This window comes from Micromonospora sp. NPDC048947, from assembly GCF_040649495.1.
GTDB lineage: Bacteria > Actinomycetota > Actinomycetes > Mycobacteriales > Micromonosporaceae > Micromonospora > Micromonospora alfalfae.
Map to the genome: position 1 here is coordinate 1 of NZ_JBEZFO010000007.1, position 56,145 is coordinate 56,145.

Sequence of the window (56,145 nt, forward strand, 5' to 3'; positions counted from 1 at the left end):
GGGGGGGGGGGGGGGGGGGGGGGGGGGGGGGGGGGGGGGGGGGGGGGGGGGGGGGGGGGGGGGGGGGGGGGGCGGGGGGGGGGGGGGCTGGGGGGGGGGCGCCCCCCCCCCCCCGCGGGCCCCCCCCCGCCTCGTGTTACCTGCGGTCAGTTCTGTGCGGCTGCGTCGCTGGGGGTGAGGCGATCCGGGGTGGCGTCCAGGCCGGAGATCCAACCGGTGACGTTGCGGGCCACGTCCTGAGCGGTCAGACCCAGGTCGGCGAGGATCTGCGCGCGGGTGCCGTGCGGGTGCCACTCGGCCGGCACACCCAGGTCCTTGAGCGGCACCCGGACGTCGGCGTCGCGCATCGCCTGGGCGAGCGCGTCACCCACACCGCCGACCCGGACGCCGTCCTCGACGCTGACCACGAGCCGGTGGCGGGCGGCCAGGTCGACAAGCTCCGCCGGGACCGGACGCACCCAGCGGGGGTCGACGACGGTGACCCCGTAGCCCTGCTCGGCGACCCGGGCGGCCACCTCCATGCCCAGTTGGCCGAAGGAACCGATGGCGACGAGCAGCACGTCGGTACGGGCGGACTCGGCCAGCACGTCGACAGGGCCGACCCGGCGCAGCGCCGGCAGGTCCGCGGCGACGGTGCCGGTCGGGAACCGCACCACTGTCGGGCCGTCGTCGACGGCCAGCGCCTCGCGCAGCTCTTCGCGCAGGGTGGCGGCGTCGCGGGGTGCGGCGATCCGCAGCCCCGGCACCACGCCGAAGACCGACATATCCCAGATGCCGTAGTGGCTGGGGCCGTCCGGGCCGGTGATGCCCGCCCGGTCCAGCACGAAGGTCACCGGCAGCTTGTGCATCGCCACGTCCAGCAGGACCTGGTCGAAGGCGCGGTTGAGGAAGGTCGCGTAGACCGCGACCACCGGGTGCAGCCCGCCGAGCGCCAACCCGGCCGCCGAGGTTGCGGCGTGCTGCTCGGCGATGCCCACGTCGTACACCCGCTCGGGGTACTTGCGGGCCAGCTTGGCGATGCCGGTCGGCTCGGCCATCGCGGCGGTGATGCCCACCACGTCCGGACGTTCGTCGGCGACGGCGAGCAGCTCGTCGGCGAAGACGTGCGTCCACTTCACCGCCGGGGCGGCCAGCAGCGCGCCGGTCTCCACGTCGAAGGCGCCGCCGGGGCCGTGCAGGCAGTCCGCCTCATCCTCCTCGGCCGGGCGGTAGCCGTACCCCTTGCGGGTGACGGCGTGGACGATCACCGGGCCGCCGAAGTTCTTGGCCGCGCGCAGCGCCGCCTCGACCGCCGCCACGTCGTGCCCGTCCACCGGGCCCACGTACTTGATGCCGAGGTCCTCGAACATGGCCTGCGGGGCGACCGCGTCCTTGATGCCCTTCTTGACGGCGTGCAGCACCTCGTACATCGGCTTGCCGACGAGCGGGGTGGAGCCGAGGGCGTCCTTGACGGTGTCGAGGACCTTCTCGTAGCCGGGGTTGAGCCGCAGCGAGGAGAGGTGGTCGGCCAGCCCGCCGATGGTCGGCGAGTAGGACCGGCCGTTGTCGTTGACCACGATCACGAGGGAGTTGCCGGCGGTGGCGATGTTGTTCAGCGCCTCCCAGCACATGCCGCCGGTCAGCGCGCCGTCGCCGACGACTGCCACGACGCTGCGTGCCTCGCCCCGCAGGGCGTACGCCTTGGCGAGGCCATCGGCGTAGGACAGCGCTGTGGAGGCGTGCGAGTTTTCGATGAGGTCGTGCTCGCTCTCCGCCTGGCTGGGGTAGCCGGAGAGGCCACCGCGCTGGCGGAGCTTGTCGAAGCCGGCCTGACGCCCGGTGAGGATCTTGTGTACGTACGCCTGGTGGCCGGTGTCGAACAGGAGCCGGTCCCGGGGGGAGTCGAAGACGCGATGCATGGCGAGCGTCAGCTCGACCACACCGAGGTTGGGCCCGACGTGCCCGCCGGTACGGGAGACCTTGGTGATCAGGAAGTCCCGGATCTCGGCGGCGAGGACGTCCAGTTCCTCGCCGGACATCCGCTTGACGTCCTGCGGACCGCGAACCGTCCCCAGCAGCCGGCCGTGGTTGGCCGTGTCCTCTTCAACACTCATGACCGGAGAGTCTATCGGCCCTGCGGTACTCCGCAGCCTGGCCCGAGCCCCACGCACCCGCACCGGGCGAGGAGTGGGCAGCTGAGCACCCGGTCAGGCTCCGCCGGGGGTGTTCTCCAGCGCTTCCGGGGGAAGGAGCAGCCCGACCTGCTCGACGTGCTGCGTCATCGGGAAGAGGTCGAAGCCCCGTAGCGCCGCCAGCCGCCAACCGAGGTCGGCGAAGGTGCGCACGTCCCGGGCGAAGGCGGCCGGGTCACAGGCCACGTACGCGACCGCCCGCGGACCGGCGGCGGCCAGCGCGCGGACCACCTGGGCTCCGGCCCCGGAGCGCGGCGGGTCGAGCACCACCACGTCGACCGGGCCGGTGATTCGTCGGCGGGCCAGCGCGGTCTCCACCCGGGCCGACACCACCTCGACGCTGGGCAGGTCGGCGAGGTTCTCCCGGGCGGCGGCGACACCCTGCGCGGCTGCTTCGACGAGTGTCACCCGGCCGGTCGCGCCGACCCGTGCGGCCAGCCCGGCGGCGAACAGCCCAGCGCCGCCGTAGAGGTCCCAGGCGACCTCGCCCGGCTGTGGGTCCAGCAACTCCAGCACTGCGGTGGAGAGGGCGTCTGCGGCGGCCGGGTGCACCTGCCAGAACGCGGACACGGGCAGCGTCCAGTTCCGTCCGGCGGCGACCTCGCGGACCTCGGTCGGGCCACTGACCGGGGTGGGCACCCCGTCGCGGATCTCCGTGACGGTCACGTCCCCGCCGGTGCTGGCGACGGTCTCCACCGCCTCGGCGGCCGGCCAGCGGGCGCCGGTGGGGGTGAGCACCGGCAGTTGCTGGATGGCCGGGTGGGCGATCCGGCAGCGGTCGATCGGCACCACCTCGTGCGAGCGGTGCTTGAGCAGGCCGGCCCGGTCGGCGGCGTCGACCGCGTAGCGGACCCGGGAGCGCCAGCCGAGCAGCCCACCGGGCAGCGCCTCGACCCGGACGCCGAGCCGGTCCAGTTCGACGTCGGTCAGCCCTCCGAGGCGGACCAGTTGCTCGCGGACCACAGCGGTCTTCCAGGCCAGTTGCGCGGCCGGTGCGACGTGCTGGAGGTCGCAGCCCCCGCAGGCACCCGGCTTCGCGTACGGGCAGGGCGGCTCCACCCGGTCCGGTGAGGGCTCCAGCACTGTCACCGCGTCGGCCCGGACGAACCCCCGGTGCACCTCGGTGACCTCGGCGATGACCCGCTCACCCGGCAGCGCGTGCCGGACGAAGACCACCTGCCCGTCCACCCGGGCGACACAGTGCCCGCCGGGGGCGACCGCGTCGACGGTCAGCTCGACCCGGTCCGTCTCGGCCAGGCCCCGCTCGAACGTCGTCGAGGCCGACGCCGTCGGTGTCCTGGGTGTCGCGGTCCGCGGACCGCCCGGCTCAGTCACGAGTGTTCCCCATCGTTTCGCTGTTCTCGGGCCCGCCCTCGCCGGGCGGCGCGCTGGCCACCGGCGGCGCGGCGACCAGCGGTGGCACGGCGCTGCGCGGCCCACGCGCCGGTGTCCGGGACAGCGTGGCGTCCAGCCGGTCCAGGTTCTTGCTCGCTGTCGACGCGAGCTGCCACGGCACGCTGACCACCATCACCCCAGGTTCGAAGAGCAGCCGGCCCTTGAGGCGCAGGGCGCTCTGGTTGTGCAGCAGGTTCTCCCACCAACGGCCGACCACGTACTCCGGGATGAACACAGTGACCACGTCCCGGGGCGACTTGCGGCGGGTGGAGGCGACGAAGTCCAGGATCGGACGGGTGATCTCCCGGTACGGCGAGTCGATCACGGTGAGCGGGATCGCCATCTCCCGTCGCTCCCAGTCGGCCTGCAGGTCCCGGGTGTCCTTCTCGTCCACGTTGACGGTCACCGCTGTGAGCGTGTCCGGCCGGGTGGCGCGGGCGTAGGCGATGGCCCGCAGCGTCGGCTGGTGCAGCTTGCTGACCAGCACGATCGCGTGGTTGCGGGCGGGCAGCACGGCCCGGCCCTCGTCCGGCGGGGTCAGCTCGACGGCGATCCGGTCGTAGTGCCGGCGGATCGCCAGCATCAGTACGTAGATCACCGCCATCGCGGCGATCGCGATCCAGGCGCCGAGCAGGAACTTGGTGATCAGGACGATCACCAGCACCGCGCCGGTCAGGCCCGCGCCGAACGTGTTGATGGCACGGGAGCGGTGCATCCGGCGGCGCGCCTCCGGGTCCCGCTCGGTGCGCAGGTGCCGGTTCCAGTGCCGGATCATGCCGGCCTGGGAGACGGTGAACGAGACGAAGACCCCGACGATGTAGAGCTGGATGAGTCGGGTCACCTCGGCCTGGAAGCCGACGATCAGCACGATCGCGAAGAGGGCCAGGAAGACGATGCCGTTGGAGAAGGCCAGCCGATCGCCCCGGGTGTGGAACTGGCGGGGCAGGTAACGGTCCTGGGCGAGGATCGAGCCGAGCACCGGGAAGCCGTTGAACGCGGTGTTCGCGGCCAGGAAGAGGATCAGGGCGGTCATCCCGGCCACCACGTAGAGCAGGATCGACCCGGAACCGAAGACCGTCTCGCCGAGCTGGGTGGTGACCGTCTTCTGCACGTACCCCTCGGGGCCGGAGACGATCTGCAGGCCCGGGTCCTCGACGAACTGGAGGTGGGTCAGCCGGGACAGCCAGATGATCCCGACCAGCATGCTCACCGAGATGCTGCCGAGCAGCAGCAGGGTGGTGGCCGCGTTGCGGCTCTTCGGCGCCTTGAACGCCGGCACCCCGTTGGAGATCGCCTCGACACCGGTGAGCGCGGCGGCGCCCGAGCTGAACGTCCGCAGCAGCAGGAAGATGAGCGCGAAGCCGGTGACGCTGTGCTCGGCCTGGATCACCAGGTCGGCGCTCGGCGCGCGCAGCTCGTCACCCAGCACGAAGACCCGGAACAGCCCGGTGAGCAGCATCCCGCCCATCACGATCACGAAGCCGTAGGTGGGGATGGCGAACGCCGTGCCCGACTCGCGCAGCCCACGCAGGTTGACAGCGCTCAGCAGGACAACCGCGCTCACCGCGATCAGGACCTTGTGGGTGGCCACGAACGGCACCACCGAGCCCAGGTTGGCCACCCCGGAGGAGACCGACACCGCCACGGTGAGCACGTAGTCGACAAGCAACGCGCTGGCCACCCCGACGCCGAACTTCGGCCCCAGGTTGACGGTGGCCACCTCGTAGTCGCCGCCACCGGACGGGTAGGCGTGCACGTTCTGCCGGTAGCTCGCCACCACGGTGAGCATGACCACGACCACGGCCAGCGCGATCCACGGCGAGAAGACGTACGCGGAGGCGCCGGCGATGGAGAGGGTCAGCAAGATCTCGTCGGGCGCGTACGCGACGCTGGACAGCGCGTCGGAGGCGAACACGGGCAGCGCGATGCGCTTCGGCAACAGGGTGTGCTGGAGCCGGTCGGACCGGAACGGTCGACCGAGAAGAAGCCGCTTCAGCAGCGAGGTGGGACTGGCCACGAACGCCAAGAGTACGACCACCACGGCGGGGGCGCGGGGGTGGGCGATCATCGCTGTTCGCGACGGCGGGGTACGGTCGGTCCCCGCTCGTGACCGGGACGTGGCAGGCTCGCACTCGAAGGCCGCCGGCAGCGGGAGTGGTACGCACCTTGGGAGGGACAGCGTGCACGTCGTGATCATGGGATGTGGTCGGGTCGGGTCGACCCTCGCCCACAGCCTGGAGTCCCGAGGGCACTCGGTGGCGGTGATCGACCAGGACGCCGACGCCTTCCGCCGGCTCGGCCCCGACTTCGCCGGGATCACGGTGACCGGGGCCGGCTTCGACGGTGAGGTGCTCCGGCAGGCCGGCATCGAGCGCGCGGACGCCTTCGCGGCGGTGTCCAGCGGCGACAACTCCAACATCATCTCGGCCCGGCTGGCCCGCGAGACGTTCGGCGTGTCCCGGGTCGCCGCCCGCATCTACGACCAGCGCCGCGCGCAGGTCTACGAGCGGCTGGGCATCCCCACAGTGGCGACAGTGCGGTGGACGGCGGACCGGATGCTGCGACACCTGGTGCCGGAGGGCAACGTGGAGATCTTCCGCGACCCCACGAGCACCGTGTCGATCGTCGAGGTTCCCGTACACAAGGACTGGATCGGCCGACCGGTGCGGACGCTGGAGGACGCGACCGGGGCTCGGGTGGCCTACCTGATCCGCTTCGGCATCGGCACGCTGCCCACCGGCTCCACCGTCATGCAGGAGGGCGACCAGGTGTTCATGCTGGTCAGCGATGACATCGTGGCGACTGTCACGTCGGTGGCGGCGACGCCGCCGGAAGGAGGGCACTGAGCCATGCGGGTCGCCATCGCGGGCGCGGGCAACGTGGGCCGCTCGATCGCCCAGGAGTTGATCGACAACGGCCACCAGGTGATGCTGATCGAGCGCCAACCCAAGATGCTGCGCCCGGACCGGGTGCCGGCCGCCGAGTGGGTGCTGGCCGACGCGTGCGAGCTGAGCAGCCTGGAGGAGGCCGACGTCGCCGGCTGCGACGTGGTGGTCGCGGCGACCGGCGACGACAAGACCAACCTGGTGCTGTCGCTGCTGGCCAAGACCGAGTTCGCGGTGCCCAGGGTGGTCGCCCGGGTCAACCGGGCCGAGAACGAGTGGTTGTTCACCGAGCAGTGGGGCGTGGACGTCGCGGTGAGCAAGCCGCGGGTGATGGCCGCGCTCGTCGAGGAGGCGGTCACCGTCGGCGACCTGGTCCGGCTGATGACCTTCCGACAGGGCGAGGCGAACCTCGTCGAGATCACCCTGCCGCCGACCGCCCCCTACGTCGGTCAACCGATCCACGCCGTGCCGCTGCCCCGCGACTCCGCCCTGGTGGCGATCCTGCGCGGCAAGCGGGTCCTGGTGCCCAGCCCGGACGACCCGATCGAGGCCGGCGACGAGCTGATCTTCGTCTGCACCGCGGAGGTGGAGGACGCGGTCCGCGCGGTGATCCTCGGACCGGACAGCGTCGAGCGGACCCGCAGCTCACGCTGACCTCGACGGGCGCGCTGAGCGGTCCGGTCGCCCGGCCGTCGCTCAGGCGCTGGGCAGCGGGGCCGGCGGCGACTCCCGGGTGACCCGGCGCACCGTCCAGACCGTGATCAGCAACAGCAGCGCGTACGGCGGGTAGCCCAACGCCAGCCGGGCCACGCCCAGGGCGGTGTCCTGGTGGGCCAGGTAGAGCCCGGCCTGCACGCCCACCTTGGCCAGCCAGACCACGCCCCAGAGCACTGTCAGCTGGGTGAAGGTGCGCACCAGCTTCGGGTCGGACCGCCACTCCGAACGACCCTTGGCCACCAACACCGACCAGATCCAGCCCACCAGCGGCTGCCGGATCGCGGCCGAGATCAGCAGGGCGACGCCGTAGCCGATGCCGTAGAGGATGCCGGGGAGGTAGAAGTCACGCTCGTCGCCTGTGCGCCACGCGATGGCCGCGCCGACGCCGACGCCGAAGAGCCCGTTGACGGCGTGCCGAACCGGCCGACGCTGGGCCAGCCGCAGCCCCGCGATCAGCACGGCGACCGCGATCGACGCGATCACCGCCGGCCGCAGGTCGCCGATCACGTTGGCGACGACGAACACCACTACCGGGATGCTGGACTCGACCAGCCCGCGCCAGCCGCCGAGCTGGTCGGCCATCTGCTCGGCGATCGTCGGCAGCGGCTCCTCGTCCTGAGGGTCGGTCTCCGGCTGTGCCGCCCGGTCCTGTCCCGTCGTCATCGCCGGCCTTCCGTCCGCAGTGCCGTCACTTGGGCGAGTCCAGCTCGTAGTAGGGGTTGTAGATGACCTTGCGGTCGTCACGCACGGCCACCCGGCCACGGGCGGTCAGATGCCGGCCCGGCTCGATCCCGGCGATGTGCCGTCGACCCAGCCAGACCAGGGTGACCACGTCACTGCCGTCGTACAGGTCGGCCTCAAGGGTGGGCAGGTTGGTGCGCGGCGTGTAGACCACGGTGCGCAGCCGACCGGCGACCGAGACCAGCTGACCCCGGGAGCACTGCTGGGCGGGGATTCCGCCGCACTGGGCGCTCTCCCGACGCAGCTCCTGCGCGTCGATCTCGGCCTCGCTGGCGGTGAACCTCTGCAGGATGCGCCGCAGCGACACCCGGCCCTCGTCGGTCGTCATGACCTCCGCGTCACCCTCTCCACGCTCGCCGTCCCCGGCCGGCCCCGGCGGCGCCGGAACCGTGCCGCCAGCGTACGCCGACGGGGCTGGTTCCGGCGGGCCGGTGCGCGCCGGTCAGACCTGACGCGGCGCGGCGGCAGCGTCGCCCGCCTCGGCCTCGGCCTGGTCGGCGATCTCCCGAGGCAACCGCAGCGGCAGGGGCTCGCGGACCGGCTTCGCCTCCTGCCCACGGTCGACCACCAGGCCGTCCAGGCACTCGACGAGCGGGCCGGCCATGGCCGGGTCGGTGGCCACCGGGCCCTGGAAGACGCCCCGGACCATCCAACGCGGCCCGTCGATTCCGACGAACCGCAGGTTCGTCGCGCCGTCCGGCGTATTCACCTGTGCGTGCAGCTCCGGGCCGTACTCGCCGGCGACCTCCTGCGCGCTCGCGCCGTCGCGGAGCAGCGACTGGCGGATCTCCTCGCGCACCTCGTCCCAGATGCCCTCGGACCGGGGGGCGGCGAAGACGCCCAACTGGAGCGCGTTGTCACCGTGCACCAGCACCACCTGCTGGACCACACCCTGCGGGTCCGCCTGCACCCGCACCTCGACGTCGGCGATCGCCGGGATGTGCAGGCTGCCCAGGTCGAGTCGCTGCACGTCGTCGTAGCTCTCGGAGATGTCGTAGGGGCCGCGTTCCAACGTCGGCGTCGCATCGCCCTGGTCCGGGACCTGGGTAGCCCGCTCGCCACGGGTCTGCCGCTCCGCATCGGCCCGCTTTCGGGAGAAGATCACTGCGCCTGCCCTCCGCTGTTCACACTCACCCTGCCACCTCTTCCGTCTGCCCGCGGCCCGGCTCGCTCGGCCGCCGCTCGACCCGGTCCTGGCCCGTCGACGACGGCACCAACCCGGCGTGCCCACCGGTGGACCCGTGCCCACCGGCCCCGCGTCGGGACGCGGGCAGCTCGACCACCGGCTCGAACCGCGCCCGCGCGACCTGCTGGACCACGAGCTGCGCGATCCGATCGCCGCGGGAGATCTTCGCCGGCACCTCCCGATCATGATTGATCAGGTTGACCAGGATCTCACCCCGGTAGCCGGCGTCGACCGTACCGGGCGCGTTGAGCACCGTCACGCCGAGCCTGGCCGCCAGACCGGAGCGGGGATGGACCAGGGCCACGTACCCCTCCGGCAGCGCGATGGCCACGCCGGTGGGCACCAGGGCGCGGCCGCCGGGTGGCAGCTCCACGTCCGCGGCCGCCACCAGGTCGGCCCCGGCATCGCCGGGATGGGCGTACGTGGGCAACGGCAGCTCCGGGTCGAGCAGTTGCACAGGCACGGGTACGACGTCGGTCACGGGTCCCCTCTTCCGTCCGGTTCGCGGGGTGACCCTGCCATCCTGCCGGTTCGTCGAGCCGTCGTGCGCCGTACCCTCGCAGGAGTGAGCATGTCGCCCTCCCCGTCCGCCGATCAGCCGCCGGTCGCCGCCCGCGCCGCGTACACCGAGCGGCTGGATCTGCCCTGGTGGCTGTGGCTGGCCGGGCTGGTCGCCGCCGCGTTGCTGGCCGTCGAGATCTGGATGGGCGCCTCCGGCGTCCGTAGATGGCTGCCGTTCGCCGTGCTGGTGCCGCTCACCGCTGTCGGGCTGTGGTGGCTGGGCCGGATCCGGGTCGGGGTGGCCGACGACGAGCTGCGGGTGGACGACGCCCGCCTACCGGTCCGTTTCGTGGCCGACGTGGTGCCGCTGGACGTGGCCGGCCGACGTGAGGTGCTCGGCGTCGGCGCGGACCCGCTCGCCTTCGTGGTGCAGCGACCGTGGATCGGCGGCGCCGTGCAGGTGATCCTCGACGATCCCGCGGATCCGACCCCGTTCTGGGTGGTGAGCACCCGCCACCCGGTCGAGCTGGCCGAGGCGGTGCTGACCGCCCGGAACGCCCTGGCGGCTACCCACCCGACCGCGGGCGAGCCGGGCTGACCCGACGCCGCAGGCCTCGCTCAGGAGCCGGCCCGACGGCATGGGCCCGCTCAAGAGCCGATCCGAACGGCGGGGAACCGCTCAGATGCCGGCCCGAACGGCGCAGGCCCGCTAGATGTCGGCCCGAACGGCGAGGGCCGCTCAGGTGCCGGTGGGCGGGCCCGGGAGGGCCGCCGGTGGCGCGGGGCGGGCGATGCCCCGCCGACGCAGGTCGACCTGGAGTTGCTCGGCCATCTGCTGGGTGGCCCGGCGGTTGAGGAAGCTGGCCACCGCCGCGCCGGTCAGGAACGGCCCGAGCGTGGTGAGGTTTCGCCCGAAACGCCGCAGCAGCATGTCCCGCAACTCCTTGCGGGCGGCGGTGCCGAGCACCGCCCCCACTCCCACGCCGGGCACCATCGGGTTGACGCCGCGTTGAGTGGCCCAGGAGTGCACCAACGCGACCGCCCGTTGGCTGCCGGCGGCCGGGAGTGCCACGCCGTGGATCTCGTGCAGCTCGCCGACGAGTTTCAGCTCCACCGCCACCACGGCCACGGTCTCGGCGGCGAGCAGCACCGGCGCGGAGAGCAGGGTCGGGGCAACCGCCCACTCGACGGCGGCGACGCCCCCACCGGCCGCGCCGATCGCGGCAGTGGTCCTCGACGCGTTGCGGATGAGCCGGTCGGCCAGGGCGGCGTCGTCCAGGCCGGGGAAGTGCCGCCGCAGCGTGTCCAGGTCTCGTACCGGGACGTGCGGGGCTACCTCGGCGACGGCGTCGACCATCCACCGCACGGCGGCGCGGGGCTTGAACAGGTCGGAGATGCCCCGCGCACGGGCCTGCCCGACCATCCGGGTCAGCAGTTGACGGCGTCGGGCCGGCGCGATGTCGTCGGCGGTCAACGCCGCGACGGTGGTACCGAGGTCATCAGTGTCACCGTTGGCACCAAGGTCGTCAGTGCCACGGGTGACGCCGAGGCCGTCAGCGCCGCCATCGGTGGTGCCGCCTCGATCGCTCATCGGACCTCCCGGTGCTGTGGCTACCCGCTACGAGTCAAGCAGGTACCCACAGCTGCCGCATGCCTACACCGGCAGCGGCGACCCCGTTCAGGAGGCCGCCGCCGGTGTTGTCGTGCTTGTCAGACGCACTCGCGGCAGATCAGCTCGCCGTTACGCTCGACCGCCAGCTGGCTACGGTGGTGGACCAGGAAGCAGCGGGCGCACCGGAACTCGTCCTGCTGCATCGGAAGCACCTTGACCGTGAGCTCCTCGTCGGCCAGATCGGCACCGGGCAGCTCAAAGCTCTCGGCCACCTCGGCCTCGTCGACGTCCACCGCGCCCGACTGTGAGTCGACGCGCCGTGCCTTGAGCTCTTCCAGGCTGTCCTCGCCGAGGTCGACCTCGTCGCGACGCGGGGCGTCGTAGTCGGTGGCCATCGGTTTCACTCTCCCATATCGATGTTGTCGCTTCCGGTTGTAACGCCGGACGACGCTGTTTCGGTTCCGCTGGCCGGCCACCACTTGTGTCGGGCACCCGACCCGAGGACCGAACGGGTCGAGCTCGCCGGGGCGACTCCCCTGCGAGCGCGGAACCTTACCCCCCCTTGGGCGAGGCATGTATACCGCCCTTGCGGCTGAGATGTACGCCCCCGCACGCGAAGTTGTTCCCAATGTGATTCAGGCGACACGAAGATAGGGGTAGTAGTACCCGGTTCGCGGTCGGCGCGCCGGCATGTCGGGCTGTTTCCACGCGACGGCCGGACAACCGTTAACCTCAGCGGCGTATTCGACGGCCGGCGGCCTGAGCGATCGTTCCCGGCCGCCACCACCCACTGAGGTCCGGGGAGTGCCCTGATGAGTTTTGCGCGCGTGCGAGCACTCGTCGTCGTCGGCCTGCTGGCGGTCATCGCCCTGGTCTTCGTCGTCGTGGCCGTGGTCCGCGACAGCCAGGGCAACGTGGGCACCGCAGCGGGTTGCCCCGAGGGCTGGCCTCTGGCGGATCTGACCCTGCGCGAGCGCAAGGACGTCAAGATCAACGTGTTCAACGCCACGGATCAGCCCGGTCTCGCCCACACCGTCGCCGACGAGTTCAGCAATCGACAGTTCCAGGTCAAGAAGACCGGGAACGAGAAGAAGGTCAACAGCGTCGCGGTGCTGCGGTACGGCCCGAAGGGTGTCGGTTCCGCGCACCTGCTCCAGGCGTACTTCCTCAACAACGCCGTGCCGGGCTACGACCCGAAGCGCGCCGACGACACCGTGGACGTGGTGCTGGGCAACGGCTTCCAGCAGCTCGCCACCACCACCGAGGTCAACCAGTCGCTCGGCGACTCGGGTCCCCCGGAGGCTCCCAAGGGCTCGTGCCCGTCCCCACCCGCCAAGTGACGGCGTAACCGGCCCACCGCAGCGCCAGGTCGGCGCCCAGCACCGACCTGGCCCGCTACTGGCTCACCGGCTCTGACCCGCCGACCTGACCCGCCAGCCCAGACCCGTCGACCTGACCCGCCGGACCTAGCCCGCCAGGTCTGGCCCGCCGGCCAGAGCTGACCGCCGGGAGGCCGGAGCCAGCCGCCGGAAGCCGGAGCCGGCCACTCACAGCCCGGCCGACCTGGTCCGCCGGTCAGGGACCGCCGGAGGCGTCCAGCGCGGCCAACCGGTCGTGCAGCGGCGCGAAGAGCGCGGGCGGGGCCGCGACCACCAGGTCCGGCCCTGGCGGCCGTCCGGCCAGGCCGGCGACCCGAGCCCCCGCCTCGGCGGCCACCAGCCCGCCGGCCGCCAGGTCCCAGGCCGCAAGACCCTTCTCGAAGTACGCGTCGAGCCGCCCCTCGGCGACCAGGCAGAGATCCAGCGCCGCGGCCCCGAGCCGGCGGATGTCGCGTACGTGTGCGATCAGACCGGCCACCACCTGCGCCTGGTGCGCCCGACGGCCGGCGTCGTAGCCGAAGCCGGTGCCGACCAGCGCCTGCCCCAGATCGACCTCGCCGGAGCAACCCAGCCGGACACCGTCGCGCCAGGCGCCACCGCCGGCTGTGGCGGTCCATTCCTCGCCGGTGCTCACGTTGCGCACCACTCCGGCGACCACCACCCCGTCCACCTCGGCGGCCAGCGAGACCGCGGAGTACGGCAGTCCGTACAGGTAGTTCACAGTGCCGTCGATCGGGTCGACGATCCAGCGCACACCGCTGCGAGTCGCCCCGGAGGCTCCCTCGCCGTACTCCTCGCCCAGCACCGAGTCGTGCGGGCGCAGCGCGGCCAACGCGTCGAGGATCTGCCGTTCGACCGCCCGGTCGGCGGCGGTGACCACGTCGGTGACGGTGCTCTTGGTGGCGGCGACGACGACCCCCTCGGCGCGCATCCGGTACGCGGTGTCCGCCGCGTCCCGAGCCACCTTCACCGCGATGGTCAGCAGCTCCGACGGTGTCGTGGCCGAGTTGGTCATGATTCGCCTCTTTCCGCACTCCGGGTGCATGTGGGTGGGTGAAACTACCGACCCGGCTTCCGAAGATCATCGTTCCCGACGCCGTACGACGGCACCAGACCAGGATCTTTGGCACCTGGGATCCGCCGCGAGGTGGGCGCACCCGCACCGCCCTCGCAGCTTGAGCGGCCGACCTCCGGCAATATGCCCCTTTAGGTTGGTAATGTCGCTTAAATGCTTACCGCCCCGTCCATGCTCGGCTCACAACCGTCGCCCAACCGCGACCTGGTGGGGACGCCACCAGCCGGACCGACAGCGACCTCGGTGATCCACACGCGCACTCTCCCAACCGCCATGTTGACCTCGTACCGCCTGCTCAAACGGCAGTTCGGACACGATCTGCGCGCCACCGGCCTCGATGACGGAAGCCCTTCGCCGGCAGCGCGGCTATCATTACCGCGAAGCACCCATATCTCCGCCCCACCGACGGTCCCCACCGGCGGTACGCGGTGCGGAGCAGGATGATCGCCGCAGACGGCGTTACAATTCACCCCTGCCCACGCGGCACGGACCGCCGACCACCGGCCGGACCGTGACACGAGGGTCCCTCAACCACATCGCCCGGCACGGTAACCCTCGCTGCGCTGGACGAACCCGCCGTGCCCGCTCTTCGCCTCCGGAAGGTCATTCGTGACAGAACCCCGCCAGCCCGGCGCCGACGTTCGCTCGCTCACCGACACCCTGATCGCCCACGCCCAGAGCGCCGGTGGTCAGCTCACGTCGGCTCAGCTCGCGCGCACCGTCGAGTCCGCCGAGGTGACTCCGGCCCAGGCCAAGAAGATCCTGCGGGCGCTCTCCGAGGCGGGAGTGACCGTCGTGGTGGACGGCTCGGCGAGCACCCGCCGCCGCGTCGCCGCGGCCCGCTCGACCACGCCAGCGTCCCGGGCCACCACCGCCAAGACCACCAAGAAGGCCGCCGCGCCGGCCCCGAAGCAGGCGCCCGCCGGCGACGACGCCCCGGCGACGTCGGCCCCGCGCAAGGTGGCCGCTCGCAAGGCGACCGGCGCGGAGGCTGCGACGCCGACGAAGGCGACCAAGTCGACCCGAGCCACCAAGGCGACGGTGGCAGCGGCTGCCGGAGCCAAGCCGACCAAGGCTGGCGGCAAGGCCAAGCGCGAGGGCGCCGAGGGTGAGATCGACCCGGAGGAGCTGGCCGCCGCGATCGAGGACGTGGTGGTCGAGGAGCCGGCCGAGCTGGCCCAGGCCGCCGAGACCGACGCCGCCGCCTCGGCGACCGACAACGACTTCGAGTGGGACGACGAGGAGTCCGAGGCCCTCAAGCAGGCGCGACGCGACGCCGAGCTGACCGCCTCCGCCGACTCCGTCCGCGCGTACCTGAAGCAGATCGGCAAGGTTCCGCTGCTCAACGCCGAGCAGGAGGTGGAGCTGGCCAAGCGGATCGAGGCCGGGCTCTACGCCGCCGAGCGACTGCGGGCTGCCGACGAGGGCGAGGAGAAGCTCGTCCGGGAGATGGTCCGGGACCTGGGCTGGATCTCCCGCGACGGCGAGCGGGCCAAGAACCACCTCCTGGAGGCGAACCTCCGACTGGTGGTGTCGCTGGCCAAGCGCTACACCGGCCGTGGCATGGCCTTCCTCGACCTGATCCAGGAGGGCAACCTCGGTCTGATCCGGGCCGTGGAGAAGTTCGACTACACCAAGGGCTACAAGTTCTCCACCTACGCCACCTGGTGGATCCGACAGGCCATCACCCGCGCCATGGCCGACCAGGCCCGCACCATCCGCATCCCGGTGCACATGGTCGAGGTCATCAACAAGCTTGGCCGCATACAGCGTGAGCTGCTCCAGGACCTGGGCCGCGAACCCACTCCCGAGGAGCTGGCCAAGGAGATGGACATCACACCCGAGAAGGTGCTGGAGATCCAGCAGTACGCTCGGGAGCCCATCTCACTGGACCAGACCATCGGCGACGAGGGCGACAGCCAGCTCGGCGACTTCATCGAGGATTCCGAGGCCGTGGTCGCGGTCGACGCGGTCTCGTTCTCGCTCCTGCAGGACCAGCTCCAGCAGGTGCTGCAGACGCTTTCCGAGCGTGAGGCGGGTGTGGTACGGCTGCGTTTCGGCCTGACCGACGGCCAGCCGCGGACGCTCGACGAGATCGGCCAGGTCTACGGGGTGACCCGGGAGCGGATCCGACAGATCGAGTCCAAGACGATGTCGAAGCTGCGTCACCCGTCCCGGTCGCAGGTCCTCCGGGATTACCTGGACTGAGCGGGTTTCGTCAACCGAACGTGTCGTTTTGACCACCTGGTGTGCAACACCAGATGGTGATCGTCCGGATGCACGAATGTGATCGTTGACGTGGCACCCTGGGTGCACGGCACACTGTCCCTTCCAGGTGTGACCTCGGTCCCCCGCGGGCACACAGGGAAGGCAGTGCCTAGTAAGGGTGTTGCACGATAGGTGAGCAACGACCGAAGAGATTGTTCATCGGTGACGACCAGAGGAGGAAGGCGATGACCCCGACCCTCACGCCGCCGCCCGTGACGGCGGCTCCCCCAGCCGCCGATGAACGGTGCGACCGCTGCAATGCTGCCGGGAAGCTCCGGATCACTCTGGCGGGTGGGAGCGAGTTGGTGTTCTGCGGGCACCACGCGAACAAGTACGCGGAGGATCTCGTGAAGATCACCGAGCGGTTCGCGACGGAGCCCGATTTCAGCTGGCGTGGCGCCGACCTGATGGCGAACTAGATCCGCAAACCGACATAGCTGACCGGAGGCACCCCCAGGGTGCCTCCCGGTCAGCTTTTTCGGTCCGAGCACCCCGCCGCGCTCCGCCGCACCCCGCACCCCGCACCCCGCACCCCGCACCCCGCACCCCGCACCCCGCACCCCGCACCCCGCACCCCGCACCCCGCACCAAGATCCGAGCAACTTCCCTGATGGTGCTGCCTCCGCCACGCCGGAGACAGCACCATCCCTGTTCCTGCGCGGTCTTGACGACCACACCGCCCTCCGACAGGCCGGGAGCGAGGTCTGGGTGCCACCGACCGTCAAGGTCACGCTCGAAGCAGGATGTAGTGACCTCCCCGACTCACCGACACCACTAGAACCAGGATGGTGCGCGATCTTGGGATCGGGACGCCCCGCACAGGGGCATCCATCGCCGTTCCGGGCAGGCAAGCCGCAGCACCGCCCAGGCCCCCGTTGATCCACTCGGGTTCATGGAAGTCGCGCTGTCCACCTCGCTCGAACACCGCGTCGTCAAGGAAGCCGAGTGGATCACGGCGCAAGCACTGACACCGACCACACGCACGCGCTGACACCGAGCACCACGGGAGCACGCCACGCCGCAGGTACCACGCGGCCCCGCTCACGGCCCAAAGGCGACACGGGCGACACGGCGCAGTCCGCCACGGCCCCGGACCGGTCTAGAGGGTCTGCACGGTGGCGATGCGTTCCTCAAGCTGCTCGATGGTGGCCTGGGCGCTCGGCGGTCCGCCGCAGAGCCGACGCAGCTCGGCATGGATCTTGCCGTGCGGCTGGCCTGTGCGATGGTGTCGGGCGGCCACCAGAGCGTTCAGTTGGCGTCGGAGGGCCACGCGACGCTGAGCGGCGCTCATGGGTGCGGGTGGCGCTGCTGTGGCCGCAGCGGCCGGCTGAGCGGCCCCGTCGGCCGTACGGCGGCGTTGGGCGGCGAGCTGTGCGGCCTGCCGCTTGGTCAGCAGCAGCGAAACCTGGTCGGCGGTGAGCAGACCGGGCAGGCCGAGATATTCCTCTTCTTCGGGGGTGCCGGCCTGGGCCGCGGTGCCGAACGACGCGCCGTCGAAGATCACCTGGTCCAGCTCGGCGGTGGCGGAGAGCGCCGCGAACCGCTTCTCCAACTCCCCGCTGGCCTGGTCGTCGCGCTGCGCGCGTTCCAGCAGGTCGTCGTCGAAACCGTCGGCTTCCTTGGGTTTACCGAGTACGTGATCGCGCTCGGTCTCCATCTCGCTGGCCAACCCGAGCAGGTGCGGCACGCTGGGCAGGAACACCGAGGCGGTCTCCCCGGGCCGGCGGGCCCGCACGAACCGGCCGATCGCCTGGGCGAAGTAGAGCGGTGTGCTGGCGCTGGTGGCGTAGACCCCGACTGCCAGTCGGGGGATGTCGACCCCTTCGGACACCATCCGCACCGCCACCAACCACCGCTGGTCGGACGCCGCGAACGTCGCGATCCGGGCGGACGCGCCCTGGTCGTCGGAGAGCACCACGGCGGCCTTCTCGCCGGTCACCTGCTCGATCAGCTTGGCGTACGAGCGGGCGGTCTGCTGGTCGGTGGCGATGATCAGACCACCGGCGTCGGCCATGCCCGCGTTGCGCAGCACTGTGAGTCGGGCGTCGGCCGCGCGCAGCACCTGCGGCATCCAGTCGCCGGCCGGGTCCAGGGCGGTACGCCACGCCTGGGCGACCAGGTCCTGGGTCATCGGCTCACCCAGCCGGGCCGCCAGTTCCTCCCCCGCGTTGGTACGCCAGCGGGTCTCCCCGGAGTACGCCAGGAAGAGCACCGGCCGGACCACGCCGTCGCGCAGCGCGTCGGAGTAGCCGTACACGGAGTCGGCGCGGGAGCGCAGCAGCCCGTCCCCGCCCCGCTCGTAGCTGACGAACGGGATCGGGTTGTCGTCGGAGCGGAACGGCGTCCCGGTGAGCATCAGTCGGCGTACGGCGGGTTCGAAGGCGTTCTTCACCCCGTCGCCCCAGGACCGGGAGTCGCCGGCGTGGTGGATCTCGTCGAGGATGACCAGGGTGCGTCGGGTCATGGTGCGCCGCCGGTGCACCTGCGGGGCCATCCCCACCTGCGCGTAGGTGACCACCGCGCCGTGGAAGTCGGCCGCGGAGTGCAGGTCGGCGTTGCGGAAGGCGGCGTCGAGTTGGATGCCCACCCGGGCCGCGGCGTCTGCCCACTGGTTCTTGAGGTGCTCGGTCGGGGCGACCACGGTGACCGCCTCCACGGTGCCGTCACCGAGCAGCTCGGCCGCGATCCGCAGGGCGAAGGTGGTCTTGCCGGCGCCGGGCGTGGCGACCGCTGTGAAGTCGTCGCTGCGGCGACGCAGGTATTCCACCAGCGCCTTGCGCTGCCAGGCGCGCAGCGCCGGGAACGTCTCGAGCACCGGCGTCCGGGCTGCCACGCGAAGCTCCTCTCCGACCGCACGATGGCGGACCCCGGGCGAGGGCCACGAGGATCCGCCGCCCATGAAAACGCCTCCGCGCAGAAGCTGCCGCGAAGGCCGACTCAGCATAACCAGCACGGGCCGTCGGGCCCAGGCGACGCCACGCTGGTCACAATCCCGTACCCGATCGAACAGCGGACCGACCGTCTCACCACTCCCGGTCGGTGCGTGGATCCGCCCCGTCGGCACGCGGCGGGCGCAGCGTGGCCACCGGCGCGGACCAGCGTCGACGCAGCGCGATCAGGCGTAGTCCGAAGACCAGGACGGCGGCGGCGGTGAGCGGCGCGGGCCCGGTCTGCCCGGTGACGTACAGCAGCACCACCAGGACCGAACCGGCCAGTGCGGCCAGCGCGTAGATCTCCCGGCGCAGCACGACGGGGATCTCGGCGGTGAGCAGGTCGCGGCCGAGCCCGCCGCCGATCGCGGTGAGCATGCCGATCAGGCAGGCCCCTACCGCCGGTACCCGGGCGTCGAGCGCCTTGAGCGTGCCGGTGACGGTGAACAGTGCCAGACCGGCCGCGTCCAGCACCAGCACCGTGGTGCGCAGTCGGGCCAGTTGCGGGTGCAGCCAGAAGACGGCGAGCGCGGTGATCGCGGCGGTGGCCGCGTACCGCCAGTCGGCGAAGGCCAGCGGCGGCACCTCGTCGATGACCAGGTCCCGGAAGATCCCACCGCCGAGGGCGGCCACGAAGCCGACGAACGCGACACCGAACAGGTCCAGTCGCTTGGCCACCGCCGCCGAGGCCCCGGAGGCGGCGAACACCGCCACCCCGGTCAGGTCGGCGAGGAGCAGGGCGGTGGAGGTGGTCACCGCCGCAGGCTACGTCGCCGGCCGGAGCACCGGCCGAGGTTCACTCACGGTACGAGTCGTAGATCTCCTTGCACTTGGGGCAGACCGGTGAACCCGGCTTGGCCGCCTTGGTGACCGGGAAGGTCTCGCCGCAGAGAGCGACGACGAAGGTGCCCATGACGGCACTCTCGGCGATCTTCTCCTTGCGGACGTAGTGGAACATCTCGGGACCGGTATCGGCGTCCTTCAGCTCCGGACGCTCGAGAACCTCTGTGCTCACGTCTGCACCTCCAACCGACAAGTTTGGCAGGTCATCATGGCCGGGTCCACTTGAGGCCGGCCGAGGCCCCACCCCGTACGGTGCCCGTGTGACTGACTTTCGCATCAGCTACGGCACCGAGGTGGCCGAAGCCCAGCGCGACGGCCGGCCCGTCGTCGCCCTGGAGAGCACCATCGTCTCGCACGGTCTGCCCCGACCGGAGAACCTGCGCGTGGCCAGGGAGATCGAACGGACGGTTCGGGACGCCGGGGCCGTTCCGGCGACGATCGGCATGATCGCCGGTGAGCTGGTGGTCGGCCTGGACGACGCGCAGCTGACCCGGCTGGCCACTGTCGACGGCGTGACAAAGCTCTCCGTCCGCGACCTCGCGGTCGCCGCCGCGACCGGCGCGGACGGCGCCACCACCGTGGCCGCGACAAGCGCGGTGGCCGCCGCGGCCGGCATCGGCGTGTTCGCCACCGGCGGGCTGGGCGGGGTGCACCGGGAGGCCGAGCACACCTTCGACGAGTCGGCGGACCTGGTCACCCTGGCGCAGACCCCGATCGCTGTGGTCTGCGCCGGGGTCAAGTCGATCCTCGACGTGGGCGCGACGTTGGAGCGTCTGGAGACCCTCGGGGTCGCCGTGGTCGGTTACCGCACCCGCAGGTTCCCCGGCTTCTACCTGACCGACGCCGGCTTCGACCTGGACTGGTCGGTGGACTCACCGGAGCAGGTCGCCGCCGTGCTCGCCGCCCGGGACGAGCACGCCGTGCACACCGGCGGGCTGCTGATCGCCAACCCGCTGCCGGTCGACGAGCAGCTCGACCCGGAGCTGCACGACCGGACTCTCACCGAGGGCCTGGCCCTGCTGGAGCGGGACGGGATCACCGGAAAGGCCGTCACGCCTTACCTGCTCGCGCACTTCCACTCCGCCACCGAGGGCGCGAGCCTGGCGGTGAACGTGCGGATCATCCTGCGCAACGCCGACCTGGCCGCGCGGATCGCGGTCGCCTCGGCGGCCCGCGGCACCGCCGTCCCGGCATGACCCGACCGGCCCGCGTGGTCGTCGTCGGGGACGTGATCACCGACGTGGTCGCCGTGTTGTCCGGGCCGCTCGCGGCCGGCTCGGACACCGGGGCCGTGATCAGTCTCGGCGGTGGCGGTCAGGCGGCCAACACCGCCGCCTGGATCGCCGCGCAGCGGGTGGACGTCACGCTCGTCGGGGCCGTCGGTGACGACGACGCCGGGCGGGACCGGGTCGCCGAGCTGGAACGGGCCGGCGTCGAGTGCGCCATCGAACGGGTCGAGGGCGCCCCGACCGGCACTGTCATCGTGTTGGCCGCGGACGACGAGCGCACCATGGTCAGCCAGCGGGGCGCGAACCTGCGGCTGAGCGCCGCGCACGTCGAGCAGGCCCTCGCGGCGGCGTCCGGCGCTGGGCATCTGCACCTGTCCGCGTACACCCTGTTGGACGCGGAGTCGCGCGGCGCGGGGCTGCGGGCGTTGGCCGCCGCCCGCGAGCGCGGGCTCACCATCAGCGTCGACGCGGCCTCCGCGGCGCCGTTGCGGCGGGTCGGCGCGGCGGCGTTCCTGAGTTGGGTACGCGACATCGACCTGCTCCTGGTCAACGCGGACGAGGCCACGGTGCTGGCCGGCGGGCTGGACCCGGCGGCGCAGGGGCGGGCGCTGTCGGCGACGGCTCGGCGGGTGGTGGTGAAGCGCGGCGCGGCCGGCGCGGTCTGGGTGGACCGCACCACGCCGGTCTGTGTGGCCGAGGCGCGGCGGGTGGCGGTGGTGGACGTCACGGGCGCGGGCGACGCCTTCGCAGCCGGTCTGCTCACCGCGTGGCTCGCCGGTGCCACCCCGACCGCGGCGCTGAGTCGGGCCACCGACCTGGGCGCGCTGGCCGTCTCCACCGCCGGCGCGCGGCCACAGGCGTAGCGGCCGGCGCACGGCCACCGGGCACAGCGCGGCAGTGACGGATCGAACCCTGACCCGTTCGCGGGTCAGGGTTCGACGTCGATGACCTTGTGTGGGCGTTCCTCGGAGGTGAGACTCATCGGCGGGGTGTCGTCCTGGTGGCGGGGGTGGAACCGGTTGGCCAGCCGGTGCTCTTCCTTCGGCGGCCGGTCGTTGGCCAGCAGCACGGCCAGCCAGGGGATGAGCACCATGCCGAGGCCGCACAGCGGCAGCCAGAGCCAGAGCAGTGGGGCGTTCGCACCGACCAGGATCGCGCCGACGATGATGCACAGCACCCGGATGCCCATCATCAGGACATAGCGGCGCTGGCGACTGTTGAGCTGATCGTCCTGGCTGCGCGAGGCGTCGGTGATCAGAATCGGCTGGTACGCCTGACGCTTCACCATGGACCTCCTCAAGGGGGTTACGCCTCATCCTGTCACCGCGGGTCCGTGATCAGCGAACTTCGACTCTTCCCGCCACGTGTTACGTCCGTGGTACGCTCCGCGATGTGGGCAGCAGGTTCAGCTTCACCGACGAGGCGTTGGCCAACCTGAGGGTCTACGACGTCACACCCGGGGAAGTCTGGGAGGCGCTGCACAGCGCCCGACGGGTCATCCGTCATCTGGGTGACGACGTGATGGTGGTCTACGCCGCCGCCCGTCGGGGCCGCCGGCTGGCGGTGCTGCTCGCCGAGGCCGATGGCACCGACAACGACTGGGACATCCTCTCCGCCCGCGAGCTGAGCGACGTCGAGTCCAAGCGCTACGACGAGGCCGTGCGGAGAGACCGCCGATGAGGAGGCCGTGACGATGCACCGTAACGACGCGACCAAGCAGTTCCACGGCGGCGGCGAACGAATCGCCGAGCTGATCGACGAGAGCCCGGCGGCGGAGCTGCCCACCCCCGACAGCGACGTGCCGATGGTGAGCCGCTCGGTGCGGCTGCCACTGGACACCTACGAGCGGGTCCGCGCCGCCGCCGACGCCCGGGGCATCGGGGTCACCACGCTGATGCGCCAGTGGATCGAGGCCGGCCTGGCCGACCTGGACGACTCGGCGACCGTCTCGCTGGCCGACGTCCGGCGCGCGCTGGCCTCGCTGGCGCACCCCACCGCCGCCTGAGCAGACAGCTCAGCCGCCGGTCGTCTTCGCCTTTGCCGCCGCCTTCATCTGCTGCTTGAACTCGCGCACCCGACGCAGCGAATCGGCGTCGGTGACGTCGGCCACCGACCGGTACGCGCCCGGGTCGCCGTAGTCCCCGGCCGCCTTCCGCCAGTCCTGCGGGGTCACCCCGAACCGCTTGCCGAGCAGAGCCACGAAGATCTGCGCCTTCTGCTTGCCGAACCCAGGCAGCGCGGCGACCCGGCGCAGCAGCTCCGGCCCGTCGGCGACCTCGGCCCAGAGCAGCGCCGCTTCACCGTGGTAGCGCTCCACCAGCACCTGGCAGACCTCCTGCACCCGAGCCGCCATCGCCTTCGGGAACCGGTGCAGTGCGGGCGGCTGGGCGAAGAGCGCGAGCAAAGCCTCCGGGTCGTACCCGGCCAGCTCCGCCGCGTCCAGGTCGTGGCCGAGCCGCTGCTGCAGCACGTACGGCGACGAGAACGCCTTCTCCATCGGCACTTGTTGATCAAGAACCATGCCGAGGAGCAGGGCCAACGGGTTGCGCTCCAGCAACCTGTTGGCCTCCGGGTCGATGGGCAGAACGAGCGTCATGCGGACCATCCTGCCCGGCCCTCCGATCGGGGCGGACACCGACGCTCCGACACCATCCGGCGGGTGACCCTGACCCGGGACGCGACGGGAGGCAGGATGTCGGGGTGGACGAACACGACATGCTGCTCTCCCCCGCCGGCGTCGACGCGCTGCGCAGCGCACTGACCCGGACCGGATTCACCAGCCACGGCATCGCCGAGCGGCTGGGCGCCCAGGCGACCGCGGCGGCGGCCCGCAACGACTACCGGGCCGCGCTGCGCGCCACCGAGGAGGGCGACCCGCTCGGCACCCTGATCCGGCTGTTCATCTGCGCCCAGACCGAGTCGGAGGCGGCGGTGACCGCTGCGCTGACGCCGCTGAGCCTGGCCGAGGCCCTCGCGGGCGGGCTGGTCGAGCGGTACGGCGACGGCCTGCGTGCCGGCATCGACCTGGAGCCGTACGGCGAGGACTGGTGGGTGCTCGCCGACGTGCCGGCCAGCGCCCGCCCGGGTCGCCCGTTGCACGCCGAGCACGTCCTCGGCGTCGGCGGGGCGACCCACACCCTGATCGGCGCGACCATGCGCCGGCCGGTCGACACCGCACTGGACCTGGGCACCGGCTCCGGCATCCAGGCCCTGCACCTGGGCACCCACGCCCGGTCCGTGACCGCCACCGACCTCTCCGAGCGGGCGCTGCGCTTCGCCGCGACCACCGCCGCCCTCAACGGTCAGGACTGGGAACTGCTCCGCGGCGACCTGGTCGCCCCGGTGGCCGGTCGGCGGTTCGACCTGGTGGTGAGCAACCCACCGTTCGTGGTCGGCCCCGGCACGACCACGCACGTGTACCGCGACTCCGGCCGGGTCGGTGACGCGATCGGCGCCGAACTGGCCGCCGCCGCCCCGGACCTGCTCACCGAGGGCGGCACCATGCAGTACCTGGCGAACTGGGTGCACGTCGCAGGCGAGGAGTGGGACGAGCGGGTGGCCGGCTGGTTCGCCGGGACCGGCCTGGACGCCTGGGTGATCCAGCGCGAGGTGGCCGACCCGATGGCGTACGTCGACCTGTGGCTCACCGACGTCGGTGAGACCGCCGACCCGCAGCGGATGGCCGCCTGGCTGGACTGGTTCGACGCGCACAAGGTGGAGGGCATCGGCTTCGGCATCGTGTCACTGCGTCGGGGCGGGCACGCCGACCCGGTGGTGCGGGTGGAGGATCTGCGCCAGCGGGTGCAGCCACCGCTGGGCGACCACGTCGCCGCCTGGTTCGACCGCCAGGACTTTCTCCGGGTACGCGACACCGAGGCGTTACTCGCCGAGCGCTACCGGGCCGCCGAGGGCCTCCAGCTGCGACAGGAGGCCACCATGGGCGACGAGGGCTGGGGGGTGGACCGGCAGGTCCTCGCGATGCCGCACGGCCTGCGTTGGACCGAGGAGATCGACCCGCTGGTACTGGCGCTGGTCGGTGGTGCCGATGGCCGGCTGCCGCTCCGTGACCAGCTCGCCCTGCTCGCCGCCGCGCACGACGTCGAGCCCGACGAGATGGCCGAGGCCGCCGGCCCGATCGTGGCGCACCTGGTGGAGCGCGGCTTCATCGAGCCGGTGAGCGCCTGATGCGGGCTGTGGTGCAGACCGTCGGTCGGGCCAGCGTGACGGTGGACGGCGAGGTGGTCGGTGCCATCGGGAACGGCCTGCTGGTGCTGCTCGGGGTGACCCACACCGACACCGCGGAGACCGCTCAGACGATGGCCCGCAAGGTGCACGAGGTACGGATCCTGGACGGTGAGCGGTCCGCCGCCGACGCCGGCGCGCCGATCCTGGTGGTCAGCCAGTTCACCCTCTACGGCGACGTCCGCAAGGGCCGCCGACCGAGCTGGACCGCAGCCGCGTCCGCCGAGGTCGCCGAGCCACTGGTGACAGCTGTGGTCGACGCCCTACGGGAACGAGGAGCGAAGGTGGAGACCGGTCGCTTCCGCACCCACATGTTGGTCGAGAGCACAAACGTAGGCCCCCAAACCCTCCTCCTAGACCTCTAACCCCACCCCACCACCCTTGTTGATCATGAAGTTATTGCCCGCCGCCTCGGCGTGTCCTGGCAATAACTTCATGATCAACGGACGAAGAGGGTGGGGTGGGGGTGGGGTGGGGTTAGGAGAAGAGGCCTCGGCGGGTCAGGGACTGGCGGAGCCAGTTGTCCAGTTCGGCGGTCCAGTCGGTGCGGTCGGCCGTGGCGTGGTCGACAGTGAATCGACCGAAGGCGTCCCGGCCCTCGGTGAAGACGCCGCCGCGCTTGTCGACCTCCAACACCACCTGCATCTGCTGCGCGTCGGCGATGAAGGTGACCTCCAACTGGTTGATCGAGCGGGCGTACTGCGGTGCCGGGCTGAACTCGATCTCCTGGTAGAACGGCAACGTCTGGCGTACGCCGTAGATGTGGCCACGTTCCACATCGGCGCGGGCGAACCGGAAGCCCAACCGCAGCAGCGCGTCCAGCAGTCGCTCCTGCGCCGGCAGCGGGTGCACCGACACGGCGTCCAGGTCGCCCTTGTCGACGGCGCGGGCGACCTCCAGCTCGGTACGCAGGCCCATCGTCATCCCGTGCAGGTGCTGCCCGTACAGCTCGGTGACCGGTGTCTCCCACGGCACCTCGAAGCGGAACGGGAGGTCGTAGCGCTGCCCGGGCTCCAGCCGGAACGAGCCGGTGACCTGCTGGCGGTGGAACTCCTGGGTGGTGTCGTAGTCGTTGTCGCCGCTCTCCACCTCGACCCGGGTGACCAGGCCGAGGGTGACGTGGTCGATGTCGACCTGGTGATCGCCGCCCAGCACCTGGATCCGGCCCTCCAGCTGGCCGCCCGGACGGCAGTTCGCGTTGGCCAGCACCGTCTCCACCGACGGACCACCGACGCCCATCGCCTTCATGAGCCGCTTGAAGACCACACCGTCCTCCAACTGTCGTTTCCGGCCGACCGGAGATGGCCGGCCGTCCGCAACGTAGCCGGGGCGGGCAACCACACACTCGGACGACACACCGCACCAGCGATCCGACGCGATTGCTGTCGGGTGCCCGATCGCCTCACTCCCGTTTTACGCGCCGCCCGCCAAGCTGTTGTCACACCGGCACCACTGGGCCGGGAACACGGCACCGACGTGGAAACGGGGAGAGACAGAGATGGTCCTTCAGATGACGGAACACCGGACGCGCCCGGCCACCACGACCGACACTGACGGGGCCCCCGAGGCCCTCGTCGACCTGGACGCCACCGACGAGCGCGGCATCTCCACCGACCTGGTCCGGGCCTATCTCAACGGGATCGGCCGGACGAAGCTGCTGACCGCCGCGCAGGAGGTCGACCTGGCCCGGCGCATCGAGGCGGGCCTGTTCGCCGACGAGAAGCTTGCCACCTGCACCCCGGTCTCCGCGGAGCTGCGAGCCGACCTGGAGCTGATCGTCGCCCAGGGTCGGGCGGCCAAGGACCACCTGTTGGAGGCGAACCTGCGGCTGGTGGTCAGCATCGCCAAGCGCTACACCGGCCGTGGCATGGCGTTTCTCGACCTGATTCAGGAGGGCAACCTCGGTCTGATCCGGGCGGTGGAGAAGTTCGACTACGCCAAGGGCTACAAGTTCTCCACGTACGCCACCTGGTGGATCCGACAGGCCATCACCCGCGCCATGGCCGACCAGGCCCGCACCATCCGTATCCCCGTGCACATGGTCGAGCAGGTCAACCGGATGGTCCGGGCCCGCCGCGAACTGGCGGTGACGCTGGGCCGCGAACCGACGGTCGCCGAGGTGGCCCGTGCACTGGAGATCCCGGAGATCCAGGTCATCGAGCTGATCTCCTACGACCGGGAGCCGGTCAGCCTGGACCAGGCCGTCGGCGACGACGGTGAGAGCGCACTCGGCGACTTCGTGGCCTCGGTGGACCCGCGTACCGAGCCGAGTGACGCCGCCGCCCAGGGCGAGCTGCGCAACGAGGTCAGCATCGTGCTCTCCACCCTGTCCCAGCGGGAGCAGGCGGTCATCCGCCTCCGGTTCGGCCTGGACGACGGCCGCCAGCGCACCCTGGACGAGGTCGGCCGGGAGTTCGGCCTGTCCCGGGAGCGGATCCGGCAGATCGAGAAGGTGACGCTGCTGAAGCTGCGCGCCCCGGAGCGGGCTCAGCGCCTGGAGGCGTACGCCTGCTGACGCATCCGGTTCCCACGGAAGGCCCCGGCGGTTCGCCGGGGCCTTCCGTGTTGTCGGGGTGCTTGACTGGGACACCGTCCGCTGAACCACGAAGGAGAGCGACGATGAACTGGACGCTGGAAGTGGTGATCGTGCCGGTCTCCGACGTGGACCGGGCGAAGAAGTTCTACGCCGACCAGCTCGGCTTCACTGTGGACCACGACACGGTGATCAGTGACGACGCGCGCATCGTCCAGCTGACGCCGCCCGGCTCGGGCTGCTCGATCGTGATCGGCAAGGGCGTCGTCCCGGAGATGCCGCCCGGCTCACTCAAGGGCCTGCAACTGGTGGTGCCCGACCTGAAGCGGGCCCGCGAGGAACTGGTCGGGCGTGGTGTGGAGGTCAGCGAGATCCAGGTGGTGGGTCGGAACCCCCGGCCGGTGCCGGATCCGCTGGACAACGTCGGCTTCGTCTTCTTCGCCGACCCGGACGGCAACACCTGGGGCGTCCAGCAGATCTCCAGCCGCGCCTGACCGGGCCCGCTCAGAGGCGGCGGGGGCCGGTGTCCGGGCGGGTGACCACGCCACCCACGCCTACCTGCGCGTGCAGGATCGAGATGCCATCGGGGCGGGCGAGCACCGGGTTGAGAGTCAGCGAGCGCACCCGGGGCTGTTCGTCGGCGAGCTGACCCACCCGTAGCAGCAGATCGGCAAGGGCCGCCCGGTCGACCGGCGCGGCACCCCGGTGCCCGCGCAGCAACGGCGCCGCCCGGGGCTCGTCGACCAGCTCGGCCGCGTCCCGGTCGGTCAGCGGCACCGCCCGCCAAGCCCGGTCGCCGAGCAGCTCGGTGGCGACCCCGCCCAGGCCGAAGCCGACCACCGGCCCGAACGCGGGGTCTTCCACCACCTCCACCACGCAGGCCACGCCGGGCGGGACCATCGGCTGAACCAGCGCCTCCGCGCCGAAGGTCGCCGCCAGGTCGGCGTACGCCCGGCGGAGGGTCGGCTCGTCGGGCAGGTCCAGCCGGACCGCGCCGAGGTCGAGTCGGTGCCGCAGCCCGGGAGCGGCCGCCTTGAGCGCAACCGGGAAGCCCAGCCGCGCCGCCGCGTCGACAGCAGCGTCGACCGAGTCGACGGACACCGAGGCCACCACGTCGATGCCGTACGCGGCCAGCAGCGCGCCCGGGTCGGTGCCGTCGGCCCGGAGCGCGGCCTGCGCGGCAGCCCGATCGAGGTCGGGCAGCTCCGGTGCCACCCCGGGTGGGCGGCGAAGCCACTCGGCGTACCGGTGCGCGCGGGCGAGCGCGCGGACCGCCTCCTCCACGCCGCCGTACGCCGGCACCCCCGGTGGCAGCCGCCCGACCAGGAACGTCGCCACTGTCGGCTTGCCCAGCGCGAGGGCGGACGGCAGCGCGGCGGTCACGTCGGCGTCCACAGCGGTCAGCTGGCCGGGTAGCGGCGGCGCGAACACCACCACCAGGGCGTCCACCCGTTCGTCAGCGGCCGTTTCGGCGAGCGCGGCGGCGAACGTGGCGGCACCGGCGCTCGGCCCGACGTCGCGGGGATAACCGTCTGCCACGGTCAGGCCGTGCCCGACGCAGGCGGTCGCGGCGAGCCCGGTGAGGGCCGAGGAGTTGCCGACCACACCGACCCGGCCGCCGGCCGGCAACGGCTGGTTCGCCAACAGCACACCCACGTCGAGCAGCTCCGGCACGGTGTCCACCCGAATCACCCCGGACTGGGCGAAGAGCGCCGCCACCGCCACCTCGTCCGGCCCGGCGGCGTCACCGACCCCTGGCGGACGGGCCGGCGAGGCGAGCGCGACGACCGGTTTGGCGCGGCCGATCCGCCGGGCCAACCGGGCGAACTTGCGCGGGTTCCCGAAGGTCTCCAGGTAGAGCATGATCACGTCGGTCGCGGGGTCGTCCTGCCAGTACTGCAGGAGGTCGTTGCCAGAGACGTCGGCCCGGTTGCCGGCCGAGACGAAGCTGGACAGCCCGAGGCCCCGCCGGTCCGCCTCGGCGAGCAGCGCCACCCCGAACGCACCGGACTGACTGAAGATGCCGACCCGACCGGCCGGCGGCAACGCCGGGGCGAGGGTGGCGTTGAGGCGTACCGTCGGGTCGGTGTTGGCCACGCCGAGGCAGTTCGGGCCGACGACCCGCATCCCGGCCGCGTGCGCCGCGCGGACCAGTGCCCGCTGGGTGGCCGCGCCCTCGCCGCCGGCCTCGGCGAAGCCGGCCGAGATGACCACCAGGCCGTGCACCCCCGCGGCGGCCGCGTCGGCGACCACGGCGGTCGCCGCCTCCGGTGGGACCGCCACCACCGCCAGGTCCACAGGCGTTCCGGCATCAACCGCCGACGGGTACGCGGGGAGGCCCGCCACTGTCGACGCGCTCGGATGCACCGGCACCACCGCACCGGTGAACCCGCCGTCGCGCAGGTGCCCGAGCACCGCCGCGCCGACGCCCTGGCCGGTGGCGCTGGCACCGTAGACGACGATGCCGCGCGGGGCGAGCAGCCGGGCGATCGAGCGGGCCTCGGTGCGGTGCTCCCGGCCGCGCTGCACCTCCAGGCTGGCCTCGGTGGGCGCGATGGGGAAGCTCAGGTGGACCACGCCGTCGGCGTACTCGCGCTGGACCTGGTAGCCGAAGTCGGCGAAGACCCGCAGCATCGTCCCGTTGGCCGGCAGCACCTCCGCGACGAAGCTCATGATGTCGTTGCGGCGGGCCGCGTCGGCCAGGTGCTCCATCAGCACCGAGCCGATGCCCCGCCCCTGGTAGGCGTCCTCCACCACGAAGGCCACCTCCGCCTCGGGGGCCTGCGGGCCGAGCCGCTCGTACCGGCCGACCGCGACGATCCGGTCGGCGGCCAGCACCACGAACGCCTCCCGGTCGTGGTGGTCCACTGTGACGAAACGGATCAGATCCCGCTCCGGGATGCGCGGGTACGGCGAGAAGTACCGCAGGTAGCGGGTGCGCTCGGAGAACCGGCTGTGCATCGCCACGATGCCCGGCGCGTCGGCCGGGTCGATCGGGCGCAACTGGACCGTGCTGCCATCACTGAGCAGCACGTCGACCGGATGGTCCACCGTCGGCACCGGTACGCCCTCCCCCGGCCCGGCTCAGTCCCGTGGATCGTGCGGGTCGAGCCCGAGCAGCGGGAAGACCGTCTTGCGGGTGGCCGCGATCGCCCGGTCCACCGCGTTCGGCTCGCCGGTCGGCTGCCACGGCTCGTACGACGGGTCGGCGTCGTCGGTCATCCGCAGCGGCACCTCCCGGCCCAGACGTCGGGAGGCGACCAGGTCCCGCCACGCGGGTGGGGTGAGCGTGGCCGGGTCGATCGGGTCACCGGTGGCCACGGCCAGCAGGTGACTCCAGGCCCGGGGCACCACCTCGACGAGCGCGTACCCGCCACCGCCGGTGGCCACCCACCGGCCGTCGCACAACTCGTCGGCGAGCGCCCGCATCGCCAGGTAGGTGGCCCGCTGCCCGTCCACAGTCAGGTTCAGATCGGCGAGTGGGTCCAGCCGGTGCCCGTCCGCGCCGCACTGGCTGACCAGCACCTGCGGCCGGAACGCGCGCAGCACCGACGGCACTACCGCGTGGAACGCGCGCTGCCAGCCGCTGTCGTCGACACCGGGCGGCAACGGCATGTTGACGGCGGTGCCCTGCGCACCCGGCCCACCCGTCTCGTCCGGGAAACCCGTGCCCGGGAAGAGGGCCAGCGGGGTCTCGTGCACGCTGACCGTGAGCACCCGCGGGTCGTTCCAGAAGATGTCCTGCACCCCGTCGCCGTGGTGCACGTCGACGTCCACGTACGCCACCCGCTCCGCGCCGAGGTCGAGCAGGCGGGCGATGGCCACCGCTGGGTCGTTGTAGACGCAGAAGCCGGAGGCTCGGGCGGACATGGCGTGGTGCAGCCCACCGGCCACGTTCACCGCCCGCCGGGCGTCGCCGCGCCAGACCGCCTCGGCGGCGGCCACCGTCGCGCCGGCGATCAGCGCGCTGGACTCGTGCATCCCCTCGAAGACCGGGTTGTCGGAGGTGCCCAGCCCGTACCCGGCGAAGAGCGGGTCGCGCGGCGCGTTGCGCACCGCGGCGAGGTAGGCCGGCGCGTGCACCCGGGTGAGCACTGCATCGTCGGCGGGCTCCGGCTTGATCACCCGCACCCCTGGCCGATTGAGGATGCCCAGCTCGCGGGCGAGCGCGATGGTCAGCTCCACCCGGACCGGGTCGAGTGGATGGTCACCCATGTCGTAGGCGAGCAGCGACTCGTCCCACACCACAACAGTGTCGTCGGACATGAGCCCATCGTCGCACGAGGATCGGCGCCGGCCCACCGCACGCGCTGGTCAGCGGCCAGGTATCGGCCCGGAGGCGACCGGCCGGGCCGGGTCCGCGACCCAGTTGCTCCACGATCCAACGTAGAGCGCGGCGTCCGTGCGGCCGGCCAGGTGCAGCGCGAGCACCGCCTGGGCGGCGGTCACCCCCGAGCCGCAGTACGCCCCGACGGCCCGCCCCTCGGTCACCCCGGCGGCGGCGAACCGCTCCCTCAGCACGTCGGCGGCCAGGAAACGGCCGTCCGGCCCGACGTACTCCCCGGCGGGCAGGTTCGCCGCTCCCGGCACGTGCCCGGCGACCCTGTCGATCGGCTCGACCTCGCCCCGGTAGCGGGGCGCCGCCCGTACGTCGAGCAACGCGGCGTCGTCCGCGGCGGCCAGCGCGGCGGCCTGCCCGGCGTCGAGCACCGGGAGATCACCGGGGCGCACCACGACGTCGCCGGGGGGTGGGGCGGGCGCGTCGGTGGAGACGGGTCGGCCGGCGGCCACCCAGGCCGGGTAGCCGCCGTGCAGCAGGCGTACCGGCCGGTGACCCGCCCAGCGCAGCGTCCACCAGGCCCGTGCGGCGGCCATGCCGTCGCCGCCGTCGTACACCACCACTGGGTGACCGGCGCGGACGCCGGCGGCTCGCAGCGCGGCCTGCAACGCGGCCGGGTCGGGCAACGGGTGCCGGCCGCCGGCGCCCGGCACCCCACAGAGCGCGGTGTCCAGGTCGACGAAGACCGCCCCGGGCAGGTGGCCGGCGAGGTAGTCGTCGCGCCCGGGCGGGCCGACGAGCCGCCAGCGGACGTCGAGCAGGGTGGGCGGATCGACCTGGTCGAGTTCGGCGACGAGCCGATCGACCTCGACCAACGGCTCCTGGGTACCGGACATGGCGACCATCCAACACCATTCGCGTGGACGGCACGCGGTTCGGCGAAGGTCACCAGCCGTTCCCCGAGGTAACATCGTGCACCGGAGGGCCGCTGACCTTATGAAGTCTCACGACCTGGTCGACACGACCGAAATGTACCTGCGCACCATCCTCGAGTTGGAAGAAGAGGGGGTGCCACCGCTGCGTGCCCGGATCGCCGAGAGGCTGCAGCAGAGTGGCCCCACCGTGAGCCAGACCGTCGCCCGGATGGAGCGCGACGGCCTGCTCACAGTCGAGGGAGACCGGCACCTGACGCTCACCGCCCTGGGTCGCGGCAGCGCCGTGTCAGTGATGCGCAAGCACCGCCTCGCCGAGCTGCTGCTGGTCAACGTCATCGGAATGCCCTACGAGGAGGCCCACGAGGAGGCCTGCCGCTGGGAGCACGTGATGAGCGACGCAGTGGAGAAGCGGGTCTACGACCTGCTCAACCGGCCGACCCGTTCCCCGTACGGCAACCCGATCCCCGGGCTTCAGGAGCTGGGTTCGCCGGCGGCGGAGACCACCGAGGCCGCCGAGGGCGAGCGCAACCTGGCCTTCCCCGGCCTCTCCGGGTCGGTAGTGGTGCGCCGCATCTGCGAGAGCGTGCAGAAGGACGCCGACGTGCTGCGCCAACTCCACGCCGCGGGTGTCGACCCGGGTGCCACAGTGACAGTGGCCCAGGAGCGCGACGGGGTGTCGATCGACCGCTCCGGTGACCGGGTGCGGCTGCCCCGCGAGGTCGCTTCCCGGGTCTTCGTCGCCGCCAACTGACCAACCGGGCACCCGGGCGTCACAACGCCCGGGTGTCCACCTTTTTGGCCAACGCGGTCAGGTCGCCGGTCAGCTTCTCCACCGCCGAACGTGCACTGCCACGGGCCGTGGTCCAACTCACAGTGGCCAGCCGTCCGTCGCCGGCCAGCCAGCCCACCTCGGCGACCGGGCCGTGCCCGCTCGCCGCGGCGGTGGTCCGCTTGTACGCCTGCTGACCCAGCCCGGTGACCTTCGCCGCCTTGTCCGGCACCACGTCCGCGCCGAAGCTGGCTTTGTCGATCGTGGTCTCGGTCACGGTGAGCGTCAACTCCGGCAATGTGGCACCCGCGGCCCGGACCACACAGGTGTGGGTGTCGCCCTGTTCACTGGCCGCCGCCACGTCGAAGCGGACCTTCACCGTCTGCTCGATCACCGCGAAGTCCAGCAGGCGGCAGGCGCCGCCCGAGGAGGCAGCCGCCACGTCAACAGCTATCGACACCGGCGGCGGCACCGCCGCCGGTTCCGCCTCGTCGGCGCAGCCACTCAGCAGCAGCCCGGCCAGCCCGGCGACCACGATCCGCCCGCGCACACTCCACCCTCTCGCCGACCGACGGCGGAAGGTGCCCGCCAAGTGTCCGTCGGACACCGTACGGGGTGTCGGTGTCGCACGGAAGTCCCCGTTTACGCCTGTTCCGAGGGTGGATCGTCCACGTACGGACAGTGCCGGCAGCCGCGCCCGCAGCACGTTCCACGGCGCGCCAGGAAACCGGCGCTGAGCACGAACAGCCCGCTCGCCGGGTCGAGGTAACCGGCCTCACCGGCGGCCAACGCGGCGGTGTGCGCGGCGAGGATCCGGGCCCGGTCGGGGTGTTCGGACGGCAGCCGGGACGGGTGCGGCTCGGTGAGCGGCCGGTCGGCCAGGGGTGGTCGCTCTCCGGTCACCGCAGCAGTCTAGGGACCGGTCGTGGTCAACCTCCCGCTGCCCGGATGCCCGGCATGCCTCTGCGTCGTCGCGGCGAGCGGTCGTTTCGTCGTACGGTCCGACGACGATCGGGTTCGACATCCATCGACGCATACGGAGGAGACACGATGCGGAAGATCGTTGTGCAGATGAGCCTGTCGTTGGACGGGTTCTTCGAGGGCCCGGGTGGCGACATCGGCTGGCACCAGGTCGACGAGGAGTTGCACCAGCACTTCAACGACGTGATCGCCCCGATGGGCGGGTTCCTCAGCGGCCGGGTCAGCCACGAGCTGATGGCCTCCTACTGGCCGACCGCCGATCAGGACCCGGCCGCCAGCGGCCCGGAGCGCGAGTTCGCCCGGATCTGGCGGGACATGCCGAAGATCGTCTACTCGCGCACCCTCGACCACGCCGGCTGGAACGCCACAGTCGTGCGCGAGGTCGACGTCGAGCAGGTCCGCAAGCTCACCGCCGAACCGGGCGGCGACCTGGCGCTCGGCGGGGCCGACCTGGCCGCGACGTTCGCCCGGCACGACCTGATCGACGAGTACCGGATCTACGTTCACCCGGTGCTGGTCGGTAAGGGCCGCCGACTCTTCCCCGACGCCGAGACTCCGACCGGTCTGCGGCTGGTGGAGAGCCGGGTCTTCGGCAACGGGGTGGTTCTGCTCCGCCACCAGCGGGTCCGCTGACCGATGGCCACCACATTCGACGCGATCGACGGGACCATCCTCGCGTACCGGACGGTCGGGGTTGGGGATCCGCTGGTCTGCCTGCCGGGCGGGCCGATGCGTGACTCCGCGTACCTCGGTGACCTCGGCGGTCTGGGCGCGCACCGGACGCTGGTCATCCTCGATCCGCGGGGCACCGGTCGCTCGGCGGTCCCGGCTGACGTCTCGACCTGCCGCTGCGACCGCATGGTCGACGATGTGGAGGCGCTGCGCGGCCACCTGGGCCTCGACCGGCTGGATCTGCTCGGGCACTCAGCCGGCACCAACCTGGCTCTGCAGTACCTGACCCGGCACCCCGCTCGGGTGGGCCGACTCGCGCTGGTGAACCCGAGCATCCGAGCGGTAGGGCTGCAGGTGACCGACGCGCAGCGCCAGGAGGTCATTGATGCCCGGGCCGGCGAGCCATGGTTTCCGGTGGCCGCCGCGGCGGTGGAGTCCGTCCTCGCGGGCCGGGCCGGGCCCGCCTCCCAGCAGGAGATCGCTCCGTTCCTGTACGGCCGGTGGGACACTGCCGCTCAGGTCCACCAGGCCGCCGAGTCCGGCCAGCGCAACGAGGAGTTGGCGGGCATCTTCAGCTCCGAAGGCGCCTTCGATCCGCCAGCCACCCGTGCGGCCCTCTCCGCCCATCGAGGCCCGGTGCTGCTGCTCGCCGGCGCTGTCGACCTGGCCGCACCGCCGGGCCTGGTGGCCCAGTTCGCCGAGCTGAGTCCACGCGCCGAGCTGGTCGTCCAGCCGGGCGCCGGGCACTACCCGTGGCTCGACGACCCCGAGGCGTTCACCGCGACGGTCGCGGCGTTCCTCGCCGGCCCGGATGGTGCTTGAGTCTCCACCGGGGGGAGACGCGAGGGTGGGGGCATGAGCGGGCAGACGTTTCACACGATCGGCGACCTGGCCCGACGGACCGGCCTGAGCGTCAAGACCATCCGGTACTACGCCGACAGCGGGGTCGTGCCGCCGACGGATCGGAGCCCGGCCGGCTACCGGCGGTACGGCAGTGCGGCAGTGGCCCGGTTGGAGCTGGTCCGGACGCTGCGTGACCTCGGCCTGGACCTGGCCACCATCCGGCGGGTGGTGGACCAGGAGGTATCCCTGCCCGAGGTGGCCGCCGCACACGCCGAGGCGTTGGCCGTGCAGATCCGGGTGCTGCGGCTGCGCCAGGCGGTGCTCACCGTCGCGGCGAGGCGCGGGTCGGGCCCGACCGAGGTGGACGAGCTGCACCGACTGGCCCAGCTCACCGCCCGCGAACGCGGGCAGTTGGTGGCGGAATTCCTGGACGGCGTCTTCGCCGGCCTCGGCGACCAGCCCGCGTACCGGGGTGCGGTCGTCTCGTTGACACCGGAGCTTCCCGACGACCCCGACACCGCGCAGGTCGAGGCATGGCTGGAGCTGGCCGAGCTGTGTCGGGAGCCGGAGTTCCGGGCCCGGATGCGGCGGCTGGTGCGGCAGCACGCCGCCGACAACGACGTCCCGGGGCTGCCCCGCCCGGACGCCGTCGCGGTGGTCCGGGACGCGGTGGCCCCCGCCCTCGCGGCCGGTCTCGACCCGGCCAGCCCGGACGCCGATCCGGTGGTCACAGCCGTCACCAACCGGTACGCGAGCCTGCACCATCACTCCGACGAGGCCGACGTGCGTCGGCGGCTGCTCGATCGGCTGGAACCGGCCAACGACCCCCGCCGGGACCGCTACGTCGACCTGTTGGCGGTGCTCAACGGCTGGTCGACCGGCGACGCGACGGCGCCTGCGGTGGACTGGTTCATCCGAGCCCTGCGCGCTCGGATGCCCGAACCGGCTCGTTGAGCTGACCGGCGTCCAACCAGCGGCCTGGTGACGTCAGCCGAACCAGGTCAGCGCCTGGCCGTGACCTCTGGCCCAGGCCAGCGGCTTTCCGTCGAGCGCGAGGACGTTGTGCAGCACGTCGCTCGGTGGGGCGGGCAACCCGTCGTACCGGAGCACCTCCGGCCCCTCGTTCGCCACCCAGCGCCCCGGCAGCTCGCGGACCAACCGGACGAACGCATCCCGGCGCGGGGGCGGCACCTGGTAGAGCACTGACGTGTGGAAGACCACAAGCGTCGCGTCGGTCGGCGCCCGCGCGGCCAGCGCCGGCAGGTCGTCAACCAGGTCGCCGCGGACAAGCAGCGGCGGGTCGGCCGCGGCGACCGCCGCCGCGGCGCGCAGCCGGGCCCGCCGGTGGGCGTGCTCCGGCCAGATCAGGGCGTCCAACCAGGACACGTCGTCGCTGTCGGTCACGTCGAGCGGGTTGAGGTCCAGGCCGGCCCGCCACACCACCCGGGGTACGCCTGCCGGCGGTGCCAACCCGTTGGCCGCGCAGTCGAGAACCAGCTCACCGGAACCGACCCGATGGTCGCCGTACCGGTACGCGTACCGGTCGGGGTAGAGGCAGAGCCCGGCCGACGCACCGACCTCCAGCAGGGCGAGGGGCTGCGGCAACGCGGCGAGCACCGGCAGCAGGACCGCGCACCGACCGGCCTCGTTCGTCTGGGTGGCCCGGGTGAGCATCTGCGTCTCGATGGCCGGCCAGTGCGTCATCACGTAGTCGTGGAACGCGGCCGGGTCGTCGACCGGGCCACCGAGCCAGCGGACGACGCCGAACAGCAGATTCGGCTGGCGCTTGGCCGGCGGCAGCCCGTCGAGCACTGTGAGCAGGTCGTCGTCGCGGGCGACGGCCTGCGACAGGCGCTCATACGTGGGCGACACGCCGCGCGCCTCGCGGCTGCCGAACTCGGCGTACGTCTCAGCTGTCGTCATGCCTCATCGTCGCAGCCCATTCCTCGGTATTTCAGCCCCCGTTCCCGTGCGCTGGCTCACCCGCCTCGTAGAGTGCTGCGGCGGCTGGACCGTTGAGCAGCAGCTCAGCGGTGTCGCGCAGGGGCAACGGGGAGGAAAGTGTCGTGCGGGGTGACGGTGTCCGGGTACTGATCGTCGGCGGAGGTGTCGCCGGACTGGCGACGGTGGCCGCGCTACGCGAGTGGGGTGCCACTGTCGACGTGGTCGAGCGGGCATCCGGGCCGACCGACTCCGGCACCGGGATCTACCTCACCGGCAACGCGACCCGGATGCTCGACGTACTCGGTCTGGCCGAGCCGGTCTCCGACGTCTCCGTGGAGATCACCCGGCAGCGCAGCGCGAACCAGCGCGGGCGTCGCCTCTTCGACATCGACGTGGCCGCGCTGTGGCGGGGCGTCGGACCGTGCGTGTCGCTGCCCCGGGCGCACCTGCACCGGGCGCTGCTCGCCGGCGTCGGCGACACCCCGATCCGCTGGGGCCGCCGACCGGTAGCGCTGCATGCGGAGGGCGACCAGATCGCCGTCGAGTTCGACGACAACAGCACCGAACGGTACGACCTGGTGCTCGGCGCGGACGGGGTGAACTCGACGGTCCGCCGGCTCGCCTTCGACGGTCAGGCGGCCCGCGACCTCGGCCAGTACGCGTACCGGTGGGTCGCACCCCGCGTCGACGACGAGCCGGTCTGGTCGGTGCAGTTGGGGCGCGGTCGGCAGTTCCTGACCATCCCCATCAGCGCTGAGCACACGTACTGCTACTACAACGACGGCCCGGTGGCCGACCGGCCAGGCTGGCGCGACGAGCTTGCCGCGACGTTCACCGCGCCGGTGGCCACCATGCTCAAGGCCCTCGACTACGACGACAGCACCCTGCACGCCGGGCCGAACCAGGAGGTCGTGCTCGACTCCTGGTCCCGGGGCCCGGTGCTGCTGATCGGCGACGCCGCCCACGCCACCTCGCCGAACATGGCCCAGGGCGCGGCGATGGCCCTGGAGGACGCCGTCGTGCTCGCTTCCTCGTTGGCCGCTGCCGGGTCCATCGCCGAGGCCCTGCGCGGGTACGAGGCGCGACGCCGCCCGCGTACCGACTGGGTGCTCAGCCAGACCCACCGCCGCGACAAGGCCACCGGGCTTCCGCCCGCGCTGCGCGACCTGGTGATGCGCCGCCTCGGCGAGCAGATGTTCCGCTCGAACTACGGCCCGCTGTTCGCCCAGCCCTGACCGGTCCGACGTGACCGGCCGGCCCGTCCGGGGCGGTGCCAGCGCCGCTCAGGGCAGCTGGCCCGGCCGGTCGACGATTGCGATGCGGAGTAGCGCGACAGCCGTGTGCAGGGACTCCTTGCCGTCGCGCACCACCGACCCACGGCGGCCGAGGAAGACGTGGGTGTCGCGGTCGAAGAGCAGGTCCTCGTTGCCACCGATCACACCGGGCATCCGGATCGCCACCCCATGGCGACCGGCAGCGTCCACCACGTCGCCCGATATGACGACCGCCCCGGGTTCCCGTGCCAACAGTTCGAACAGCGCCGCCAGCGCTCGGGGTGGCACGTAGCCCTGGAGCATCGACCGCGCGGTGGTGTACGCCATGCTCTCGTCCCCGTAGACGGCCTCCTCATCGGCTCCTTCGGGGAGATGCAGGTCGACCGGGTTTTCCCGAAGGTATCGAAGCAGCTCGTCCGGGTCGGTGGGCAGGTCGCCGTGGTATGCCGGCGGCTGGAACGCGTCGAGATCCTTCGTGGGATCGGCGGCATCGCTGATCCGGAGCTCCCGCAGCTCGCCCCACCCGTTCGGGTCGCCCTCCGGTCGGTAGCGTCCCTGCGTGTACGCGACTCCACCGGCCGACTGCCACAGTTGGTTCCGAATGGTCTGGTAAGGCCCGCTGGCCGGCAGGTCCCGGATCGTCGCCAGGTTTTCCGTGAAGACGTACTGATCGGGTCGGGCGGTGAGCTCCGGCTGCTGCCGGGCTGCTTCGGCCGCCAGATGGAAGATCTCCGACGCGCTGGCAGTCGGCGGCTGGTCGCCCACCCTGATCGTCTGCACCACCAGCGCACCGGCGGTCAGCGTCACCGCCAGCCCGAACGCTCCGGCCAGGCGCCAACCGCGCAGGAACCGGGCGCGGCGTCCGGCGGGACGGGCCTCCGACGCCGCCTCGGCCCGTTGGGCCACGTGTGCGGTCAGATCCCGCAGGAGCTGCTCCTCGAAACCCTGCGGCGACGGTTCGGTCTTGTTCATTGCGTCATCTCCGTCTCATCAGGCGAGGGTGGTGACCGGGCGGGCGAGCACGGCGCGCACGACGCGGCGGGCACGATGCAGGCGGACCCGAGCGGCGACAGGTGACACCCCGAGCACTGCCGCCGCCTCCGCGACGGTGAGGCCGTCCACGGCGACGAGTTCGACGAGCGTTCTGGTGCCCTCGGGTAGCTCGCGCAGCGCCCGGTGGGTGCGGCGGGCCGCCGACTCGGCGTCGATCCGTTCCTCGATGCGGGCGATGTCGTCGGGGCTCAGGTCCCGTCGCCCGGCCAGTCGGCCGGTCACCCGCAGCCGTTGAGCCGCCCGACGCCGCTCGTCGCCGATGACGTTGCGGGCCACCCCGTACAGCCAGCCGATCTGACTCCCCCGGTCCGGCCGGTAGCCGGCCGCCGACTCGATCACCGCCAGGAACACGTCGGCGGTGAGGTCGGCGGCGAGGTGCGGGTCGTCGACCCGCCGCGCCACGAACCGGCCCACCGCCTCCAGGTGCCGCCGGTAGAAGACCTCGAAGGCCACCGGATCGGCCCCGATGCCAGAAATGTCGTCATCGGCTCGGCTCGGCTCATTCACAGGCCGTCCTCCCTCGTAGCCCTCACACCCCTTCTTCGTAAGGCGGAGCACGAGTGTTACCGAACCATCCCGGCGCGAGTCTGCCGGCGCTCCTGGCCCAACTGGGCAATCGCCCTGGTGATGCGGCATCATCGAAGCACCGGCGACTGGCGGCACGGGGATGGTCAAACCATCGGGGAGCCTCTCGCGGGCGTCGACCGCCTGGGCGCCTGCGTCGAGGGACCGTCATGACCACAACCAGCGCATCCGCCGAGCACCACACCCCGTCCGGCACCGCCCGGCTCCTGCCGGGCGCACCGGTCGCCGAAGCCGTCCTGGCCGAGACCGCCGCCGCAGCCGCCCAACTGCGCAGCCGCGGGATCACACCGAGCCTCGCCACCATCCTCGTCGGCGACGACGACGCCAGCGCCGGTTACATCGCCATCAAGCAGCGCCAGGCCGCCGCGCTCGGGTTCGACTCGCCGCACGCGCACCTGCCTGCCACAGCCACCCAGGCCGAACTGCACCAGGCCATTGCCCGATTCAACAACGATCCGGCCGTACACGGGCTGCTCGTGCAGTACCCAGTTCCGGGGCACCTCGACTACGACGCGGCGTTGCAGACCATCGACCCGGACAAGGACGTCGACGGCATGCATCCGCTGAACATGGGCCGTCTCGCCGTCGGCCTGCCCGGCCCGCTGCCGTGCACCCCCGCCGGCATCGAAGCCCTCCTGGCGTACTACGAGATCCCCGTCGCCGGTCGTGAGGTAGTCATCCTCGGCCGGGGCGCCACCCTTGGCCGCCCCCTGGCCATGCTGCTCGCCCAGAAACGCCCGACCGCCAACGCCGCCGTCACCGTCGTCCACACCGGGGTGCCCGACTGGGACCGCTACACCCGCCGCGCCGACATCCTCGTCGCCGCCGCCGGCGTACCCCGGATCGTGCAGCCTGAGCACGTCAAGCCCGGCGCCGTCGTCATCGGCGCCGGCGTCCGCTACGAAGGGCGGCGCCTCCTGCCGGACGTGGACGAAGCGTGCGCCGAGGTCGCCGGCGCCATCACGCCCCGCGTCGGCGGGGTCGGCCCGACCACAGTCGCGATGCTGTTCCGCAACGCGGTGCGCGCCGCCGAACGCGCGAGCCAGTAACCCGGCCGCCGAGATCACTTGATGCTGAGCAGCCCGGTTGTCCACACCTACTCAGCATCAAGTGATCGAGGCGGCTTTCTGCGATTGGAGATCTCCTCCAGGTGCTGGAGCTGGTGCTGCCGGACCATCTCGTCCCAGACCTCCTGGTCGTAGTCCGGGTTTGGCGGGATCCACTTGTGCGAGTTGTCGCTGTAGTGGAACCGCTCATCGCCCCGCCGGATCAGACTCACCGGACCCAGCCCAGGAAACGCTGGTGCAGCAGCCCGGCGGGCACCCAGGTCAGATCCTCGGCCGCCCACACCAGGTAGGACCCCATGTAGAGGGCCAACGACACGGGCGCGCCCTCGAACTCGGCACGAAGCTCCGTGCGTCGGGTCCGGCAGGGCCAAGGGGCACTACAGCCGCCGCAGGTCCACACCGGAAGGATCGGGCCGTGAGTGGTCACGGCAGACCATCCAGGAAGCGTCGGGTGACCGACCGGGCGTGCCAGCGGGCCGCCCATTCCACCTGATAACAGGGGTACGGGGACAGCCGCGCCCACCACCAGCGACAGCCGGCGCAGAGCCCGTCGACGCCGGGCAGGTGCACGGACAAGATTCGTCCGACCTGATCCTCGGTCACTCCTGCTCCTCCACTGGCCAGTGGCCTCGCCGGATCGGGATGCGGTGCCGGGCTCGGCACGGAAGGTCGGCCCCGAATCGGCAAATCCGCCGCCACCGCTGCCACGACCAGACCGGCCGGTGCCGCCGCGCCAAGGTCAGCGCCACCGCCAGCAGGTAGTCGTCGTACGGCACGTGCTTTGGCACCCGACCTCCCGGCGAGTTATCCCGCCGTCGCCTGGCGTGACCACTCCACCACACACCACACGATGTTGTCTTGTCAATCTGCAAGTGACAATAGTCAAGCTGAAGTTGCCCCTACCTTCAGGCCGTGAAGCGACCGCGCTTGTACGGGCCTGGCGAGTTGGCCGCCTTGTTCAACGTGTCGCGGCAGCGGGTACTGCAGATCACCCGCCGACCCGGCTTCCCTGAGCCGATGGCCCGCCTGATCGGGACGACAATCTGGGACGCGGACGAGGTAGACGAGTGGGCCAAACACAACCGCCCACCACGCCCAACCGAAGGCGACGAAGACCGCTGATCCAGCGCCCTGTTCGTTGCACACCTGCGCCGAGCACCGACGAACCTTCGCTGATCAAGTGATGAGAAGTAGGTCCCGGGGCCATCTCTGACCTACTTTTCATCACTTGATCATGGCCGGCCGGCCAGTCGGTTCGCTGGGCAACGTCATGACGAGCAGCTGGAAACGGCGCTGCCCCGGTCCCCATGGGGAAGCCGGGGCAGCGGTACCGCCTGTTCGGCAGGTGCGCCTACGGCAGGACGAGTTGCATCAGCAGCCCCTCAGCGGTCACCAGCAGCGTCTGCGCGTACGTGACGGTGGCTGCGCCGGGAGCATGCTTGACGCCCTGCGCCTGCCCCTGCACCTGAGCGACGAGGCCGGCCAGGGCGGCCTCTTGGTTCTGCACGAGAAGCCGGTCGCCAGGCCGGTTGCGGAGCGCGTACGCGATCCGGCCGCGTCGGGTGGGCTTGCCCTTGTCGTCGAAGTCGGTCTTGGCCGGCGTCCGGCCGTCCCGACGCAACCATGCGGCGGCAGCCTCGGGTGGGGCAAGGGCACGCAGCGTGTGATCGACGGCCTCTACGACGCAGTGCGCGATCTTCGAGGCGGCGGCGGCGCCCTTGCGCTCGACGTCCTCCCAACCGCCGATCAGGAAGTCGGCGATGCTGGGGCCGATGGCCTGCAACGCCGCGTGAAGGTCCGTCCGAGCGGCGATTGCGCCGGTGTGCCAGGGCTCGACGACCTGCGCGTCGATGTCGGCGGCAAGTTCCCCGGCCTCGACGCCCTCGGTGATCAGGAGCAGGTCGCTGCCGATGATGCCGCCCACGGCGCTGCCCGCGGCGGCGGACATCTCCAGGCGATGCGCCGTCGGCTTCAACGCGGTGTAGCGCTGCCAAGCCCGCGCAGTCTGGGCCGTCGCCCCGTCCAGGACCTTGCCAGGGAAGTTGGCGGCCAGCCGTTCGGACAGGCCGGCGGCCACTTCGGCGCGCGCAGCGAGGACGCCAAGCAGCGCGGGAGAGACGTCGGACAGCTGAACACTCGCCAGGCGGGCGACGTTCGACTGGGCGAGCAGCGACATCCGCCAGGTCTCCACGGCAGTGTTGGCGAACACGTTGCGGGCCAGGTCAGCGCTCACCGACAACTGCAACGGCTGCACCGCCAACGGGGTGACCTTGTCCAGGAACCTGAACTGGTCAACCGCGAGCACCGAGGCGTTGGGCATTGCGGTCCGGGCGATGTCCTGAATCGTCTGGTTGACTCTCTCCAGGTCCGCGTAGAACGGCCTTGTGACGGCGCTTCCCGCGATGTCCTGCAGCACCTTCAGCCGGGCGCCCATCACGTAGTCGAACGCCTGCGGCAGCTTCACCAGGTTCTGCAGGTTGGCCGTCAGCCGGTCCATTCCGCTGGCCGAGCGCACGATGTCCTGGAGCGGGCGCGTCTGGGCGGCGACACCGAAGTCGTAGCTGCCGAGGATGGAGCCGACGGTGCGCTCGGCGTCGCGCGCGAGAGCCCTGAGGGCAGGGATGTCTCCCCGGCTCGCTGGAGCCGGGCGTTCCGAAGCCTCGGTCGACTCGGATGCCTCGGCGGGCCCGGTGGTTGCGTTGGCCTCCACGGCGTCGGCGCTGAAGTAGTCGACGAACTCCGGCTCTGACTGCGGCTCCGGCTCAGCCGATGCGTCTGGCACGGACTCTGGGGCCGGCTCCAAGTTGACCCCGGACTGCGGGTCCGACTTGCCGATGTCCCCACCGCCGAGGACCTCGTCGTTCCTGCTCATCCGAGGTCCTCAGCTTGAGCGCGGGTCGACAGGACCATCTCGTCCGGCATCGGCGGGAAGTCCGGGTTTTCTCCGTCCTCGAACGACATGGGGATCCTCCTGAACGCGTATCCCCGCGGAGCGAAGCGCTCCGCGGGGACACGCGTGATGGTTAAGAACCATTGCGCCGAGGCGCGATGGTGGGCCTGTCTCAGACCCTCACAGGGGACACGGCGGAGATGGTCATTTTTCAGCTGCAGCCGCTGGTGGAGCCGCAGCCCTCGCAGACGTAGCAGCTACCGGCGGGGCGCATCTTCGTACCGCAGGTGAAGCAGAGCGGTGCGTCGGCGGCCTTGCCGATCACGGCCTCCAGCAGTTCGGTGCTGGAACCCACGCTCGGAGCCGGCTTGGCGGCGGCCACGTCGGCCATCTCCTGGGCCGGCTGGGCGACAGCCTCCGGCTTGGCCGGGGTCTCCACCGGTGCGGACGACGCCATCGCGGTGAGCTCGGCGCCGGTGACGCCGGCAGCCTCCGCGTCGGCCTCGGCCCGCAGCTGCGCGGCCCGCTCCGAGGCGGTGAAGATGCCCAGCTCGGCGCGGCGCTCGTAGGGCAGGAAGTCCAGCGCCAGGCGACGGAAGATGTAGTCCATCACCGAGGCTGCCATCCGCACGTCCGGGTCGTCGGTCATGCCGGCCGGCTCGAAGCGCATGTTGGTGAACTTGCTGACGAACGTCTCCAGCGGCACGCCGTACTGGAGGCCGATGCTGATGGCCACCGAGAAGGCGTCCATCACGCCGGCCAGGGTGGAGCCCTGCTTGGACATCTTCAGGAAGACCTCACCGAGGCCGTCGTCCGGGTAGGACGACGCGGTCAGGTAACCCTCGGCGCCACCGACGGAGAAGCTGACCGTCTCGGACGGGCGCTTCTTCGGCAGGCGCTTGCGCACCGGCCGGTACTCGATGACCTTCTCGACCGCGGCCGGCGCGGTCTCGACGGCGGCCGGCTCGGTGGCCTTGTTGGACTTGCCCACCGAGAGCGGCTGGCCGACCTTGCAGTTGTCCCGGTAGATCGCCAGCGCCTTGAGGCCGAGCTTCCAGCCCTCGAAGTAGATCTTCTCGATGTCCTCGACGGTGGCCGCCTCCGGCATGTTGACCGTCTTGGAGATGGCGCCGGAGACGAACGGCTGGATGGCCGCCATCATCCGCACGTGACCCATCGGGGCGATCGACCGCTCGCCCATGGCGCAGTCGAAGACCGGGTAGTGCTCCGGCTTGAGGCCGGGGGCGTCCACCACGTGGCCGTGGTCGGCGATGTGCTCGACGATCGCCTCGACCTGCTCCTCGGGGTAGCCGAGGCTGCGCAGGGCGCGCGGCACCGTCTGGTTGACGATCTGCATCGAACCGCCGCCGACAAGCTTCTTGAACTTGACAAGCGCCAGGTCCGGCTCCACGCCGGTCGTGTCGCAGTCCATCATGAAGCCGATGGTGCCGGTCGGAGCGAGGACGCTGGCCTGCGCGTTGCGCCAACCGAACTTGTCACCGATCTTGTTGCCCTGGGTCCACTGCCTGGTCGCCTCGCGGACGATAGCGGTGGCCACCGGGCTGGTCGGCTTGATCTCGTCGTTGGCGGCGGCGTGCTTGCGCATGACCCGCTTGTGCGGCTCCGCGTTGCGGGCGTAGCCGTCGTACGGGCCGACGACGCCGGCCAGCTCGGCCGAGCGGCGGTAGGCGGTGCCGGTCATCAGCGAGGTGATCGCCGCGGCGACCGAGCGGCCCTGGTCCGAGTCGTACGGCAGGCCGGTGGCCATCAGCAGGGCACCGAGGTTGGCGTAGCCGATGCCGAGCTGCCGGTAGGCGCGGGACGTCTCACCGATCTTCTCGGTCGGGAAGTCGGCGAAGCAGATCGAGATGTCCATCGCGGTGATGACGAACTCGACGGACTTGACGAACTTCTCCACCTCGAAGCCACCGTCGGCGCGGAGGAACTTCATCAGGTTGAGCGACGCCAGGTTGCACGAGGAGTTGTCCAGGTGCAGGTACTCCGAGCACGGGTTCGACGCGGTGATCCGCCCGGTCTCCGGGCAGGTGTGCCAGTCGTTGATCGTGTCGTCGTACTGCAGACCGGGGTCGGCGCACTCCCAGGCGGCCTGGGAGATGGAGCGGAACAGGTTCTTGGCGTCGACGGTCTCGATCACCGAGCCGTCCAGCCGGCCGCGCAGGTCGAAGCCCTTGCCGTTCTCCACCGCCGACATGAACTCGTCGGAGACCCGAACCGAGTTGTTGGCGTTCTGGTACTGCACGCTGACGATGTCGGAGCCGCCGAGGTCCATGTCGAACCCGGCGTCACGCAGCGCGCGGATCTTGTCCTCCTCGCGCGCCTTCGTGACCACGAACTCCTGGATGTCCGGGTGGTCGACGTCGATGATGACCATCTTGGCCGCCCGGCGGGTCGCACCACCGGACTTGATGGTGCCGGCGGAGGCGTCCGCGCCGCGCATGAAGCTGACCGGGCCGGAGGCGTTGCCGCCGGAGGAGAGCAGCTCACGGGACGAGCGGATGCGCGACAGGTTGACCCCGGAGCCGGAGCCGCCCTTGAAGATCAGCCCCTCCTCCTTGTACCAGTCGAGGATCGAGTCCATCGAGTCGTCGACGGCCAGGATGAAGCAGGCGCTGACCTGCTGCGGCGACGGCGTGCCGACGTTGAACCAGACCGGCGAGTTGAAGCTGAACACCTGGTTGAGCAACATCCAGGTCAGCTCGTGCGCGAAGACCTCGGCGTCGGCCGGGTCGGCGAAGTAGCCGTACTCCTCACCCGCGGTCCGGTAGGTGGTGACCACCCGGTCGATCAGCTGCTTGAGCGACCACTCGCGCTCCGGGGTCCCCACCGCTCCCCGGAAGTACTTGGTGGTCACGATGTTGGCCGCGTTGACGCTCCACGACTCCGGGAACTCCACCCCACGCTGCTCGAAGTTGATCGAGCCGTCCCGCCAGTTCGTCATCACGACGTCACGGCGCTCCCAGGAGACCTCGTCGTACGGGTGGACCCCCTCGGTCGTCCACACCCGCTCGATCTTCAGCCCCGCGCCTGCCTTGCTTCGTGAACGGCTAGTTGTCACGCCGTCGCCCCCCTCGTCTGCGCGGTCACCCACCGCGCGTCCCAATCTCTTGAAAAACTGTGAAGACTCAGTTGGTACGGCCGGCGGCCTCAACCGCACCGGCCCGGCCCTGCTCCCGCGCTTGCGCCGCGGCCCGCAACGTCTCGATCTCGCGCTCGAAGTCGGCGAGCGAGTCGAACGAGCGGTAGACGCTGGCGAACCGCAGGTAGGCGATCTCGTCCAGGTCGCGTAGCGGACCCAGGATCGCCAGGCCCACGTCGTGGCTGGGGATCTCGGCGGCCCCCTTGGCCCGGACGGTCTCCTCCACCCGCTGCGCGAGCAGCGCGAGTGAGTCGTCGTCCACCGGCCGGCCCTGGCACGCCTTACGCACCCCGCCGATGATCTTCGTGCGACTGAACGGCTCGGTCACCCCGCTGCGCTTGACGACCGCGAGGACCGCCTCCTCGACGGTGGTGAACCGTTTGCCGCACTCCGGGCAGGACCGCCGCCGTCGGATGAGCTGGCCGTCGTCGGCCTCCCGCGAGTCGACCACCCGGGAGTCAGCGTGCCGGCAGTACGGACACCGCATTCGCCAACCTCCTAATAATGATCAACTGCGAGCACTCCGGACACCCCCGGGCACGACTCACCGCGACGGTGCCATCCTCGGATGACGCCGCCGTGATCGACGTTACGGGAGTGCGGTCGGTAGTCAGACCCAACCTGTAGGCAACTTACGCCCGTGTCACTACTACATCTAGGGGTCGACCGTATGTCGCTACGGAAGCCGGGTCAAGTTGACCGGCGTGTCCGGCGCGTCACGGACCATCCGGTCATCCACGCACCGCACGGCGCCCGAAGACCCAACGTCACGATGCCGCCCGGGTTACCGGCCGGCCGGCCGAACACGGCCGGAAAATGGTCCAGGATCGAACACCAGTGCTACCTGACGTACCATTTATCAGAACATCCGTACGACCGGAGCGCTTTTTCACCCCGACACGCCGGTGAGAGGTCGTACAGATGTTTGAAAATGACTGATCTCACCTATACGGTCATGAACAACGTGGCACCACCGCACGCACCACGAGCCGACGAGGCACCCAGCGCCGACCAGGGAGGACGGACGTGACCGAGGACCGGGCCAGCCGGCCGAAGAGCCCGCAGCAGATCACCGAGGCGGGCCCGCCGGCCACCCGACGCCGCAGCGCCGCGCGCAGCCGGACGGGTCAGCCCGCCGTGCGCCCGGTCACCCCGGTGGTCAGCACCTTCCCCGACCCGGCGACAGTCGACCTGACCGCCCGCCAACGGCGCATCCTGGAGTTCATCCGCACCTGGGTGGAGCGCCACGGCTACCCGCCGAGCGTCCGCGAGATCGGCGAGGCGGTCGGCCTGGTGTCGCCGTCCAGCGTCGCCTACCAGCTCAAGGAGTTGGAGAAGAAGGGCTTTCTGCGCCGCGACCCGAACCGGCCGCGCGCGGTGGACGTGCGCGCCCCCAGCGAGGCGATCGACGACGAGCTGTCGAGGGCACAGCGGCCGACCCCGGCGTACGTGCCGATGCTCGGTCGGATCGCCGCCGGTGGGCCGATCCTCGCCGAGCAGGCCGTGGAGGACATCTTCCCGCTCCCCCGCGAGCTGGTGGGTGAGGGCGAGGTCTTCATGCTCCAGGTCAAGGGCGATTCGATGCTCGACGCGGCGATCTGCGACGGCGACTGGGTGGTCGTCCGGCAGCAGCCGACCGCCGACTCCGGCGAGATCGTGGCCGCCATGCTCGACGGCGAGGCGACAGTGAAGACCTACCGGCGGCGCGACGGGCACGTCTGGCTGATGCCGCAGAACCCGGCCTTCGACCCGATTCCCGGCGACGACGCCACCATCATGGGCCGCGTCGTGGCGGTGCTACGCCGGATCTGACCGATCGGCGGGTGGGTGCCAACGGCGCTCACCCGCACCGCTCGTCAGGGCGAATGAGCGCCTCAGCGTCCGATCAGTAACGGTCGCCTCGGCGACCGCGACCGCCCCCGGGATACTGTCCGTACGGGTCGACGGGCGCGTCGTCGTCACGTCGCCGGCTGGGCCGCTGGCCCCGGTAGTCGGGCTCCTGCCCGCCGCGCCGGGGCGGCTCCGCGCGACCAGGCTGACCGCCGTCGCCGCCGTACACACCACCGCCAGAACGGCCACCGCCGCCCTGCGGACGACCACCGCCACCAGCCGGAGGACGACCACCGCCGCCGGCCGGGGGACGACCGCCACCACTGGCCGGGGGACGACCGCCGCCGCCAGCCGGGGGACGACCGCCACCATCGGCCGGGGGACGACCGCCACCACTGGCCGGGGGGCGACCGCCGCCGCCGTACACGCCAGCACCGCCGCCGTCCGGGCGCGGCGCACCGTAGCCACCGTCAGCCGGAGCAGGCCGGCGGGCACCGCCGTACACGGCACCACCCGCCGGGGCCGGGCCACCGCGACCCGCACCACCCGCCGGGGCCGGGCCACCACGACCCCCACCACCGCCGTAGACCGCGCCGCTGGCCGGCGCGGCGCCCCCGTAGACACCACCCCTGCGATCATCGTCGGCCGGGAAGCCGTCGACGGCACGGCCCCCGCGCGGGCCGAACGGCTCACCATCCGGATCCGACAGGTCGGACGCGTCAGCGGTCGGCGGCCGACGGCGCGCGCGAACGATGCCGAAGATCCCGGCGGCGACCAGCAGCAGGCCGATCAGCCCGACCGCCCCGACCAGGTACGTGATGTCGTCGAGGCTCAGCCCGTCGGTCCAGGACTTCGAGGCGGCCGGCTTGGCGCCGTCCTCGGCGGTCAGATGCACGGCTGTCGACGTGGACGGGGTGTAGCCGAGGATGTCGAGCGGCTCGTCCTCGGTGAACCGGCCCGCGTCGGAGACGGTGACGAACGACTTTCCGTCCGAGGTGTAGCTGATGGCCTCGCCGAACGGGTCGGCCAGCGGCGTCACCCGCGGCTTGCCGGTGGTGAGCGCGCCCACGATGTCGCCATCGGTCACGTCGAACTCGAACGCGTCCGCGTAGGTGCGCAGGACCACCCGGGAGCCGTCCGGCGCCCGGGACGCGCCGGTGATGGCGATCCGGCCGAACGTGTTGAGGGTGTTCTCCGTCTGGGTCTTCGGCAGCGTGAGCTCGCCGGCCTTACGCATCGGCACCGGGTCGGTGTCGCCGCTCTTAAGGGCCGCCGACGGCGTGTAGATCTCCGCCTTGCCGCTGGTCACCTTGGTGATGATTAGCGGTTTCCCGTCGTCGCCGATGAGCAACGCCTCAGCGTCGTGCGGCTTGGCCTCGGGGTAGGAGAGCCGGTGCAGCGTCGGCTGCTTGGAACCGGCGACCGGCATCGACCAGAGCGCGACGCGGCTGCGGCGCTCCTTCGAGTCGGGGTTGTCACCGGTGTCGGCGATCCAGAGGGTGCGGCCGTCCTTGGACAGGGCGAGATCCTCGGTGTCGAACGGACCCTGCCCCGAGTAGTGGACCGGCTCCTTCGAGATCTTGCACTTGCTGTCGAGGAAGAACACCCGCTTGCGCGCCGCGACGTCGGTGCCGTCGTTGATGACGATGTAGCCACTCTTGGTGGCTACCAACCCGGAGAGCTCCCGTAGGCGCTCGTCGGTGATCGTGCATCGCTTCTGGCCAGGGTTCGCGGCGGGCGGCCCGGACGCCCCAGGGGCGGGAGCCGCTGCGGCGACTCCGGCGAGCGCCACGGTTGCCCCGAGCAGGCCGAGGGCAACCGTGACCGAGGAAACAACGCGGCGCATTCGGCCAGTGTCGCATGCCGCGCGTTTCCGGTGGATGACGCCGTGGCCGCTCAGGACCGGCTGCCGGCCGCCTGCCCCTGCCGCTCCACGTCGAAGGCCGTCAGCTCCGCCGCCAGCTCCGCACCGACGCGGACGTGCAGCAGAGTGCCCTCCGGCAGGTGCGACGTGCTGAGCACCTCTCCCGTGCGGTGCGCCCGAGCGACCAGGTCACCCCGGTCGTACGGCAGCACCGCCCGGACCTCCACGGCCGGGCTCGGCAGCCGCGCCTCGATCGCCGCGCGCAGCTCGTCCATGCCCCGCCCGGAGTACGCGGACACGAAGATCGCGTCCGGCCAGAGCCGCTTGAGCCGCAGCAGAGTGTCCTCGTCGGCCGCGTCGGTCTTGTTGACCACCAACAGCTCGGGGAGCCGGTCCGCGCTGACCTCGGCAAGCACCGCGTGGACCGCCCGGACCTGCTCCTCCGGATCCGGGTGGGTGCCGTCCACGACGTGCACCACCAGATCGGCCTCCGCGACCTCCTCCAGCGTCGAGCGGAACGCCTCGACGATCTGGTGCGGAAGGTGTCGGACGAAGCCGACCGTGTCGGAGAGGGTGTAGAGCCGCCCGTCCGAGGTGGTGGCCTTGCGGGTCGTCGGGTCCAGCGTGGCGAACAGCGCGTTCTCCACCAGCACGCCCGCGCCGGTCAGACGGTTGAGCAAGCTGGACTTGCCGGCGTTGGTGTAACCGGCGATGGCGACCGCGGGAACGGCGTTGCGGGAACGCCGGGCGCGCTTGGTCACGCGTACCGTCTTCATGCTCTTGATCTCGCGACGCAGCCGGGAGATGCGGTGACGGATGCGCCGCCGGTCGGTCTCCAGCTTGGTCTCACCGGGGCCACGAACACCCACACCGCCGCCGGCGCCGCCGCCCCGGCCGGAACCACCGGTCTGCCGGGAGAGCGTCTCACCCCAACCGCGCAGTCGGGGCAGCAGGTATTCGAGCTGGGCCAGCTCGACCTGCGCCTTACCTTCCTTGCTCTTGGCGTGCTGGGCGAAGATGTCGAGGATCAGCGCGGTGCGGTCGACGACCTTGACCTTGGTGCGCTGCTCCAGGTTGCGCAGCTGCGACGGGGACAGCTCACCGTCACAGATGACCGTGTCGGCGCCGGTGGAGAGCACCACAGCACCCAGATCGTCGACCTTGCCGCGGCCGATGTACGTGGCCGGGTCGGGTCGGGTACGACGCTGGATGAGCCCTTCGAGCACCTGCGAACCGGCCGTCTCGGCCAGCGCGGCAAGCTCGGTCAGCGAGTTTTCGGCGTCGGTGACGGTGCCTTCGGTCCAGACGCCCACCAGGACGACCCGCTCCAGCCGCAGCTGGCGGTATTCCACCTCGGTGACGTCGGTGAGCTCGGTTGACAGGCCCGGGACGCGTCGGAGGGACTGCCGCTCCGACAGCTCCATCTCGCCGGTGGTGACGTCGTCGAGCTCGTCCTCGACGGGGACAAAGCTCTCCTGGTCTCGCAAGCGGTTCTCCTGTCCGTTTTGATAAGTAGAACGTAATCCTGACATGACACAACGCCGAACGCACCTGCTATATGCCCATGGTGAAGGTCGCCAAAAGTGGGGGCGAATGCTGGTCGGCCGCGACAACCCGGTAGAAATGCGGGCGGCGGCCGATCGGCCGCACAGCCGTTACGGAGGGATCCCGTGGCCATCACCCGACTGCCCAGCGCCGGATTTTCGATCACCATCCGGATCGCCGTGACCGCGGACGCCTCCTCGATCGGCCGGCTCACCACCTCCGTCGGCGAGGCCGGGGCGATCGTCACGGCGCTGGACGTGGTGGACTCGGACCCGACCCACGTGATCGTCGACCTGACCTGCGACACCGCCGACGCCGGCCACGCCGACCAGGTGGTCGACGCGCTGACCGCGCTGGACGGCGTGGACGTGCGCAAGGTGTCGGACCGGACGTTCCTGCTGCACCTCGGCGGCAAGATCGAGGTGACCTCGAAGGTCGCGCTGCGCAACCGCGACGAACTGTCCCGCGCGTACACCCCGGGGGTGGCCCGGGTCTGCATGGCGATCGCCGAGAACCCGGCCGACGCCCGGCGACTGACCATCAAGCGCAACACCGTCGCTGTGGTCAGCGACGGCTCGGCGGTGCTCGGCCTGGGCAACCTCGGCCCGGCCGCGTCGCTGCCGGTGATGGAGGGCAAGGCAGCGCTGTTCAAGCGCTTCGGCGGGGTGGACGCCTGGCCGGTGGTGCTCGACACCCAGGACACCGACGAGATCGTGCAGATCGTCAAGGCGATCGCGCCGGCCTACGGCGGCATCAACCTGGAGGACATCGCCGCGCCGCGCTGCTTCGAGATCGAGGCCCGGCTGCGCGAGGCGCTGGACATCCCGGTCTTCCACGACGATCAGCACGGCACCGCGATCTGCGTGCTGGCCGCGCTGACCAACGCGCTGCGGGTGGTCGGCAAGCGGCTCGAGGACGTCCGGGTGGTCGTCTCCGGAGCCGGCGCGGCCGGCACCGCGATCATGAAGCTGCTGCTGCGCCAGGGCGTAGGCGACATCATCGCGTACGACCGGGAGGGCGCCCTGCACCGCGGCCTCACCGGGCTCAACTCGGCGTGGCAGTGGCTCGCGGAGAACACCAACAAGGAGAACTACTCCGGCGACCTGCCCGGCGCGATCCGTGGCACCGACGTGTTCATCGGGGTCAGCGCGCCGAACCTGCTCACCGGCGACGACATCGCACAGATGGCGAAGGACTCGATCGTCTTCGCCCTCGCGAACCCCGACCCGGAGGTCGACCCGCGGGAGGCGCGCAAGCACGCCGCGGTTGTCGCCACCGGCCGTTCCGACCAGCCGAACCAGATCAACAACGTGCTCGCGTTCCCCGGGGTGTTCCGCGGCATGCTGGACGCGCACGCCGAGGAGTTCACCGAGGAGATGGCCATCGCGGCCGCCCGGGCCATCGCTGACGTGGTCGGCGAAGAGAAGATCAACCCGACGGTGATCGTGCCGAGTGTCTTCGACTCCCGGGTCGCCCCGGCGGTCGCCGCCGCCGTGCGCGCCGCCGCGCACAACCCCAGCCCGCTCCCGGCCGCCGACCCCGGCCCCGCCGACCTCCCCGAGATCGCAGCAAACGCCAGCGCAACCCCGTAACCCCCCTCCCCTCCCCTCCCCTCACCCAGGCCCCCCGGCCCCGCCCTCTCCCCCGTCGATCATGAAGTTATTGCCGTGACACGCCGAGCTTGCTGGCAATAACTTCATGATCGACGCGGTGCACCTGGGGGTGGGTGGGGTGGGTCGGGGTGCACCTGGGGGTGGGGTCAGGGGCGGAGCTTGGTTGGGTCCAGCTCGCCGGTGGCTACCAGGACGGCCGGGCCGGAGAGCCAGCAGGAGTTCTCCGTGACGGTCACCGTCAGGCGGCCGCCGGGCACGTCGACGGCTACCACTCCGGTGTCCCGGCCGAGGTCGCGCAGGGCCACCGCGCCCACCGCGCAGGCACCGGTGCCGCAGGACAGCGTCTCGGCGCTGCCACGCTCGTACACCCGCATCACTGAGTGCTCGTCGGTGCCGTCGACCGGGTCGCCCGCCACGATGAACTCGACGTTCACCCCGCTCGGGAAAACCGTCGGGTCGAACCCGGGCGCGACGGTCAGGTCCAGCGCCGACAGCTCCACACCGGCCGGCAGGACACAGACCAGGTGCGGGTTACCGACGTCCACCACCGCACCCGTCACTGTCAACCCGCCCAGGGTGGCCGTCGAACTGTCGTACACCTGGGGTCGGCGCATCTCGACGGACACGGCGTCGCCCTCGACCAGCGCACGCACGACGCCGGCCCGGGTGGCCACCGGCAGCGCCGCGCCGGCGGGCGTGGCCAACCCGGTGTCGAGCAGGTAGCGCACGAAGACCCGGGCGCCGTTGCCGCACATCTCGGCGAACGAGCCGTCGGCGTTCCAGTAGTCCATGAACCACTCGGCCTCGCCGGCCAGACCCGCGCCGTCCGGGTGCTTGGCCGCGCGGACCACCCGCAGCACGCCGTCCGCGCCGATGCCCCGACGCCTGTCGCAGAGCGCCGCGACCAGCTCCGGGGTCAGGTCGAGCTGACCGTCCGGGTCGGGAAGGAGGACGAAGTCGTTGCCGGTGCCGTGGCCCTTGGTGAACTCCACAGCCCCATCATCGCGCAGCCGCCGGCACCAGACGCAGGGCGGCCCCGATCAGGTCCGGGGTCGTCGAGTCCAACCAGTGGATCCGCGGGTCACGGCGGAACCAGGACCGCTGCCGGCGGACGAAGCGCCGGGTCGCCCGCACCGT

57 protein-coding genes (1 of these 57 only partly in view) are annotated in these 56,145 nt (G+C 71.6%); 23 read left to right on the forward strand and 34 right to left on the reverse strand.

Features of this window, described 5'->3' with window-relative positions:
• Positions 1-146: 146 nt before the first annotated feature.
• The 3 genes from dxs to AB0B98_RS12125 form a co-directional block, all read right to left on the reverse strand.
• Positions 147-2,093 carry a 1-deoxy-D-xylulose-5-phosphate synthase gene (dxs, locus tag AB0B98_RS12115; RefSeq protein WP_357362441.1) on the reverse strand — a complete coding sequence of 649 codons (1,947 nt, stop codon included), beginning with the start codon at positions 2,091-2,093 and terminating at the stop codon, positions 147-149.
• 93 nt (positions 2,094-2,186) lie between these two features.
• The gene (locus AB0B98_RS12120) at positions 2,187-3,428 is read right to left on the reverse strand and encodes a TRAM domain-containing protein (RefSeq protein WP_357362745.1); all 1,242 of its coding nucleotides are present in this window, start codon (positions 3,426-3,428) and stop codon (positions 2,187-2,189) included.
• 70 nt (positions 3,429-3,498) lie between these two features.
• Positions 3,499-5,583 carry an APC family permease gene (locus tag AB0B98_RS12125; RefSeq protein WP_357362443.1) on the reverse strand — a complete coding sequence of 695 codons (2,085 nt, stop codon included), beginning with the start codon at positions 5,581-5,583 and terminating at the stop codon, positions 3,499-3,501.
• A gap of 163 nt (positions 5,584-5,746) precedes the next feature.
• On the opposite strand from AB0B98_RS12125, the gene AB0B98_RS12130 reads away from it, so the two are divergent.
• Positions 5,747-6,412, forward strand: coding sequence for a TrkA family potassium uptake protein (locus AB0B98_RS12130; protein ID WP_112586756.1), 666 nt, complete (start codon positions 5,747-5,749; stop codon positions 6,410-6,412).
• A 3-nt stretch (positions 6,413-6,415) separates the two neighbouring features.
• A complete protein-coding gene (locus tag AB0B98_RS12135) occupies positions 6,416-7,105 on the forward strand; it encodes a TrkA family potassium uptake protein (RefSeq protein ID WP_238671855.1) in 690 nt (229 codons plus the stop codon).
• 42 nt (positions 7,106-7,147) lie between these two features.
• On the opposite strand, the gene AB0B98_RS12140 is transcribed toward AB0B98_RS12135, so the two are convergent.
• The 4 genes from AB0B98_RS12140 to dut form a co-directional block, all read right to left on the reverse strand.
• Positions 7,148-7,831, reverse strand: a complete 684-nt coding sequence (locus AB0B98_RS12140; protein WP_238671854.1) for a DUF3159 domain-containing protein — start codon at positions 7,829-7,831, stop codon at positions 7,148-7,150.
• Positions 7,832-7,856: 25 nt separating this feature from the next.
• Positions 7,857-8,237, reverse strand: coding sequence for an OB-fold nucleic acid binding domain-containing protein (locus AB0B98_RS12145; protein WP_238671853.1), 381 nt, complete (start codon positions 8,235-8,237; stop codon positions 7,857-7,859).
• A 114-nt stretch (positions 8,238-8,351) separates the two neighbouring features.
• Positions 8,352-9,014 carry a DUF3710 domain-containing protein gene (locus AB0B98_RS12150; protein WP_357362445.1) on the reverse strand — a complete coding sequence of 221 codons (663 nt, stop codon included), beginning with the start codon at positions 9,012-9,014 and terminating at the stop codon, positions 8,352-8,354.
• A gap of 25 nt (positions 9,015-9,039) precedes the next feature.
• Positions 9,040-9,576: a dUTP diphosphatase gene (gene dut / locus AB0B98_RS12155; RefSeq protein ID WP_357362447.1), complete on the reverse strand. Its 537-nt coding sequence runs from the start codon at positions 9,574-9,576 to the stop codon at positions 9,040-9,042.
• A gap of 90 nt (positions 9,577-9,666) precedes the next feature.
• On the opposite strand from dut, the gene AB0B98_RS12160 reads away from it, so the two are divergent.
• Entirely contained in the window at positions 9,667-10,194 is a 528-nt protein-coding gene (locus AB0B98_RS12160; protein ID WP_357362449.1) for a DUF3093 domain-containing protein, read from the forward strand.
• A gap of 141 nt (positions 10,195-10,335) precedes the next feature.
• On the opposite strand, the gene AB0B98_RS12165 is transcribed toward AB0B98_RS12160, so the two are convergent.
• Positions 10,336-11,187, reverse strand: coding sequence for a hypothetical protein (locus tag AB0B98_RS12165; protein WP_357362451.1), 852 nt, complete (start codon positions 11,185-11,187; stop codon positions 10,336-10,338).
• A gap of 119 nt (positions 11,188-11,306) precedes the next feature.
• Positions 11,307-11,603, reverse strand: coding sequence for a DUF4193 domain-containing protein (locus AB0B98_RS12170; RefSeq protein ID WP_007075406.1), 297 nt, complete (start codon positions 11,601-11,603; stop codon positions 11,307-11,309).
• 432 nt (positions 11,604-12,035) lie between these two features.
• Here AB0B98_RS12170 and AB0B98_RS12175 point away from each other — a divergent pair, with 432 nt between their 5' ends.
• On the forward strand, positions 12,036-12,548 hold the full coding sequence (locus AB0B98_RS12175) for a LytR C-terminal domain-containing protein (protein ID WP_238671977.1): 513 nt from the start codon (positions 12,036-12,038) through the stop codon (positions 12,546-12,548).
• Between the two features lie 235 nt (positions 12,549-12,783).
• On the opposite strand, the gene AB0B98_RS12180 is transcribed toward AB0B98_RS12175, so the two are convergent.
• Complete coding sequence (locus AB0B98_RS12180) at positions 12,784-13,602, reverse strand: inositol monophosphatase family protein (protein ID WP_357362452.1); 819 nt, start codon at positions 13,600-13,602, stop codon at positions 12,784-12,786.
• Between the two features lie 669 nt (positions 13,603-14,271).
• Between AB0B98_RS12180 and AB0B98_RS12185 the strand changes: the two genes are divergently transcribed.
• Complete coding sequence (locus AB0B98_RS12185; RefSeq protein ID WP_357362454.1) at positions 14,272-15,870, forward strand: RNA polymerase sigma factor; 1,599 nt, start codon at positions 14,272-14,274, stop codon at positions 15,868-15,870.
• A gap of 245 nt (positions 15,871-16,115) precedes the next feature.
• A complete protein-coding gene (locus tag AB0B98_RS12190; RefSeq protein ID WP_091402071.1) occupies positions 16,116-16,349 on the forward strand; it encodes a hypothetical protein in 234 nt (77 codons plus the stop codon).
• 680 nt (positions 16,350-17,029) lie between these two features.
• Here AB0B98_RS12190 and AB0B98_RS12195 read toward each other — a convergent pair.
• From AB0B98_RS12195 to AB0B98_RS12205, 3 genes are all read right to left on the reverse strand, one after another.
• Positions 17,030-18,763: a DEAD/DEAH box helicase gene (locus tag AB0B98_RS12195; RefSeq protein WP_196921693.1), complete on the reverse strand. Its 1,734-nt coding sequence runs from the start codon at positions 18,761-18,763 to the stop codon at positions 17,030-17,032.
• A gap of 190 nt (positions 18,764-18,953) precedes the next feature.
• A complete protein-coding gene (locus AB0B98_RS12200) occupies positions 18,954-19,616 on the reverse strand; it encodes a trimeric intracellular cation channel family protein (protein ID WP_357362456.1) in 663 nt (220 codons plus the stop codon).
• A gap of 40 nt (positions 19,617-19,656) precedes the next feature.
• Positions 19,657-19,875 carry a DUF3039 domain-containing protein gene (locus AB0B98_RS12205; RefSeq protein WP_007456912.1) on the reverse strand — a complete coding sequence of 73 codons (219 nt, stop codon included), beginning with the start codon at positions 19,873-19,875 and terminating at the stop codon, positions 19,657-19,659.
• Positions 19,876-19,963: 88 nt separating this feature from the next.
• Here AB0B98_RS12205 and AB0B98_RS12210 point away from each other — a divergent pair, with 88 nt between their 5' ends.
• Complete coding sequence (locus tag AB0B98_RS12210) at positions 19,964-20,899, forward strand: pseudouridine-5'-phosphate glycosidase (protein ID WP_357362458.1); 936 nt, start codon at positions 19,964-19,966, stop codon at positions 20,897-20,899.
• Positions 20,896-21,795, forward strand: coding sequence for a PfkB family carbohydrate kinase (locus AB0B98_RS12215; protein ID WP_357362460.1), 900 nt, complete (start codon positions 20,896-20,898; stop codon positions 21,793-21,795). Before AB0B98_RS12210 ends, AB0B98_RS12215 begins: the two co-directional genes overlap by 4 nt.
• Positions 21,796-21,860: 65 nt before the next feature.
• On the opposite strand, the gene AB0B98_RS12220 is transcribed toward AB0B98_RS12215, so the two are convergent.
• Positions 21,861-22,220 (reverse strand): DUF3099 domain-containing protein, encoded by a 360-nt coding sequence (locus AB0B98_RS12220; RefSeq protein ID WP_357362462.1) that lies wholly within the window; start codon positions 22,218-22,220, stop codon positions 21,861-21,863.
• 104 nt (positions 22,221-22,324) lie between these two features.
• Between AB0B98_RS12220 and AB0B98_RS12225 the strand changes: the two genes are divergently transcribed.
• Together AB0B98_RS12225 and AB0B98_RS12230 are read left to right on the forward strand one after the other, a co-directional pair.
• Positions 22,325-22,612 carry a hypothetical protein gene (locus tag AB0B98_RS12225; RefSeq protein WP_124771959.1) on the forward strand — a complete coding sequence of 96 codons (288 nt, stop codon included), beginning with the start codon at positions 22,325-22,327 and terminating at the stop codon, positions 22,610-22,612.
• Positions 22,613-22,625: 13 nt separating this feature from the next.
• The gene (locus tag AB0B98_RS12230) at positions 22,626-22,937 is read left to right on the forward strand and encodes a hypothetical protein (RefSeq protein WP_124858894.1); all 312 of its coding nucleotides are present in this window, start codon (positions 22,626-22,628) and stop codon (positions 22,935-22,937) included.
• Between the two features lie 9 nt (positions 22,938-22,946).
• Here the strand turns inward: AB0B98_RS12230 and AB0B98_RS12235 are convergent, their stop codons facing one another.
• Positions 22,947-23,537, reverse strand: coding sequence for an HhH-GPD-type base excision DNA repair protein (locus tag AB0B98_RS12235; RefSeq protein ID WP_238671976.1), 591 nt, complete (start codon positions 23,535-23,537; stop codon positions 22,947-22,949).
• A 95-nt stretch (positions 23,538-23,632) separates the two neighbouring features.
• Here AB0B98_RS12235 and AB0B98_RS12240 point away from each other — a divergent pair, with 95 nt between their 5' ends.
• Entirely contained in the window at positions 23,633-25,117 is a 1,485-nt protein-coding gene (locus AB0B98_RS12240) for a methyltransferase (protein WP_357362463.1), read from the forward strand.
• Positions 25,117-25,539 carry a D-aminoacyl-tRNA deacylase gene (gene dtd, locus AB0B98_RS12245; RefSeq protein WP_357362465.1) on the forward strand — a complete coding sequence of 141 codons (423 nt, stop codon included), beginning with the start codon at positions 25,117-25,119 and terminating at the stop codon, positions 25,537-25,539. Before AB0B98_RS12240 ends, dtd begins: the two co-directional genes overlap by 1 nt.
• A 112-nt stretch (positions 25,540-25,651) precedes the next feature.
• Here dtd and AB0B98_RS12250 read toward each other — a convergent pair whose 3' ends face one another.
• Positions 25,652-26,440: a sporulation protein gene (locus AB0B98_RS12250; protein WP_357362748.1), complete on the reverse strand. Its 789-nt coding sequence runs from the start codon at positions 26,438-26,440 to the stop codon at positions 25,652-25,654.
• Positions 26,441-26,684: 244 nt separating this feature from the next.
• On the opposite strand from AB0B98_RS12250, the gene sigB reads away from it, so the two are divergent.
• Positions 26,685-27,689, forward strand: coding sequence for an RNA polymerase sigma factor SigB (gene sigB / locus AB0B98_RS12255; RefSeq protein WP_357362467.1), 1,005 nt, complete (start codon positions 26,685-26,687; stop codon positions 27,687-27,689).
• 104 nt (positions 27,690-27,793) lie between these two features.
• On the forward strand, positions 27,794-28,201 hold the full coding sequence (locus AB0B98_RS12260) for a VOC family protein (protein ID WP_357362469.1): 408 nt from the start codon (positions 27,794-27,796) through the stop codon (positions 28,199-28,201).
• A gap of 10 nt (positions 28,202-28,211) precedes the next feature.
• On the opposite strand, the gene AB0B98_RS12265 is transcribed toward AB0B98_RS12260, so the two are convergent.
• From AB0B98_RS12265 to AB0B98_RS12275, 3 genes are read right to left on the reverse strand one after another with little or no spacing between them, the layout of a single operon-like run.
• Complete coding sequence (locus AB0B98_RS12265) at positions 28,212-30,767, reverse strand: GNAT family N-acetyltransferase (protein WP_357362471.1); 2,556 nt, start codon at positions 30,765-30,767, stop codon at positions 28,212-28,214.
• 24 nt (positions 30,768-30,791) lie between these two features.
• Complete coding sequence (locus tag AB0B98_RS12270) at positions 30,792-31,973, reverse strand: acetoin utilization protein AcuC (RefSeq protein WP_357362473.1); 1,182 nt, start codon at positions 31,971-31,973, stop codon at positions 30,792-30,794.
• 48 nt (positions 31,974-32,021) lie between these two features.
• Positions 32,022-32,882 carry a sulfurtransferase gene (locus AB0B98_RS12275; RefSeq protein WP_357362475.1) on the reverse strand — a complete coding sequence of 287 codons (861 nt, stop codon included), beginning with the start codon at positions 32,880-32,882 and terminating at the stop codon, positions 32,022-32,024.
• Between the two features lie 100 nt (positions 32,883-32,982).
• Here AB0B98_RS12275 and AB0B98_RS12280 point away from each other — a divergent pair, with 100 nt between their 5' ends.
• The gene (locus AB0B98_RS12280; RefSeq protein ID WP_091400569.1) at positions 32,983-33,672 is read left to right on the forward strand and encodes a metal-dependent transcriptional regulator; all 690 of its coding nucleotides are present in this window, start codon (positions 32,983-32,985) and stop codon (positions 33,670-33,672) included.
• 19 nt (positions 33,673-33,691) lie between these two features.
• On the opposite strand, the gene AB0B98_RS12285 is transcribed toward AB0B98_RS12280, so the two are convergent.
• Together AB0B98_RS12285 and AB0B98_RS12290 are read right to left on the reverse strand one after the other, a co-directional pair.
• Positions 33,692-34,240, reverse strand: coding sequence for a hypothetical protein (locus tag AB0B98_RS12285; protein WP_357362477.1), 549 nt, complete (start codon positions 34,238-34,240; stop codon positions 33,692-33,694).
• Positions 34,241-34,332: 92 nt separating this feature from the next.
• Positions 34,333-34,593, reverse strand: a complete 261-nt coding sequence (locus AB0B98_RS12290; RefSeq protein WP_357284083.1) for a DUF5522 domain-containing protein — start codon at positions 34,591-34,593, stop codon at positions 34,333-34,335.
• A gap of 147 nt (positions 34,594-34,740) precedes the next feature.
• Between AB0B98_RS12290 and AB0B98_RS12295 the strand changes: the two genes are divergently transcribed.
• From AB0B98_RS12295 to AB0B98_RS12305, 3 genes are read left to right on the forward strand one after another with little or no spacing between them, the layout of a single operon-like run.
• Entirely contained in the window at positions 34,741-35,304 is a 564-nt protein-coding gene (locus AB0B98_RS12295; RefSeq protein WP_357362479.1) for a dihydrofolate reductase family protein, read from the forward strand.
• Positions 35,305-35,307: 3 nt separating this feature from the next.
• Positions 35,308-36,165 (forward strand): alpha/beta hydrolase, encoded by an 858-nt coding sequence (locus tag AB0B98_RS12300; protein WP_357362481.1) that lies wholly within the window; start codon positions 35,308-35,310, stop codon positions 36,163-36,165.
• Positions 36,166-36,198: 33 nt separating this feature from the next.
• Positions 36,199-37,140 (forward strand): MerR family transcriptional regulator, encoded by a 942-nt coding sequence (locus tag AB0B98_RS12305; protein ID WP_357362483.1) that lies wholly within the window; start codon positions 36,199-36,201, stop codon positions 37,138-37,140.
• Positions 37,141-37,173: 33 nt separating this feature from the next.
• On the opposite strand, the gene AB0B98_RS12310 is transcribed toward AB0B98_RS12305, so the two are convergent.
• Positions 37,174-38,109 (reverse strand): DUF2332 domain-containing protein, encoded by a 936-nt coding sequence (locus tag AB0B98_RS12310; protein WP_357362485.1) that lies wholly within the window; start codon positions 38,107-38,109, stop codon positions 37,174-37,176.
• A 143-nt stretch (positions 38,110-38,252) separates the two neighbouring features.
• Between AB0B98_RS12310 and AB0B98_RS12315 the strand changes: the two genes are divergently transcribed.
• Positions 38,253-39,365: an FAD-dependent monooxygenase gene (locus AB0B98_RS12315; RefSeq protein ID WP_357362487.1), complete on the forward strand. Its 1,113-nt coding sequence runs from the start codon at positions 38,253-38,255 to the stop codon at positions 39,363-39,365.
• A gap of 48 nt (positions 39,366-39,413) precedes the next feature.
• Here AB0B98_RS12315 and AB0B98_RS12320 read toward each other — a convergent pair whose 3' ends face one another.
• Positions 39,414-40,376, reverse strand: a complete 963-nt coding sequence (locus tag AB0B98_RS12320) for a CU044_5270 family protein (RefSeq protein WP_357362489.1) — start codon at positions 40,374-40,376, stop codon at positions 39,414-39,416.
• A gap of 18 nt (positions 40,377-40,394) precedes the next feature.
• Positions 40,395-40,964, reverse strand: a complete 570-nt coding sequence (locus AB0B98_RS12325; protein ID WP_238671828.1) for a sigma-70 family RNA polymerase sigma factor — start codon at positions 40,962-40,964, stop codon at positions 40,395-40,397.
• Positions 40,965-41,191: 227 nt separating this feature from the next.
• On the opposite strand from AB0B98_RS12325, the gene AB0B98_RS12330 reads away from it, so the two are divergent.
• Positions 41,192-42,091 carry a bifunctional 5,10-methylenetetrahydrofolate dehydrogenase/5,10-methenyltetrahydrofolate cyclohydrolase gene (locus AB0B98_RS12330; protein ID WP_357362491.1) on the forward strand — a complete coding sequence of 300 codons (900 nt, stop codon included), beginning with the start codon at positions 41,192-41,194 and terminating at the stop codon, positions 42,089-42,091.
• 47 nt (positions 42,092-42,138) lie between these two features.
• Here the strand turns inward: AB0B98_RS12330 and AB0B98_RS12335 are convergent, their stop codons facing one another.
• From AB0B98_RS12335 to AB0B98_RS12345, 3 genes are all read right to left on the reverse strand, one after another.
• On the reverse strand, positions 42,139-42,321 hold the full coding sequence (locus AB0B98_RS12335) for a hypothetical protein (protein ID WP_357362493.1): 183 nt from the start codon (positions 42,319-42,321) through the stop codon (positions 42,139-42,141).
• A 211-nt stretch (positions 42,322-42,532) separates the two neighbouring features.
• Entirely contained in the window at positions 42,533-42,712 is a 180-nt protein-coding gene (locus tag AB0B98_RS12340) for a hypothetical protein (RefSeq protein WP_357362495.1), read from the reverse strand.
• Positions 42,709-42,897 (reverse strand): hypothetical protein, encoded by a 189-nt coding sequence (locus AB0B98_RS12345; protein WP_357362497.1) that lies wholly within the window; start codon positions 42,895-42,897, stop codon positions 42,709-42,711. The genes AB0B98_RS12340 and AB0B98_RS12345 overlap by 4 nt, the downstream gene beginning before the upstream one ends.
• Before the next feature lie 124 nt (positions 42,898-43,021).
• Here AB0B98_RS12345 and AB0B98_RS12350 point away from each other — a divergent pair, with 124 nt between their 5' ends.
• Positions 43,022-43,231, forward strand: coding sequence for a DNA-binding protein (locus AB0B98_RS12350; protein WP_355581323.1), 210 nt, complete (start codon positions 43,022-43,024; stop codon positions 43,229-43,231).
• A gap of 229 nt (positions 43,232-43,460) precedes the next feature.
• On the opposite strand, the gene AB0B98_RS12355 is transcribed toward AB0B98_RS12350, so the two are convergent.
• The 3 genes from AB0B98_RS12355 to nrdR all read right to left on the reverse strand — a co-directional run bounded on the left by AB0B98_RS12355 (position 43,461) and on the right by nrdR (position 48,643).
• On the reverse strand, positions 43,461-44,981 hold the full coding sequence (locus tag AB0B98_RS12355) for a hypothetical protein (RefSeq protein WP_357362499.1): 1,521 nt from the start codon (positions 44,979-44,981) through the stop codon (positions 43,461-43,463).
• 229 nt (positions 44,982-45,210) lie between these two features.
• The gene (locus AB0B98_RS12360) at positions 45,211-48,108 is read right to left on the reverse strand and encodes a vitamin B12-dependent ribonucleotide reductase (protein WP_357362501.1); all 2,898 of its coding nucleotides are present in this window, start codon (positions 48,106-48,108) and stop codon (positions 45,211-45,213) included.
• Positions 48,109-48,142: 34 nt separating this feature from the next.
• A complete protein-coding gene (gene nrdR / locus AB0B98_RS12365; protein WP_357362502.1) occupies positions 48,143-48,643 on the reverse strand; it encodes a transcriptional regulator NrdR in 501 nt (166 codons plus the stop codon).
• 539 nt (positions 48,644-49,182) lie between these two features.
• Between nrdR and lexA the strand changes: the two genes are divergently transcribed.
• On the forward strand, positions 49,183-49,968 hold the full coding sequence (gene lexA / locus AB0B98_RS12370) for a transcriptional repressor LexA (RefSeq protein WP_121654997.1): 786 nt from the start codon (positions 49,183-49,185) through the stop codon (positions 49,966-49,968).
• Positions 49,969-50,041: 73 nt separating this feature from the next.
• Here lexA and AB0B98_RS12375 read toward each other — a convergent pair whose 3' ends face one another.
• Positions 50,042-51,832, reverse strand: a complete 1,791-nt coding sequence (locus AB0B98_RS12375; RefSeq protein ID WP_357362504.1) for a hypothetical protein — start codon at positions 51,830-51,832, stop codon at positions 50,042-50,044.
• 50 nt (positions 51,833-51,882) lie between these two features.
• Positions 51,883-53,337 (reverse strand): GTPase HflX, encoded by a 1,455-nt coding sequence (gene hflX, locus AB0B98_RS12380; RefSeq protein ID WP_357362506.1) that lies wholly within the window; start codon positions 53,335-53,337, stop codon positions 51,883-51,885.
• Between the two features lie 183 nt (positions 53,338-53,520).
• On the opposite strand from hflX, the gene AB0B98_RS12385 reads away from it, so the two are divergent.
• Positions 53,521-54,987 (forward strand): NAD-dependent malic enzyme, encoded by a 1,467-nt coding sequence (locus tag AB0B98_RS12385; protein WP_357362508.1) that lies wholly within the window; start codon positions 53,521-53,523, stop codon positions 54,985-54,987.
• A 167-nt stretch (positions 54,988-55,154) separates the two neighbouring features.
• Here the strand turns inward: AB0B98_RS12385 and dapF are convergent, their stop codons facing one another.
• The gene (dapF, locus tag AB0B98_RS12390; protein ID WP_357362510.1) at positions 55,155-56,000 is read right to left on the reverse strand and encodes a diaminopimelate epimerase; all 846 of its coding nucleotides are present in this window, start codon (positions 55,998-56,000) and stop codon (positions 55,155-55,157) included.
• Between the two features lie 7 nt (positions 56,001-56,007).
• Positions 56,008-56,145 carry the 3' end of a tRNA (adenosine(37)-N6)-dimethylallyltransferase MiaA gene (gene miaA, locus AB0B98_RS12395; RefSeq protein ID WP_357362512.1) on the reverse strand. It continues 774 nt past the right edge of the window, so 138 of the gene's 912 nt are visible here — the last part of the coding sequence; its start codon lies beyond the right edge, outside the window; it ends in the stop codon at positions 56,008-56,010.

Bases quoted from the DNA above. Each gene is read 5' to 3' on its own strand.
- AB0B98_RS12270 (WP_357362473.1), bottom strand. From the start codon at position 31,973: ATGTCCGACGACACTGTTGTGGTGTGGGACGAGTCGCTGCTCGCCTAC.
- AB0B98_RS12140 (WP_238671854.1), bottom strand. From the start codon at position 7,831: ATGACGACGGGACAGGACCGGGCGGCACAGCCGGAGACCGACCCTCAG.
- AB0B98_RS12320 (WP_357362489.1), bottom strand. From the start codon at position 40,376: ATGAACAAGACCGAACCGTCGCCGCAGGGTTTCGAGGAGCAGCTCCTG.
- AB0B98_RS12275 (WP_357362475.1), bottom strand. From the start codon at position 32,882: ATGTCCGGTACCCAGGAGCCGTTGGTCGAGGTCGATCGGCTCGTCGCC.
- AB0B98_RS12160 (WP_357362449.1), top strand. From the start codon at position 9,667: ATGTCGCCCTCCCCGTCCGCCGATCAGCCGCCGGTCGCCGCCCGCGCC.
- AB0B98_RS12170 (WP_007075406.1), bottom strand. From the start codon at position 11,603: ATGGCCACCGACTACGACGCCCCGCGTCGCGACGAGGTCGACCTCGGC.
- dxs (WP_357362441.1), bottom strand. From the start codon at position 2,093: ATGAGTGTTGAAGAGGACACGGCCAACCACGGCCGGCTGCTGGGGACG.
- dtd (WP_357362465.1), top strand. From the start codon at position 25,117: ATGCGGGCTGTGGTGCAGACCGTCGGTCGGGCCAGCGTGACGGTGGAC.
- AB0B98_RS12135 (WP_238671855.1), top strand. From the start codon at position 6,416: ATGCGGGTCGCCATCGCGGGCGCGGGCAACGTGGGCCGCTCGATCGCC.
- AB0B98_RS12355 (WP_357362499.1), bottom strand. From the start codon at position 44,981: ATGAGCAGGAACGACGAGGTCCTCGGCGGTGGGGACATCGGCAAGTCG.
- AB0B98_RS12310 (WP_357362485.1), bottom strand. From the start codon at position 38,109: ATGACGACAGCTGAGACGTACGCCGAGTTCGGCAGCCGCGAGGCGCGC.
- AB0B98_RS12220 (WP_357362462.1), bottom strand. From the start codon at position 22,220: ATGGTGAAGCGTCAGGCGTACCAGCCGATTCTGATCACCGACGCCTCG.
- AB0B98_RS12300 (WP_357362481.1), top strand. From the start codon at position 35,308: ATGGCCACCACATTCGACGCGATCGACGGGACCATCCTCGCGTACCGG.
- AB0B98_RS12165 (WP_357362451.1), bottom strand. From the start codon at position 11,187: ATGAGCGATCGAGGCGGCACCACCGATGGCGGCGCTGACGGCCTCGGC.
- sigB (WP_357362467.1), top strand. From the start codon at position 26,685: ATGACGGAACACCGGACGCGCCCGGCCACCACGACCGACACTGACGGG.
- AB0B98_RS12190 (WP_091402071.1), top strand. From the start codon at position 16,116: ATGACCCCGACCCTCACGCCGCCGCCCGTGACGGCGGCTCCCCCAGCC.
- AB0B98_RS12305 (WP_357362483.1), top strand. From the start codon at position 36,199: ATGAGCGGGCAGACGTTTCACACGATCGGCGACCTGGCCCGACGGACC.
- AB0B98_RS12375 (WP_357362504.1), bottom strand. From the start codon at position 51,832: ATGCGCCGCGTTGTTTCCTCGGTCACGGTTGCCCTCGGCCTGCTCGGG.
- AB0B98_RS12230 (WP_124858894.1), top strand. From the start codon at position 22,626: ATGCACCGTAACGACGCGACCAAGCAGTTCCACGGCGGCGGCGAACGA.
- AB0B98_RS12145 (WP_238671853.1), bottom strand. From the start codon at position 8,237: ATGACGACCGACGAGGGCCGGGTGTCGCTGCGGCGCATCCTGCAGAGG.
- AB0B98_RS12330 (WP_357362491.1), top strand. From the start codon at position 41,192: ATGACCACAACCAGCGCATCCGCCGAGCACCACACCCCGTCCGGCACC.
- nrdR (WP_357362502.1), bottom strand. From the start codon at position 48,643: ATGCGGTGTCCGTACTGCCGGCACGCTGACTCCCGGGTGGTCGACTCG.
- AB0B98_RS12260 (WP_357362469.1), top strand. From the start codon at position 27,794: ATGAACTGGACGCTGGAAGTGGTGATCGTGCCGGTCTCCGACGTGGAC.
- AB0B98_RS12280 (WP_091400569.1), top strand. From the start codon at position 32,983: ATGAAGTCTCACGACCTGGTCGACACGACCGAAATGTACCTGCGCACC.
- AB0B98_RS12235 (WP_238671976.1), bottom strand. From the start codon at position 23,537: ATGGTCCGCATGACGCTCGTTCTGCCCATCGACCCGGAGGCCAACAGG.
- AB0B98_RS12215 (WP_357362460.1), top strand. From the start codon at position 20,896: ATGACCCGACCGGCCCGCGTGGTCGTCGTCGGGGACGTGATCACCGAC.
- AB0B98_RS12295 (WP_357362479.1), top strand. From the start codon at position 34,741: ATGCGGAAGATCGTTGTGCAGATGAGCCTGTCGTTGGACGGGTTCTTC.
- AB0B98_RS12180 (WP_357362452.1), bottom strand. From the start codon at position 13,602: ATGACCAACTCGGCCACGACACCGTCGGAGCTGCTGACCATCGCGGTG.